The sequence below is a fragment of the Pectobacterium carotovorum genome (assembly GCF_900129615.1).
Classification (GTDB): domain Bacteria; phylum Pseudomonadota; class Gammaproteobacteria; order Enterobacterales; family Enterobacteriaceae; genus Pectobacterium; species Pectobacterium carotovorum.
Genome location: NZ_FQWI01000004.1, coordinates 172,849 through 230,519 on the forward strand (window position 1 = coordinate 172,849; position 57,671 = coordinate 230,519).

The window sequence follows — 57,671 nt, forward strand, 5'->3', positions numbered from 1 at the left end:
TTCAGGCGTCCATTGGTGATGGGGATCGTCAGGCTGTTTCCGAGCAAGCTGCCTTTCAGGTGCGCGGGCATGTCGTCGCTACCTTCATACGTATGGCGGTAGTACGGTTCATCCTCCGGCACTAAGCGATTAAAGAAACTCTCGAAATCCTGCCGCACCGTAGGGTCAGCATTTTCGTTAATCGTTAGCGCCGCCGAGGTGTGCTTGATGAACACCTGCATCAGCCCGACTTTTATCTGGCGCAGTGCGATAACCTGCGCCAGTATTTCGTCGGTCACCAGATGGAAGCCTCTGCTTTTCGGCTTCAGGCGGATTTCATATTGCGTCCACATCGGAGTCCCCTGCTATCAGGCTTCACGCGCCAGAATCGGTCGCAGGAAGCGCGCAGTATGAGACTGTTCGCACTCAGCCACCGTTTCCGGCGTGCCGGAGACCAGAATTTCCCCGCCGCCGCTGCCGCCTTCCGGCCCTAAGTCGACAATCCAGTCTGCCGTTTTAATCACATCCAGATTGTGCTCAATCACCACGATGGTATTACCCTGATCGCGCAACTGATGCAGAACGGTAAGAAGTTGCTGAATATCGGCAAAGTGCAGGCCGGTTGTAGGTTCGTCGAGAATATACAGCGTCTGCCCGGTGCCACGTTTCGACAGCTCGCGAGACAGTTTTACACGCTGCGCTTCCCCGCCGGATAGCGTGGTGGCCGACTGCCCAAGGCGAATGTAGGACAGGCCGACGTCAATCAGCGTTTGCAGTTTCCGCGCCAGCGCCGGAATGGCATCAAAGAACTCTCGCGCCTCTTCGATGGTCATATCCAGCACTTCATGGATGCCTTTGCCTTTGTATTGAATCTCCAACGTTTCGCGGTTATAGCGCTTGCCTTTGCACTGGTCACACGGCACATAGACATCCGGCAGGAAGTGCATTTCCACCTTAATCACACCGTCGCCCTGACAGGCTTCACAGCGCCCGCCGCGCACGTTAAAGCTGAAACGGCCAGGATTGTAGCCACGGGTACGGGCTTCCGGTACGCCAGCAAACAGTTCACGAATCGGCGTGAAAATACCGGTATAAGTTGCGGGGTTGGAACGCGGCGTACGACCGATCGGGCTTTGATCGATATCGATCACCTTATCGAAATGTTCCAGCCCCTGAATCTCGCGGTGCGCGGCAGGCTCTGCCAGTGTTGCACCGTTCAGTTGGCGCTGCGCCAGTGGGAACAAGGTATCGTTGATAAGGGTCGATTTACCCGATCCCGATACCCCAGTGATGCAGGTAAACAGCCCAACCGGCAGCGTCAGCGTGACGTCTTTCAGGTTATTTCCCTTCGCGCCAATTAGCTTGAGCACTTTGGTCGGATCCGCAGGCACGCGCTGCTTCGGTATTTCAATCTTGCGTTTACCGCTGAGGAACTGCCCCGTCAGCGAATCCGGCACCGCCATGATCTCTTCCATCGTGCCTTCTGCGACAATCTGCCCGCCGTGCACGCCCGCGCCGGGGCCGATATCAATCACATGGTCGGCGGCGCGAATCGCGTCTTCATCATGCTCAACCACAATGACGGTATTGCCCAAATTACGCAGGTGAATCAGGGTTTCCAGCAGACGCTCGTTATCACGCTGATGCAGGCCGATAGACGGCTCATCCAGCACGTACATCACGCCAACCAGTCCGGCACCGATCTGGCTCGCCAGACGAATGCGCTGCGCCTCACCGCCGGACAGGGTTTCCGCCGAACGGGAGAGCGACAAATAGTTCAGCCCGACATTCACCAGAAATTTGAGTCTATCGCCAATCTCTTTTAGTACTTTCTCGGCGATTTGAGCGCGCTGTCCGCTGAGCTTCATATTCTGGAAGAACGTCATCGCATGGCCGATGCTCATATCGGAAATCTGCGGTAGCGTCGTCTGCTCGACAAACACGTTACGCGCTTCTTCACGCAGGCGCGTTCCGCCACAGCTGGCGCAGGAACGGTTACTGATGAATTTCGCCAGCTCTTCACGCACCGCCGTGGATTCCGTCTCTTTATAACGGCGCTCCATGTTGTGCAGCACGCCTTCGAACGGATGGCGACGTATCGAGGTATCGCCGCGATCGTTGATATATTTGAATTCGACGTTCTCTTTACCGGAACCGTACAGGATCACTTTCTGAACCGCGGCGCTCAGGCTTTCAAACGGGGCATCGACGTCAAATTTGTAGTGCTCCGCCAGTGAGCGCAGCATCTGAAAATAGTAGAAGTTGCGACGGTCCCAGCCGCGAATCGCGCCGCCTGCCAGCGACAGCTCGGCATTTTGTACCACGCGGGACGGATCGAAGAACTGCTGCACGCCCAGACCATCACAGCTTGGGCACGCGCCCGCCGGGTTATTGAACGAGAACATACGCGGTTCCAGCTCATGCATGCTGTAGCCACACACCGGACAGGCAAAGTTCGCCGAGAACAGCAGTTCAGGCTGCGTCGGGTCGTCCATATCCGCGACCACCACGCTACCACCAGACAGATCCAGCGCGGTTTCGAATGACTCCGCCAGCCGCTGTGCCAAATCGTCGCGCACTTTAAACCGATCAACGACGACTTCAATGGTGTGCTTTTTCTGTAATTCCAGCTTCGGCGGATCGGACAGATCGCACACTTCACCGTCGATACGTGCGCGGATATAGCCCTGTGAAGCCAGGTTTTCCAGCGTCTTGCTGTGTTCGCCTTTGCGATCTTTCACAATCGGCGCCAGCAGCATCAGGCGTTTGCCTTCCGGCTGTGCCAGCACGTTGTCCACCATCTGGCTGACCGTTTGCGCATCCAGCGGCACATCGTGCTCCGGGCAGCGCGGCTCACCCACGCGAGCAAACAGCAAACGCAGGTAGTCATGAATTTCGGTAATCGTCCCGACCGTAGAACGCGGGTTGTGCGAGGTGGATTTCTGTTCGATAGAGATGGCGGGCGACAGCCCTTCGATATGATCGACGTCCGGTTTTTCCATCAGCGACAGGAACTGACGGGCGTAGGCGGAGAGTGATTCCACATATCGCCGCTGCCCTTCGGCATACAGCGTGTCAAACGCCAGCGATGACTTACCCGAACCAGACAGACCGGTGATTACGATCAGCTTGTCACGAGGGATTATCAGGTTGATATTCTTGAGATTATGGGTACGAGCACCACGAACTTCGATCTTATCCATTCACACACTTCCCGGAATAAAAACGGTTTGTCATCGCCTCTCGAACGGAGAGAACCGGTACGAAACGAGCAATTATGGCACAAAAAAAACTGAATGGATATCCAGTATTAAACCCGTTTACCTTGCAAACGCTGCAAATATTACTTTCATTTCGGAAGCCATTTCGCAGGTATGACAGAGAGTTTTCCACATGGTAAGATTGATCGTTTAGACTTAGAAAATAAATCTACCGATTCATCAGGAGACGAGCATGGCCAGCAGAGGCGTTAATAAAGTGATTCTTGTCGGGAATCTGGGTCAAGACCCAGAAGTCCGCTATATGCCGAATGGTGGTGCAGTTGCCAACATCACGCTGGCTACGTCGGAAAGCTGGCGTGACAAGCAAACCGGTGAGCAGAAAGAGAAGACCGAGTGGCACCGTGTGGTGCTGTTCGGCAAACTGGCAGAAGTCGCGGGCGAATACCTGCGCAAAGGCTCTCAGGTTTACATCGAAGGCGCACTGCAAACCCGTAAATGGGCCGATCAGGCTGGCGTAGAACGTTACACCACAGAAGTGGTTGTTAACGTCGGCGGCACCATGCAAATGCTGGGTGGACGCCAGGGCGGCGGCGCACCAGCAGGCGGTGGCAATGCAGGTGGCGGTCAGCAACAAGGCGGTTGGGGTCAACCTCAGCAGCCGCAGGGCGGCAACCAGTTCAGCGGCGGCGCGCAGTCTCAACAGCGTCCGGCACAGAACAGCGCTCCAGCGCAAAGCAACGAACCACCAATGGATTTCGACGACGACATTCCGTTCTGATTTGAACGCAGACGTTATTATTTAGAAATCATCTATAAAACCCCGAAATTTCGGGGTTTTTGTTTTTGGGATGTTGAGCTCGGGTAAATAAGCAGAAAACACGAAGACAGGCCGCAATCAGGCTTGTGGAAAGCCAACTCCACACTAACCAAGACGTTATTTATTCGGCTTGGGTATCGGTCGCCAATCCACCTTTATCGGGTACGCTTTGAAGTTGTAGTCGATGCCATAAGAGTGCTGTCCGCCAGCAAGGCTGCATTTACCGAAAAAAGAGTATTCTCCGTTGTATCGCTCTGGAGCCGTCGCAATCACAATTTTTCCGCAGCAGTCTGGATATATACAACCCGTCGTGTGGGTGAATACCACATAGCCATCTTCGGTTCTGCTAAATAACCTGTCGGCATAAAGCTGCTTGCATTCATTTTCATTCGGCGCACCGGATACCAAAATGCGGAGATTGTCATAATATCCCGCTAACACCACGGCAAGTATTACACCGAACGCGGCAACATAAACCCAAAATGGTAGGTTGAGCGCAGGATGAATCTGCATCAAGTCCGCAATAAGGCTCAATCCCGGCAATAAGCAAATGCTCACAAAGCTAACGATGAACTTACCCTGTTCTGAACGCGATATTTCCTTATAAATGTGTACCGTATTTTCACCCGCCAGATTCGTGTATTGCCCGTGGTTATTGACGTTAATAACGCCGGATTCATTGTTTATAACCGTTTGGTTCTTTCCAATGTTTCTCTGTTCAATATCCATCACTCCCTCCTTAGATACAAAAACCAGCCTGATAAGAGATTTGAGCACAACATGAATGAACCTGCCACGTTAACGTTAGCCGACCTTACCTACAGCCTGTACGGTCTCAGAATGTGGGAATTCAAGCGAATTGGTCTGCTCTATTATCAATAAGTGGAGGGGCATATCCGTCTATTTGATTGCTATTTTATTACGGTAAATATCAGACTGATTTCCATCCCCTACCCGCAACAACATGAGAGTAAAAACGATGAGTTTAGACCAAGAAATTATTGTTAATTCCGTTGAGCCAGAAGATTACGAACAATGGCTACCCTATTGGAAAAGCTATCAGGCGTTCTATAAAGTCGAGCTTAGCGATGACGTCACTGAAACCACCTGGAATCGCTTTTTTAACGCCGAGATCCCTGTGTATTGCGCAGTAGCAAGGGAAGGATTACACATTGTGGGCTTCGTGCACTTTGTTTTTCACGATTCCACATGGGGAGTAAACTCTTATTGTTACTTAGAAGATCTTTTCGTTGCTCCCACCGCTCGCGGTAAACACGTTGGGAAAAAACTCATTGAATACGTGAGAGAACAGGCACAGGAAAAAAGCTGCGATCGTCTCTACTGGCACACGCAGGAAACCAATAAAACAGCCCAGCGGCTTTATGATTGGGTGGCGGAAAAACCGGGCATTATAGAATACAGAATGCCGCTTTAACTGTAGTACTTATGCAGAAACTATAGTGCTTATGCGGGGTGAAACTTCCCTGTAAATAACGCCCGCCTACCCCACCCGCCGCACCGATTCCCTAACCACCACCTGCCCAGCCAGTTCAGTACGCTGGGCAATACCGAGCGCCTGTGCGGGCGTCATTTGTTGTGCCAGCAGCTGTAGCGCAGCACGGGCAATCGTCTCAAATGGCAAATGCACCGTGGTGAGTGAAACCGGCAGCATGTCGAACGGCAGAATGTCGTCCATGCCCATGACGGAAATGTCCTCCGGCACGCGTAGCCCGTGCTGATACAGCGCGTCGATCACGCCGATAGCCTGATTGTCCGCCGCACAGAAAATCGCGGTAACGCCCAATCTGTCGGGGTTAGCCGTCAGCCAGCGCAGCAGCGCATCGCGTGCCGTGCGCGGGTGGAAATCAGGCAGCGATAGAATCAGATCCTCATCCACCGCTATGCCCGCCTGCGCGAGCGCATCCCGATAGCCGCGTTCGCGCTGTTTGATCGTCATACGCGACGTCCAGGTCAGGTGCAGAATCCGCGTGTGCCCTTGCTCAATCAGATAACGCACCGCCGCAGCAGCGGCATAGTGGTTCGCGGGCGTGACGCTGCTCAGGCGCATGGAGGGATCTTCCCCGTTGATCAGCACCGCCGGAATGCCGCTTTCCGCCACGGCGTTCAGCAGCGTTGGGTGATCGTCATTCACGATAAGAATGCCGCTCTCTTTTCCGCCCTGAAGTTCACGCAACAGTTGCTGTTCGTTAATGGTGTCGTGCTCCCCCAGAAACGGACGTAGCTGGATGTTACGTTGCAAACACAGCGTTTTCAGGGCGTTAATCAGCGTCAGCGACACCAGATTGTACTCACTTTCCAGCATCAGGTTGCGCGGCGTCGCCAGCAGGATGTGGCGCAGCGGTTCCGTCTGCGCGACGGTCGCTTTGCCCACTTTATGCAGCGGATAGCCTTGCTCGGTGGCAATCGCCATGATGTGCTGCCTGACTTTGGCGCTGATCGGTGCCGTCCCGTTCAGCGCGCGGGAAACCGTGCTGATGGAAACCCCAGCGCGGTCGGCAATATCCTTGAGTGTCGCCATTATTTCATCCCCGTGTTGGCAATCCCCGTCGTGATGTATTTTTGCAGGAAGACGAACACCGCCGTCACCGGCAGAAGCGAGAGCATCGTCATCGCCAGTATATAGTGCCATTGCACCGAGAACTGCCCCTGAAACGCATTCAGGCCGATTTGCAGCGTAAAATTATCCTGACTGGAGAGGACGATCAGCGGCCAGAGGAAGTCGTTCCAACGCCAGATCACCGAGAAGATCGCCAGCACCGCCAGCGCGGGTGCGGTCAGCGGTAGAATGATCTTCCAGTAAATACGGAACTCGCTGGCGGCATCGATACGCGCCGCCTCGATTAGCTCATCAGGAATTGTCAGCATGTATTGCCGCAGCAGGAATACGCCGGTCGGCGTTGCCACCGTGGGAATAATCACGCCCCACAGGTTATCGCCCATGTTCAGGCCAATCACCACCAGAAACGTCGGCACCATCACCACCGACAGCGGAATCATCATCGTAGAGAGAAACAGCGTCAGCACCGTACCGCGCCCGCGAAACTCGTATTTCGATAGCGCAAAGGCCGCCATCGAACTGAGCAACAGAGTAAGCAACGTCGCCATCACCGTCACGAACACGGTGTTCTTCAGGTAGGTAGCAAAGTGGAACTTCGTTATCGGCGTCGTGTAGTTCTCCGTCTCCAGATGCAACGCTTTCATCGGCACCAGATCTTTGGTCGACACACGCACCACTTCACTCGGCGCATCCGGGTTCACCAGCTGTGCAATCAGGCCGATGCGTCTAACCAACGCCATCGTTTTCGCTTCGCCGTCTTCCTGCTTAACCTGCCACAGCTCTAGCGGCTTCGGGTACTCCGGCAGCGTGACGGTATCCGCCGCCTGCGGCAGAAAGCTGGGCGGAAAGCGGTTGATCTCCGCAGGCGTTTTGAACGACGACATCGCCGCCCACATCACCGGAATCATCACCAGCAGCGTGCCCACCACCAGCCAGACCCAGCTCATGATATCCGTAATATGGATGCGCCCCGGATGACGGGTACGGGTGAGAAATGCGATTATTTTCATCATGGCTCCCGTTATTTTTTCCCTTCCAGCCGACGCGTCAGCAGGAACTGCAATGCCGTCAGAATCATCAACACCACGCCCATCAGCACCGATGCTGCCGAGGCCAGCCCGTAAAGCGAGGCATTCGACGAGAAAGCGGTCTGGTAAATGTACTGCACGATAAAGCTGTTGGCCGTGCCGGGGCCGCCGCCGTTGGTCAGCACCCAGGCTTCATCGAAGATCTGCACGCTATTGATGGTCAGCAGAATCACCACCACCAGAATGTTCGGTGCCAACAGCGGCAGCGTCAGGCGATAAAAACCACGCCACCGCGAGGTGCCGTCCACCGCCGCTGCCTCGTAAATATCACGCGGGATCGCCTGCAATCCGGCCAGCAGGATCAGGGTATAAAATCCGACGTGAAACCAGACGGAGACAAACACCACCCAGAAGCGCGAAAACGTCGGATCGAGCAGGAAAGTAATCGGCTGCCCGCCCAGCGACGACAGCACCAGATTCAGCAGGCCGTTGCGGTTCAGGAACCACTGCCAGATCAGGCCAACGACCACCGGCGACAGCAGTACCGGATAGAAGAACATGGCGCGGAAAAAGCCACGGGCGATAATCTTGCGGTTGAGGATCAGCGCCGTCACCAGCGCCACCAGCAGCGTGCAGAGCACGTTGAAAAAGGTGAACGACACGGTGTTGTAGACGCCAGTCCAGAACAGATCCTGTTCACAGGTCGATGGCTCGGCGTAGTTGCCGCAGCTCAGCAGCGTGGAAAAGTTATCCACGCCGACGTAGGGGCGTTCCCACAGCAGAATATTGGTGCCGCCGGTAAAGGCGTAGCACACCGCCAGCAGAATCGGAATAAAGACAAAAACGGCGAACAGCAGCATATTCGGCGCGATAAAAAACCACGGCATCACTTTGCGGCCACCGAGTTTTTGTAGCAGATTCACCGCTTTTTCCACTGGCGTCACCAGCTTATCGATCAGCGATCCTGCGGGCAGTAAGGCAATCTTTTTCATGTCGTCCTCTCCCGTCGCGATAATTAATGCTCGGTACAGCGCGGCAATGTGTCATCCGTTTTGCCATCGAACAGATGGCAGTACGTTGGCGGGAAGCGGACGAATACCGATTCACCCGTGGCGAACTCACGGTGCTGCGCCAGATGGACGATCATCTCATCGTCAATGCCACCCATCCGCCCGTAGATAAAGGTTTCATGCCCCATCATCTCGCAGCGATCGACACACAGTGCAATCCCCTCGCCTTCCTCCACCAGCTCACAGTGTGAAGGGCGAATGCCGAGCGTGACGTTCTGCCCGACGGTGCCGATAAACGGCAACACCAGACGATTGCCGGACGGACACTGCACTTCGACGCCATCCGCACAGGTGGCGACGATCTGCGCTGGGAACATATTCATGCGCGGTGAACCGATGAAGCCCGCGACAAATTTGTTTTTTGGCCGATTGAACAGCTCTAGCGGCGTGCCAACCTGCTCGATGCGACCGGCATTCAGCACCACAATACGCTGTGCCATCGTCATCGCTTCCACCTGATCGTGAGTCACGTAAATCATGGTGGTACGCAGCTTCTGGTGCAGGCGAGACAGCTCGCCGCGTGTCTGCACCCGCAGCTTGGCATCCAGATTGGAGAGCGGTTCATCAAATAGGAACAGGTCAGGTTCACGCACGATCGCGCGACCAATCGCCACGCGCTGCTGCTGCCCACCCGACAGCGCACGCGGTCGGCGATCCAGATAAGGTTCCAGCCCCAGCATACGGGCGGCTTCATCAATACGACGGATGATTTCGTCTTTAGGAAAGTGCAGGTTCTCCAGCCCGAACGCGAGGTTCTTGCGCACCGAGAGGTGCGGATAGAGCGCGTAAGACTGGAACACCATCGCAATCTTGCGCTCTGCTGGCGTGAGATCGTTCACCTTGCGGTTGTCGATCAACAGCTCACCGCTGCTGATCTCTTCCAGCCCGGCAATCATGCGCAGCAGCGTGGATTTTCCACAACCCGACGGGCCGACAAAGACCATGAACTCGCCGTCATGAATCGTTAAGTCCACGCCTTTGATGATGCTCACCGCACCATAACTTTTGTGGACGTTTTTTAGTTCCAGACTCGCCATTGTCAGCCCTCGCAAACAGAATCTAACTGTGCCAATAACATCAGCATGACCAGCGCCTGCCCGTAAGGCACAGCGACATTGGGAATATCGCGATAGAACTGTAAGTCGTGTCCCATCGCCGTGCCGTCCGAGACACCTTGCACCACGCCCTGCGCGTCAATCTGCGCCACCACGGCGGCATAGCCTTTTTCCAGCACGTCCTGCGGGAAATCGTGCAGCATGCCCAATCGACGCGCCGTCAGAATGCCAGCAATGAATCCCGCGCTGGCGGACGTCTCCAGCGGAGAATCTGGGTCATCCAGCAACGTGTGCCACAGGCCGGAGTCATGCTGGCAGCGCGCCAGCGTTGTCGTTTGCTGTTCCAGAATCGCTTCCAGCGTACGCAGTACCGGCGCAGACAGCTGATCCTCCGCCAGCACCCGCATTTCCGGCAGCACCAGCGTGATCCAGGCGTTGCCGCGTCCCCAGAACGCATTGGCATAGTGATGGCGACCGACGAACGTCCAGCCGTGATACCACAGCCCGCTGCGCACATCGGCCAGATAGCGCGCGTGCGTGACGAGCTGGTATTCCGCCTCGTCGATCAGATCGCGGCGGGAGAGTAATTTCCCCGCAACCACCAGAAACAGGCCCGCCATAAACAGCGTGTCGTCCCACAGCTGTCCGGTATTCGGCCGCTCTTTTACCGTGTGCTGGAAGCCGCCATCCTCGGTTTTTGGCAGCGAGTGCAGCAGCCAGTCGGCCCAATCGCTCACGGTTTCGCGCCACTGGGCGGGTGCATCCGGCTTGTCCTGACACAGCAAAGCCAGCACCAGCATCGGTGCCGTCGAGTTAATCTGGCGCGGCGGCAGCCCGACATCCAGCTTTTGCTGATACCAGTTCGCCAGCGTCGTCAGCATGGTGTCGTCCTGCGTCAGACGCGCCAGCTTCCAGAAGCCGTACAGCCCGACGCCAACTTCCCAGTCCCACTCCTCAAATTGAATCGTCAGTCCGGCATCCGGCGCATCGTCCTGCGTCACGCTGTCGATAGCCTTCAGGCGGCAAAACGCCCGCGCCACCTGCGCCAGCAGCACTTCGGTTTGTTGTCGGTTAAGTGAACCTGTCTGCATGTCATGGGTTTCCTGTGTTGAACTGCGGGACGACCGGGACATCGTCGGGGAAAAGGAAAGGCTGCTGCGCAACGCTGAATCCTGCCGCGTGGCTAAAGGCCAGTTCGCCGTAATCGGGATCGTCGATACGCACACCGTCGCTATCTTTCACCAGCGAACGCCCTCGGAAGCGGCCAGCGAATGCGGCGAATCCCTCTGCACCATCGCCGCTGTCCACGGCAACGAACCAGATGTTCTGCTCGCCATACGCCCGCAGTTCGCCTTCCGCCTGCTGGCCTGCGGTCGCAAACGGCCGTAATCCGGCGGGATTATGAAACGCGGCATAGCCGTTGCCGCCGCGTACGAAGCACCAGACATCTTCAACGATGACCTCATCCAGCGCGGTTTGTGGCAGATAGAGGTGCGTCCACGGGCGGATATCCTGTCGCAGATCGAACACCATCAGCGCGCGATTACGATGTTGCATCAGGTGCGGCAAACGTCCGTTGCCCGCCCAGTAAGAAGGACGGTGTACGCCGTCAGGGCGATCTTCGCCGGGGTGGTTGACCCACAGGCGGGCGGCATAGTGCGTTCCCAGGCGCACATCCAGCAGATGCTGCTGGTGCCCATGCTCGCCGGGGTGATGATCGAAAACAGAAGAAAAGGCAACATCGCGCTGCTTCCAGGCGATGATGCGTGCGCTGCGGTTCAGCCCTTGCACCCAGCGTGCTTCTGCACCGTGCGGCAGTGACCAGTGCGCGATCCGATCCGTCGTTTCCGGCGGCTGATAGTCGCTCAGGCACAGCAGCGGCAGCGCGGCGCAGTGCGGAATCAACCAGCCTTCGCCCCACATCAGCGCACACAGGCCGGACAGCTCGGTCAACATGCCAGAACGCAGCTCTTTATCGTAGGCGCGCCCCATGGTGCCAACCGCGACGCCGTTCTGATGCACCCACGCCGTCATCAGCATGATGCGGTCAATCACCACGCGGGATTTCTCGCGCAGATCGGCGTCCTGCGCCAGCTCGTACAGCGCGACTAGCCCAATGAGATCGATGGGGTAATAGGCCGCCGAATTCCACTCCACCAGCCCGTGCTCCAGAATGGAATCAAACCAGCGCGTCAGGCGTTCGTGAGCCATCGTCTTCTGCTCCAGCCCGCGACGGCCGCTGCACGGGAAGGTGTCATCCGGGAAGTTTTGTCCGGCCAGATATTGTGCGACGTGGAAGCACAGGCAGTGGTTTTCGCTCCAGAACCACATGGTGTCGTTGCCCGGCTCATCAATCCAGTAGCGGAAACCGAGAATCGCGCTGCGCACGCGCCGCCAGTCCTGCGGCGGCAACTGCTGTCCCTGATAGCGCTGCCACAGCCAAATCAGCGGCACCAGTTGGAAATCGGCACAGTCTTCGCGACGGCTGATTTTCTGCAATGCGCTATTGAGAATCGGCGCAGCGGCATCGTTGCCTTCACCGGTTTCGACAATCGCCAGCAGCCGACCGAGGCGCTCAAAACCGTGCAGCGCGGTATGACGCAGTACCGCTTCACGCCGCGCCGCTAATGTTGGCAGCGCAGGCATCGTTTGCGATGGCAAGCGCCCAAAGCTGAGGGTGCGCGTCAGCGTAATGCCGTAGCAGGTCGCAGCGCAGACCAGATCGTAATAACCGACTAAGACGTTGGGTAAATCCACCTGCCAGCCCAGATTACCCGCAGGCAGCGTCTGTTTCTGCTGCCATGCGGGGACGGATTCGTTGACGTTGCCAATCAGCCGATGCACCATCGTCACGGATTCCGGCAGCGGCTGCGTGCTGTTCAGCACCAGCACGGGCGGTTGGATCAGGTTATTCTCCAGCGTCAGCCCGTTCACCCAGCTATCCAGCGCGGTCAGCTGTTCGCTGAGCGCCGCGTCTTCATCAAGCTGCCAGAAGAGCGCGTCTTCCCCCTGATAGCACAGGCTGAACAGGTAATCGGTATCGCGCTCGCACAGCTCTTCGGTGTGTACCACCAGCGTGTTCAGCCCCGCTCTCAACTGCAGCGAGATCGCACAGGTTTGCTCGGTGTTGCGGGTAAACGGCGTAAAGCGGGTAATCGGCTCACCGTTCAGCCACAGCGTAACACCGCCGCAGGTGCTGAGCGTAAACGGTGCCATCTGCGCGCGGTCACTGTGGATCGCGCAGCGAGCAAAGCGCTGAACGTGAACCGGACACGGCCAGAAATCGCTGAAATTCACGCTGCGACTTTCATCGCCGCCGCTCCACATCAGCGGAAAATGAAGATCTTCGGGTAACGCCACTTCGCGCTTTGCCTCTTCCTGCAAAAAACGCACGCGACAGGGCAGCACACCAACATCGACAAAACCGTTAATAAAGCGGTAATTCACCTTATCCGGCAGCGTATCCGGCTCGGCGAAATAACGTTTTTCCGTCAACTCGGTGATGAGAAACCGATTAATGACGCCGTTCTTCTTTAATTTCCAACCGATATTCATACGAAATCCTGTTTACGGCGTTGAAAAATAAAATAACGAAAATGTATGGCGGCACTTATTTGCACTTTCGCTGTGCACACCCTGCCAATATTTAGGGCAACGGGTCATTCCCTGCACTGTGATATCGCAATTAGAATGCAAATTTGCATTAAATTGCCATTTGCATTCATTTATTGACATTTCGCATTAATAAATAAGATTATCGCGTTTATATATGTGATTAATATCACAAAAATGCTTTATTTAAATCAACATTTAAAATATCTTTAACCTGCTTCACATAAATCAATCAGGGTTCTGTCCATGATTGCATGATGAAAATGACAGATGAATGCAAATTTGCATTAATTAAAAGACAGGATAAATCGCAGGAATAAAATAAGCCCGTCGCCAACGCCTGGGTATTTACGCCATTAATCAAACCTATGATGTGGAGATGTTTATGATGCGTCCCAACACCGCGTTATTTTTTTCCGCCCTTACACTGGGGTTATTCGGCAACAGCGCGTTAGCTGCCAAAACGCAAATAACATTTTTATATAGTGACGACGATCCCGAATTAGTGCATTTCATGGAGCAGAAAGTTAAATCCTTCTCTCAAAGTAATGAGCGCATCGATGTGAATTTTGTCAGCACCGGCTATAACGCGCTGCAAACGCAGTTGCCGATGCAGCTGGCGGCAGGCTTAGGCCCGGATATTGCCAAAACCACGCAAATGGGGCTGCTCGGCTATACGCTGGATTTACGTCCCTACCTGAAAGATCCCGCCGCCTTTGAGAAACGCTACAGCGCTGGCATCGAAAAAATCATGCGTGTGAAAGGCGTGCATAAAGCGGATGCGCTGCCGGGCTTTGTCGCTTCCTGGACCGCCGACCTGCCGTTCGTTAACGTGACGCTGTTTGAGCAGGCGGGCGTTCCGCTACCGCAGCCGGGCTACACGATTGATGATTTGATGAAAGCCTCGAAGCTGGTCGCAGAAAAAACCGGCGTGCATATTCCCTTCACCATCGACCGCAGCGGTTTCCGCTTCTCCGGCCCCGCCTATTCCTATGGCGCACGTTACGATAAAGACGGGCTGATCAACTTCCCGGATGCGGCGGCACAGCAGTGGATTAAAGATCTGAAACGCTGGTCGGACGAAGGTGTGTTCCCGCGTGAAATGTGGGGCGCGGCGGGCGGCGGTCAGTACAAGAGCATGGCGGACGATTTCGTGAACGGCAACATCGTGACCTACTTCTCCGGCAACTGGCTGTTGAACCAGTTCAGTAAGCAGATTGGCGACGGTTTTGACTGGAAAGTGCTGCCCGCACCTTGCAAAGAGAAGTGTATTTCGATGGGTGGCGCAACCTTCATCATGCCGTTCACCACCACCAAACACCCGCAGGAAGTCGCCGAATTCATGGAATGGCTGGGCAGCGAACCGCTACAGCGTGAGATTGCCGAGCGCTTCAATATCATCGTCGGCGCGGATATTGCCGATCTGCACTACCAGACCAAAGATAAGCACGTGATCGACGGCCTGAACACCGCGCGCGAAGAGATCAAAAAGATCCCGTCTTACGTCTTTGATTGGGAACGCATGGAAAGTCTGGGCGCGAACGAACTGTACCCCATCATCCTGACGCGCTTTACCCAATACCTGAACGATCAGGTGTCGTTTGATGAGTATCTGCGCCTGACTTCAAACGATGTGAAGCGCCTCAACGAAACGATCGCGACCAATCAACAACAGCGGAAAAACGCACCGTGAAAGGGCAACTGAGGGAGATCGGCATTGATGGCGATCGCCCCTTTGATCGGGCGCAGGAGAGCACGTTGTGCGAACAGCGCTGGCCGGGACAAAGCCGCTACCTGCTGGTCACTGGCGGCTTTACCCGGCTGCTGCACTGGCATGACGGCCTTCTGACCTGTCGCGGCGGCGATAGCTTTCCCATCGGCAACCCAGCCAGCCTGTCGCGGCTGGGGCTGTGGGCGGTACAGGAGATGCTTCAGGCCGTTGAGGGCATCACCCCACTGACGCCACTCAGTGAAGCGCTGTTCCTGCACTTCGATAAGCATGTCGATCGGGTTATCGACTGGTCAAAGCAGGCGCAGGCCGCAGACTACAGCACGCTAGGACACGTTGTGCTGGCGCACCCGCAGGATACGCTGGCGGTGCAACTGCTGACACGCTGCGCGGATGAGCTGGCTCTGCTGCTCAGCAGCCTGCCGGACTCACAGACTGAAACCGTCAGTCTCAGCGGCGATCTGGCGGTTGCCTGCCTTCCCTATCTGGATTCTGGAGCACGCGCATCATGACAACATGGCTCTATGCTGGGGTGGATGGCGGCGGCACAGGCTGTCGGGCACGAATTTATCAGGCGGATGGAACGCCGCTCGGACAGGGACACGGCGGTCGCGCCAATCTGCTGCTCGGCGTGGAGAACGTTCGCCAGTCGGTGGACGACGCTATCGCGCAGGCGTTGAAGCACAGCGGACTGTCACCGGATGACGTATCACGGCTGAAAGTCGGGCTGGCACTCGCCAGCGCAGAACACCGCGCCGCCTATGATGCCTTTCTTGCACTGCCGCATCCTTACGCCGCTCAGGTACTCAATACCGATGCGCTGGGCGCCTGTCTGGCAGTCAACCAAGGGAAAGATGCGGGCGTAGTGATTGCCGGCACGGGTTCTTGCGGGCTGGCGTGGCAAAACAGGACGATTACCGCCTACGGCGGCCATGAATTCCCGATTTCCGATCAGGGCAGCGGCGCACGGCTTGGGCTAGCGGCGCTGCAACATACCTACGATGTGCTGCAAGGCTGGTGCGCGCCGTCTGCGCTCAGTCAACGCATCGACGATTTCTTTTCTGCCAGCGCAGCGCCCGCGCAGGCCGCGAACACACTCGACGCACTACAGACGTTTAGTCAGCAGGCGAAACCGGGCGACTATGCGCAGTTCGCCCGCCACGTATTTGACTGCGCTCAGCAGGACGATACTGTTTCTTACGCGCTACTCACGCAGACAGCCAGCGAAATCGGCCTGCTGTTGGCCGCCGTGGCACGCCATACGCCTCCCCGCCTGTCGCTCATGGGCAGCATCGGCTTACATATTCGTCCGTGGCTACCGGACGAGTGGCAATCCCAACTCGCGGCCCCGATGGGCGATGCACTCGACGGCGCACGGTTGATAGCCTGTCATGATTATGCGTTATACAGCCATCCGTTATAAAAAATAAATAATGCCGGAGACATCAATGACATCACTCACTCGCAGAACCTTCGTCAAGCTCGGTGCAGGCAGCGCCATTACGCTGGCTGGCGGCTTTTTCCACGCTAACGGCGAATCGGCAGCACCCGCCAGACCGCTGCGTATTGCCATTATTTCGGATGTCCACGTCCACAATATCTACGGCAACTATGATTTTGACGGCCTGCCTGATGCGCAGACGGGAAAGAAGCTGACCATTCGTACACTGAAAGATTCGGTGAATTCGACCCGCATCTTCAACGAACCCTACTTTGCGCTGCTGGCCGCGCTGGACGAACTGGCAAAACAGCAGGTGAAATACGTCGTGCTGTCCGGCGATTATTCTGATGATGGCCAACAGCCTACCGTTGAAGGTATTGCCGCCATCCTGATGCAGTATGAGCAGCGTCACGGTATGCGCTTCTTCGCCACACCGGGCAACCACGACGTTAATCGTCCGCAGGGGGATGATTCCTCGGAGAGAATGCTCAATGCCGACGGCAGCAGCACCATGCTGAGCAGTAAATCCGACGTCAAACTCGGTGATGCAAAATCGTTGATCGTCACGGCCAAGATGCAGGCGCTCGGCTATGAGCGTGGCCTGCCGCTGATGAAGCCGTTTGGTTTCTTTAAACGCGACGATTTTCTGCACTGGGAAACTCCGTTTGGTGACAGTGATGAACTCAGTCAGCGTCAGTATCTCGCCCGTTCGCCGGACGGCAGCAAACAGTGGAACATCGTAGACGCCTCCTATCTGGTGGAGCCGGAAGCTGGACTGTGGCTGCTTTCCATTGATGCCAACGTGTATCAGGTTAAAAACGGCCCAGAAAAGCGTGAGGAGATCAAAGGCTACTCCACCAGCAGCGACACGGGCTGGAACGCCTTGTTGACGGAAAAGCCGTTCATGCTGCCGTGGGTGAAATCGGTAGTGCAACGGGCGAAAACGCAGAACAAGAAGCTGCTGGTGTTCTCGCACTATCCGCTGGTCGATTTTCTCGACGGCACGATAGAAGATGAAAAACAGCTCTTTGGCAGCAACAGCTTCATTAAACGCACGCCGCGGCCAGAGGTCGCCGAACAGGCGCTGGCAGCAGGTATTCGCCTGCATTTCAGCGGCCACCTGCACGTTAACGACACCGGCGTGTATCGCGGTTCACAGGGGACGCTGGTCAATGTTGCCGTGCCATCGCTCGCTGCCTATCCGCCAGCCATGAAGCTGGCGACGCTGCACAACGACAGGGTAGATATCGATACGCTAGTCCTGCGCAACGTGCCGCAGTTCAACCATCTGTTCCCGTTTTATCAGAAAGAGTTGGATCGCACCGGTGAACCGCTGGGTGACATCCTGAAAAGCCGCGATTATTACGATTTCCTGCACCATCATCTGGCGCTGCTGGTACGCCAGCGTTTTCTGGTGAAAGACTGGCCGGAAGATTTGTCACCCCTCATCAACACACTGAACTGCGCCGATCTGCTGTGGATCGCACAGCAGCAGGAACCGATCAGCGCCAAAACGCTGCCCGACGCCGCCGAGCGCAAACCGACTGTGGTTGCAGGCACTGAAGGGTTACAGGATATTTCGCTGCTCACGCTGGTGACCGACTGGTATTGCCTGCGCAACGGCAGCGATCTCGCCTGGCAGGATATTCCAACTGCGCGGGTGAAGCAGTACCGCGCACTGCTGGCGGCCTACACACCAACGACCACGCTACCGCCGGACAGCCTGCAATACCGCTTCGGCCTGATGCTGAAGATCCTCGCTGGTTATATTAATGACGAGCCTGCGACTCGCTTTGTGGTTGATATGCAGGGGAATTTCGTCACGGTGTGATGTGTTCCCTTTCGCGGGACTGTCTCTTAGACACATTATTATGCAGAAGCAGAGATAGTTTCGTGCGCTTCGAGCACTGTTCTCTTCATGCTACGTCGTAGCACGCGCCCGACATAGGGGGCTACGCCAGCCCCCTATGAACCCCGGCTTTTGGCGGAAATTATGCCGCTAAAGCGGTGCCTTCGGTGCCCATGACCGCTTTTCGAGCCGCCAGTGACGCGTTCCCGACGCGGCACTGGCTTTCGCGGCATCCATGCCGCTCACACGGCGTTCATGTTCACCTCAGCATAATTTTTTACGCCGTGAAGAGAAAAACCATCGCGATATGATTTAACTGGGTTTTGTCAGCAGTGTGGCGCACGAAATATCGCACTCCCGCCCCAGCAACCGCTTACAACCAAACCCAATCAGCTTACATAATTTTTTACCTATTCCCTCTGTCGTTATTGTTAAAAAGTGATATGTTATAATATAACAATTTAGCTTTTTGCCGATGATAATGACAAGTTTTTACTCTCTCTCCGCGTTCAAGCGCGTGTTACTGGTTTCCCTGCTGTTGGTGTTGTTGTGGCTATTGGTTGGGTGGGCGGTGATGTTGCCATGATTGCTCTACAGGAACTGGCCTTTGGCTATCGTCATCAGCCACCGCTCGCGACACTCAGCGGATGCTTTCATCAGGGATCGCTGACGGCGATTATCGGCGCGAACGGCAGCGGAAAATCTACGCTGCTGAAAACGCTGGTGGGTCTGCTGCCGCCGCTTTCCGGTTCGTTCAGCCTCGGTAACGATAGCAACAATAATGCTATTGGCTATCTACCCCAGCTCTCCGAATTTGATCGGCAGTTTCCTATCAGCGTGCGCGATCTGGTGCTTATGGGATCGCTCCCTCACCGCGGGTTGCTGCGGGGGATCAACACCAACTGGCATCGCAAAGCGATCGACGCGCTCGACGCCGTCTCCATGACGGACTTCGCCGATCGGCATATTGGCGTCCTGTCCGGCGGGCAACTACAGCGCGTGCTCTTCGCGCGACTGCTGCTGACACAGGCTCCCATTATTCTGCTGGATGAGCCTTTTACTGGCGTCGATAGCCAGACCACGCAGGCGCTCTTGCAGATTATCGAACAGCTTCACGCCGAAGGCAGAACCATTCTGGCCGTATTGCACGATCTAGAACTGGTCGGGCAGCATTTTCCCAACATCTTGCATCTCACCCCAGACGGCCACCGCTGGGGAGATGCCCACCCCATATTACATAGCCTGCGCAAGGCCGACAGCGATACGCCAACGCTCAGGATCGTCACGTCATGATGCTATTTCACCTGATTACTTCTCCTTTTGCCGAATTCGGTTTTATGCGTCGTGCGCTGGTCGGCTGTCTGGTCATCACGCTGAGCGCCGCGCCGCTGGGCTGTTTCCTGCTGTTGCGGCGTATGAGCCTGATTGGTGATGCGCTGTCACACGCGGTCTTACCCGGCGTTGCCATCGGCTACCTCATCTCCGGGATGTCGCTGCTGGCGATGGGGATCGGCGGTTTTATCGCCGGTCTGTCTGTCGCCATGCTTTCCGGCTTTGTCACTCGCCACACGGAATTAAAAGAGGACGCCAGCTTTGCCGGATTTTACCTCGGCTCGCTAGCGCTCGGCGTCACGCTGGTGTCACTGCGCGGTTCCAGCGTCGATCTGTTGCATGTGCTGTTCGGATCGATTCTCGCAGTGGATCGCGCCGCGCTGATCGACATTGCGCTGATCGGATCGACTTCCTTGCTGGTGCTGGCGGTGATCTATCGGGCGTTGGTGATTGAATCGTTTGACGTGACCTTCCTGCGCATCAGTTCAGGACGCTATCGGGCGTTAATCCACGGTCTTTTTCTGTCGCTGGTGGTGTTGAATCTGGTCGCCGGGTTCCAGCTGTTAGGCACGCTGATGACGGTCGGCATGATGATGCTGCCTGCCGCCAGCGCACGCTTCTGGACGCAGCGCCTGCCCGTCATGCTCGGCATTGCGGTGCTGCAAGGGATGCTCGCCAGCCTGATCGGGCTGCTGTGGTCCTATTATGCCGAGCTGCCCGCCGGGCCCGCCATCATTCTGACGATTACGCTGTTTTTTTGTTTCTCGGTCTGCGTTGGTCACAACGGTGGGCTGTTACGCCTGCGTCGGTGACCGATGAATCTCGTTATCTGCAACTGTCTGTGAGGGAAAAATGAAACGTTCACTGTTAGCTATTGCGTTATCCGGCCTGCTGCTTAGCCCACTGGCGATGGCAAAGAACCTTGATGTTGTCGCCAGCTTTTCCGTACTTGGCGATATGGTCAGCCACATCGGCGGCGATCGCGTTACCGTGACCGATCTGGTGAAGCCCAATGGCGATCCGCATGAGTTTGAACCATCTCCGAAAGACAGCAAAACGCTGGCTAACGCCGATCTGGTTTTCGTTAACGGGCTGGGGCTGGAAGGGTGGATCGATCGACTGGTCACCGCCTCCGGCTACCGTGGTGAGGTCATCACAGCATCAAACGGAATTGAAACACGCTCGATGGTGGAAGACGGAAAAACCGAAACCGATCCGCATGCCTGGAACAGCATGAGCAACGGCGTGGTCTACGCGCATAACATCGTCAATGCGTTGGTTAAAGCCGATCCAACGAATGCCGATTACTATCGTCAGCAGGGTGACACCTACATCAAACAGCTACAGGGACTGGATAGTTACGCGAAGAAGACGTTCGCCGCCATCCCGCCAGAAAAACGTAAAGTGCTGACCAGCCATGATGCGTTCGGCTATTTCGGCCAGGCCTACGGCGTGACGTTCCTGTCGCCAGTGGGCTACTCTACCGAGTCGGAAGCCAGCAGCAAAAAAGTGGCCTCGCTGATTAAGCAAATCAAACAAGAGAAGGTGAAAAGCTACTTCATCGAAAACCAGACCGATGGACGTCTGGTGAAGCAAATCGCGACGGCCAGCGGCGCGCAGCCCGGTGGTGAACTGTACCCGGAAGCGCTGACCGATGCATCCGGCCCCGCGTCAACCTACACGGCCGCGTTTAAGCACAACGTCGATACCCTCGCCGCCAGTATGAAGTAAACCCCATTCCTGCCAGTGTTACATCACTGGCAGGAACCCTCTCTCTGCCCGCCGTCTGGAAAAAATTCACTACACTTAAGAAACACCATCTTTTATGGGAGTGCTTATGACATCGCAATCTTTCAACAGCAACGGGTTAAGCCAGAAACTTCGCGGGCTATGGTTTCTGGAATCCTTCATTGATGTACTGGATGACGGCAACGTGGTTTACATGATGGGAGAAGGAGCGACGGGCTATATCCACTATACCGACGATAACTGGATGACGGTGCAAATCATGGGCAGCGACAGACAGCCCTACGATACGGGCATCATGACCGGCGGCTCGGATCAACAGCTGATACAGGCTGCTGCCACCTACTTCGCCTATGCAGGCCGTTATGAAACCAATGACGCAGCGCAGACCGTTACGCACTATCTGGATTATTGCCTCATTCCAAACTGGATTGGCTCCAGCCAACTGCGCTATGCGCAGTTCAGTGAAAACGACACGCGTCTCTCTTTGACAACGGATCCGATGACGTTCAACGGCGTGGTTCATAAACCCGAACTCAACTGGCGGCGGCAGTCGGCCTGACACAACGCGTCAGGCACAAACCCCGCTTACACCAGCGTCAGATTGAACGTTTTGCCTTTCAGCTCCGTTTGCGCCTCGGGTGCTAACGCGCTATCGGTGATGATATCGGTGAGTTCCGACAGGGGCGTGACGCAGAACAACGAATACGCACCGTATTTACTGCTGTCGGCCAGCAATATCCGGCGGCTGGCATTCGCACCGAGATCTTGTTTTATGCCCGCTTTCTCTTCCGTCGGCGTGGTAACGCCTTTGTCCAGACTCCACGAGTTGCAGCTGATAAACGCGATATCGGGGTAAATGCTGCGTAACAGACGGCGGCCATGTTCGCCGATGCAGGACTGACTGCTGTCATCAATACGTCCACCGATAATCGTCACTTCGATCTGCTTGAACTCAGACAAAAACAGCGCAATTTGCAAATCGGCGGTAATCACACGCAGCGGCAAATGCGTCAGGTTTCGCGCCAGCTCCAGCATGGTCGTTCCCGCATCCAGCACCACCGCGCTGCCCGGTTTAACCAGCGTCGCGGCATAGCGGGCTATCGCCTGCTTCTCCTGAAGGCTACGATGTAATTTCTCATTCGTGGTCGGCTGGGAAGGAATAAAACGATTGAGCGTCACGCCGCCATGACTGCGGCTAATCACGCCCTGCTCATCCAGTTTGATCAAATCACGACGAATCGTCGCTGGGGAAGCGTCGATCACGGACACCAATTCATCTACCGTCACCAGATTATGGCTTTTCAGGTAATCCATAATCTGATCAAGACGGCTCTGCCCTTTTACTTTATCCCCGCTCATGCGGAAAGCATCAGTTAATGTAGGATCCACGGCGATATCCATCTTGCTGTTGTCGAGTTATTTTACATTGTTGGTTCTTGATTGCAGGATACCAGAAACCTTCCCGAACGCGGGAAGGAAGATATCCTGCAATGTGCACTGTAGCTTAAAAAACCGTGCTATCAACCGTGATGGGTTACTGCCAATCAGGCCAGTTGCATGGCGAGCTGGATAGAGATCGCCATACTTTCTGACTTCGCTTTCCCTGTCCAGGCAATATCAAACGCCGTACCGTGGTCAGCAGAGGTGCGGATGAACGGCAATCCGGCAGTGATATTTACCCCATCATAGAAGCCCAGCAGCTTAAGCGGAATGTGGCCCTGATCGTGATACATCGCCACTACCATGTCGTACTGGCCTTCATACGCCTGCAAATAGACGGTATCCGGCGGGCATGGGCCATAGACATCAATGCCTTTAGCTTTCATGGCTTCAACCGATGGCGACACGATGGTGATCTCTTCATCACCAAACAGGCCATTCTCGCCCGCATGCGGGTTAACCCCGGCAACGGCGATACGCGGGTGAGTAAAACCAACGCGCTTGAGGAAGACATCCGCCATCTCGATCACCGTTTCCACGCGATCGCGGTTCAGCGTATCCAGGAATTTACGCAGCGCGATGTGCGTTGAAACATGGATCACCTTCAACTTATCGGTATACAGCACCATCGCATAGTCGCGGCTGTTGGTCAGCTTCGCCAGCAGTTCGGTATGGCCCGGATAGAGGTGGCCTGCCGAGTGCAGCGCTTCTTTATTCAGCGGCGCGGTGGCAATCGCATGGACTTCACCCGCCATCGCCAGCGCGGTCGCTTTCTTGATGCAGCGGTAAGCTAAATCGCCCGCCTGCGCCTGAACAACGCCAGGCTTCAGCGCCTGAGGATCTTCCAGCGGCTCATCAATCATGTTGATGACGCCCGGTGCGAAGACCGCGTCAGCCGGTTTATCAATAATTTTCAGCTCTACGGCTGGCACGATATTCAGCGCCAGAATACGTCGCATCGTCTGTACGCAGCCCACCACCACGGCGGATGCGCCGGAAAGCTCGCCTTCGGCCAGCGATTTGATAATAATTTCCGGTCCAATCCCTGCCGGATCACCCATCGTTACCGCAATAATTTTACTCACTGACCTTCTCCTCAATAAAACGTAAAACGTCGAGCAAAGTAGTTTCGTTGCCAAAACCCCCCGCTTTAGTCATCACAGGGGTCGTGCCGACAACGCTGTTCAGCAGGTATCCCCAGGGCACACAGGATGCGATTTGCCCCTTAATCTGAAAGCCAGTCGCGTCCAGTGCGGTTGCCACGGCAATCGCAATGTCACCACCGGATAAATACAGCCCACCCGGCAGACGCCGGTTAGCTCTGTCCGCCGTCAGGCTGTCTAGCGCCTGAACAATATTGCGCGTAAGTTCCCCCAGATAGTGGCTGATCGTTTCGCCAAGCTGCTGTCGGCTAAGCCCAAGCTGCTGGCACCGCGCGTCAATCTCGAAGCGCTGATTTTCGTTATGACAGGTACGAATAATGCAGTGATTACCGTTCATCAGCGCCTTCACCGCGTCCTGACACTGAGATGCCATGACGGTGGACGAGTCGGGTGAAAAGAGTGCGTTGATATCAATCTCAACCAGCGTGACATCACTGCGCAGTCTGACGGCCGCAATCTGTTTTTGAGCAATATCGCTCATCGACCCGACGACAGCCAGCAGCGGCCTTTCGGTCTTACGCGTAAAATTCTGCGTATTCGCCAGCGCTTCGCTCAGGCCTGCCGAACCGACCAGCAAGGGGCGAAATGGCAACGTTCTGGCGGCGTGAACGATATGTGTCAGATCGTCCTGCTCGTCGGTATCAAGAATAATCAGACGTACGCCATCGTCCGCCAGTTGCTGCAAACGGTCGGCTAAATTGTCCTGACGGACGTCATCAAGGTGTATTTCCGCCACGGCTAAAGCGGTTTGCTCTGCCAGACGCGCAGCGATAGAAGCAGAAGCCACCGGTGTTTTCGGGTCGCTGGCAAATTCCGTTTCGGTAAGCAGGCGACCATTCACCCAGACTTCACCTTTGCGGGTCACGCGCCCCAGCGTCGGGGACGCGGCAACAATCAGCGCGACGGGCACGCCTGCCGCAGACAGCGCAGCAGCCACTTCCGCCCCCAGATTTCCACGCAGCGTCGAGTCAATTTTCTTAATAATCCAGCCTTGTCCGCCGGCTGCCTGCCAGGCTGTAACCGCTTCTGCGGTACGTTGAGACGCCACGTCATCACGCGCCGCACGGCTATCGGTGTTGATCACCACCGCATCGCCCAGTAAATCCGCATGCAGTTTATTAACGTCAAATACGACGCTAACCCGCGCGCCATGCTGCGCCAGACCGACGCCCGCATCATTGGCACCCGTAAAGTCATCAGCGACTACTAATACCTGTTCTGCTGATTGCTGCACGTTTGACATACCTCATCCCCGGTTCATGATTACCTGATAATGATTATATTGAATCACATTTGATTATATGTGAGCAATATCAAATTATTTAAAAGGAATTTCACCTATAAATTATCACCACGATGTGGCAAATGGCGTTTCTGCGTGATGAGAACCACGCTATTTGACTGAAAGTAATCACCATCGCAACCATTATCATCATAGCGATAACGCTCTGGCGAAAGAGAAAAGGCAAGGTAATAAGCATGAACATCAATAGCACTATCCTCAGCGGTTACCGGGTACTTCAGGACATTAGTCACCTGTTGGCAGGGAAACAGCACGTTTTATTTGTCACCGACAAAAACATCGTCGGGCTGCCTGACGTTCAGGCGCTGATCGCACAAGTTAAGCAAGCCGTTCCGCAGGTTCTGTTGGTTGATAATGTTCCTGCCGAGCCAAGCCAGCACGACGTCGCCCAGATACTGAGCCAGCTCAATCAAATCCAAACCGATCTGGTCATCGGCGTAGGCGGTGGCAGCGTACTGGACGTTGCCAAACTGCTTTCCGTGCTGTGCGCGGGCGATGACGCCGTCACGCTGGATAGCCTGTTGGCAGGAGAGAAACCGACTCGCCGCACGACATCACTGTTGATCCCGACCACAGCAGGAACCGGCTCAGAAGCCACGCCGAATGCCATTCTGGCGATCCCGGAAAAAGAGACCAAAGTCGGCATTATTACGCCGGTGATGCTGCCGGATTACGTTGCGCTGGTGCCGGAGCTGACCATCAGCATGCCGTCGCATATCGCCGCTTCAACGGGTATCGATGCACTCTGCCACCTGATCGAGTGCTTCACTTCGACGATCGCCAACCCAGTGAGCGACAACTACGCGCTGATTGGCCTGAAAAAGCTGTTTGCCAACCTCGAAACCTCCGTGCGCGAGCCGAGCAATATGGAAGCCAAACTGAACATGCTGTGGGCGTCCTATTACGGTGGTGCTGCTATTGCCCACTCCGGTACGCATCTGGTTCACGCCATGTCTTACCCGCTGGGCGGCAAGTACCACATCCCGCACGGCGTGGCGAACGCCATCCTGCTCGCCCCTTGCATGCATTTCGTGCAGGACGCCGCACAGGACAAATTCGCACAGGCGTATGACCTGCTGCCGGATGCCGATCTGACGCTCAGTACGGCGGAAAAAGCGCAGGCGCTGGTGACCTACTTCAGCGAATTGGTTAAACGACTCAATCTGCCTAACACCTTACAGCAACTCGGTGTGGAAAAAGACCACCTGCCGTACCTGGTTGATGCCGCGTTACAGGTTCAGCGCCTGATGAAAAACGTGCCGACACAGGTCAGCGCCGACGATGTCCGTGAGGTTTATCTGACCCTGTTTTAAAGCGCGCGAGTTTAGGTAGAACGCTTTTAAATTTTCATCTTTTTGATTACGTGTCACGAGGAAGAACAATGAGTAAAAATATTACCGGCGTCCTGACCGCCATCGTCACGCCGTTTGATAACCAGGGCGAATTTAACCCCGCTGCCATGCGTCTTCAGGTTCAGCGCCAGATGCGCTATGGCAACGGTATTTTCTGTAACGGCACCAACGGTGAGTTTTTCGTTCTGCACACCGATGAGAAAGTCGCCGTCACGGAAACCTGCGTTGATGAAGTTGCCGGAAAAGTGCCGGTTGTCGGCCACATCGGTGAAATCTCCACGCGGGAAACCATCAAGCTCGGCAAGCGCATCGCCGCGCTGGGTGTCGATGCCGTTTCGGTCATCACCCCGTATTTCATCCCACTCAAACAGGAAGAACTGATCGCCCACTACACCGCCGTCGCCGATGCGCTGACTGTGCCGGTGTTTCTCTACAACATTCCTGCACGCACGGGGAATACGCTGGCACCGGAAACCGTCCGCACGCTGGCGGATCACCCGAACATCATCGGCATCAAAGACAGCGCAGGCAGCTATGAAAGCCTGAGCGGCTATGTGCAAGCGGTGAAAGGTGTACAGGGTTTTAACGTATTGAATGGCCCAGACTCGCTCATTCACCAGGGCTTTGTTGACGGCTGCTCCGCCTGTATTTCCGGGCTGGCTAACGTGGCTCCGGAACCGATCAGCCAGATTTGGCACCGCTTCAACGCGGGTGACATCGAAGGCTCTCGTCAGGCACAAGAACAGGTTGCCGAATTGCGTAAGACACTGTACGCCATCGCGTTCTCACCGGCTGTGGTGAAAAAAGCGCTGGCAATCATGGGCGAAGATGTCGGCGTCAGCCGCTATCCGATCCAGTTTTCCGCACAGGATGAAGACAACATCCGCAACATACTTAGTCAATTCTCGCAGTAACAGAGAAATATCAATTTCCACTTATAGGCCGAGAAGATATGAACCATTTTAACTTAACTGACACCCTCATAATCGTTGGGATGATTGTGTTTTATATCGCATTCACCTCATGGTTAACCTACAAGCTCCGCAGTAAATCGAACACCGAATTCATGGAAGGCTCACGCGCGCTGCCGGCGTTTATCGTCGGTATCCTGCTGATGACCGAGTTCATCGGTGCCAAATCCACCATCGGTACGGCGCAGTCCGCCTTTGAGAACGGCTTTGCCGCATCCTGGTCAGTCATTGGTGCCGCCATCGGTTTCCCGCTGTTTGGTATGATTCTGGTGAAGAAGATTTATAACACCGGGAAAATCACCATCTCCGGCGCGATTGCCGAGAAATACGGCACCAGCACCAAGAACATCATTTCGATCATCATGATCTATGCACTGTTGCTGGTTAACGTGGGCAACTACGTCAGCGGCGCAGCAGCGATTGCCACCGTGTTGAAAGTCTCCCTGCCTGTCGCTGCGTTGATCACCGCTGTCGTCAGTACCTTCTACTACTATTTCGGTGGCTTGAAAGGAACGGCCTACATCACGCTGATCCACAGCGCCGTGAAATACGCTGGCGTGATGATCATTCTGTTCGTGGCATTGAAAATGACCGGCGGCTTCAAGCCAATGATCGAACAAATGCCGGATTACTACTGGACGTGGGACGGTAAACTCGGTGCCAGCACCATCTTCGCCTGGCTGATCGGGACCATCGGTTCTATCTTCTGTACGCAGTTCGTGATTCAGGCCATTTCATCAACGAAAGATGCCACCAGCGCCAAACGTGCCACTTGGGTTGCCTTCTTCTTCTGTATGCCGATTGCGCTTGCTATCGCGGTCATCGGTGTCGCGGCGAAATTTGCTCACCCTGAAATCAACAGTCTGTACGCCATGCCTGTCTTCCTGCAAGACATGAACCCGTGGCTCGCCGGTCTGGTCACCACGTCACTGGTCGCGTCTATCTTCATCAGCGTGAGTATGGTGGCACTGGCTATCGTTTCCCTGCTGATTAAGGACTTCTACGTTCCTTACTGGAAACCGACGCCAGAAAAAGAGATGAAAATGACCCGAATCCTGTCGCTTGTCGTAGGTTTCGCGCCGCTCGTCTTCGTTCTGTTCGTTCCTGAAATCCTGAAGCTGTCGTTCTTTACCCGTGCTATTCGTCTGTCGATTTCTGTGGTAGCGGTGATTGCGTTCTATCTGCCGTTTTTCAACAGCGCACGCGGCGCAAACGCCAGCCTGATCTCAGCCTGCGTGGTCACCTCCATTTGGTATATTCTCGGCAACCCATACGGCATCGATAACATGTACGTCGCGTTGGTTACCCCAGCTATCGTCATGTTGATCGATCGCATGATTCCGAACAAAGCGAACAAAATCAAAATCTCTCCAACTGAAAATAAATCAGGAGCCTGAGTCATGAGTAGCGAAACCATTACTGTGGAACGTAGCGGAAAAGTTCATCACGCAGAAGGCGATGCCGCGCGTCTGGATGCCTACATTCCATCGGAATGCCCGCAGAATCATGCGGCCAACCTGCTCCATCTGCCGAACGGCGATGTACTGTGCGTCTGGTTTGGCGGCACACAAGAAGGGATTGCGGATATCTCTATCTACATGTCCCGTCTGGTGAAAGGCAGCGATAGCTGGAGTAAAGCCGTTAGGTTGTCTGAAGATGCTACGCGCTCCGAGCAGAATCCGGTTCTGTTCCTCGCGCCGGACAACGTGCTGTGGCTGCTGTACACCGCGCAGAAATCCGGTAATCAGGACACCGCGATTGTGCGCTACCGTCAGTCTACGGATTTCGGTGCCACCTGGGGCGAGATCGGCACGCTGCTCGATCAGCCGGGTACCTTCATCCGCCAGCCCATCACCGTGCTGGAAAATGGTGACTGGCTGCTGCCGGTGTTCTACTGCCGCGTTCAGCCGGGTGAGAAATGGGTCGGCAACGATGATGACAGCGCCGTGAAAATTTCCAGCGATCAGGGGAAAACCTGGCAGGAATACCCGGTGCCAAACAGCACGGGCTGCGTGCATATGAACATCACCCCGCTGAAGGACAGCACGCTGCTAGCGCTGTACCGCAGCCGCTGGGCGGACTTCATCTACCAAAGTCGTTCAACGGACGGCGGTAAAACCTGGTCAGATCCCGTGGCAACCGATTTGCCGAACAACAACTCGTCCATTCAGGTGACGACGCTGGAGAATGGCCATCTGGCGCTGGTGTTCAACCACATGAGCGCCGCCGATGCCACCGAGCGCCGTCTGTCGCTGTACGATGAAATCGAGGATGAAGAAGACAAAGCCAGCGATGCCAAAATGCCGGAAGTACAAGCCGGTGGTCGTAGCGCCTTCTGGGGTGCCCCGCGCGCGCCGATGACGCTCGCCATTTCGGAAGACGGCGGTAAGAGCTGGCCGTGGCAGCGCAATATCGAAGTGGGCGACGGTTATTGCATGACCAATAACTCCACGGAGAAGCTGAACCGCGAGTTCTCTTACCCCAGCGTCAAGCAAGCGCAGGACGGTAAGCTGCACGTCGCGTTCACCTACTTCCGGCAGGCGATCAAGCACGTCGTGGTGAGCGAGGAGTGGGTCAAAGCGAACTAAACCGCGCGGCTTTTTTTCTCTTTATCAGCGGGGCCTCTCCCCCGCTATACCCTAAATAATTCGAGTTTCAGGAAGGCGGCAAGCGAGGGAATCCCGATGAGCTTACACAAGTAAGTGATTCGGGTGACCGAATGAAGCCAACGCACATGCAACTTGAAGTATGACGGGTATATACCCGGGACACGATTATGATTGCAGGAAACCTAAACGCCCTCAAACTCGCCACGTTACCCGATACGCTGTGGACCATTCTGTCCGCACCGGGCATGTCGTTAGCTGAGCTGAATGCGCTGCCCGAAGGCCGTTATCAGCCGGAAGGCGCCGAATGGTTCTACAACATCGGCACCGTGAACACCGCACCGCGCGCCACGCGACACACCGAATTTCACAGCAACTACCTTGATATTCAACTGATTCTGGAAGGCGAGGAGATTATCGGTTACGGTCTGAATGATGTGCATGGTCAGCCCGCGACTGAACGTAAGCCGGATCTCTATATTTTGGATAATCCTCAGGTGCCGCATCAGATCCACCTGCGGGCAGGCGACTTCGTCACCTTCTATCCAGGTGAAGCTCATCAGGCGCTGTGTGCGATTAACGACAGCCCAGCCCCGGTCAAAAAAGCCGTGTTTAAAATCCCCGTTACGTTGTTGCAATAAGAACGGTTGTATCAGAACGGTTGAATATTAAGGAGACGTATTTCATGTCAGCGACAGCCCCTAAACACGCCCTGATTACCGGTAGCAGCTCAGGGATCGGTGCCGCCATCACACAAAAATTACTGGCGGAAGGCTGGCGGGTAACCGGCCTGTCACGCAAGCCGGGTGACTATTCACATCCAAATTTTACCCACCGCGCGGTGGATATCATGGATACGCCCGCGCTGACGGCCATTCTGGACGAGATAGCACAGGTTGATGCCGTCATCCATGCCGCTGGCATTATGAAGGCGGCCCCGCTCGGCCAGCTTTCGCTCGAAGACGGTGAAACGCTGTGGCGATTGCATATCAACGCGGCACAGGTACTGGCCGATCGTCTGGTCGATAAGCTGCCGCAAGGTGGAAGAATTGTGCTACTGGGCAGCCGCACGTCCAGCGGTTCAGCAGGACGCAGCCAGTACGTCACGACAAAATCCGCGATGATCGGCATGGCAAGAAGCTGGGCAGCAGAACTGGCTCCACGCGGCATTACAGTAAACATCGTCGCGCCGGGCGCAACAGAAACTCCGATGCTGACCATGCCGGGTCGCCAAAGCTCTCCGCCGAAGCTGCCGCCAATTGGACGCTTCATCCAGCCACAGGAAGTGGCCGATCTGGTGGGTTACCTGCTTTCCCCGTCTGCTGCGGCCATTACCGGCCAGCAGTTGGTGATGTGCGGCGGTGCCTCGCTGTAATTCATCACGATGTCCTTGCCAAACCGACCGCGCAGGCCGGTTTAGTTAGCTGCTGGCGCGGGGTTCAAAGATAAATTTCACCTTTTCCAGCACGGGCGGGTGATCGTCGTTTTCCATCATGGCGAGCACCAGACGCCCAACCTCCGCACCCAGCTTTTCATAGTCAAGCCGCATCGCGGTTAGCGCTGGGAACGTGTGCTCACATTGTTCGGAACCATCGAGACAGGCAATCGCCAGATCGTAAGGGACTTTCATCAGTCGGCGCTGGCATTCAAAGAGCGCGCCCAGTGCAATTTCCTCATGGCTACAGATAATCGCATCCAGCTCCGGCTGGTTTTGCAGCAGTTCCGTCATAGCGTAACGGCCAAATTGCAGGCTGGGTGCTTCTGGGATCGTAATTTTCAAATCCGCATTGTGATAGTGCGCCAGCATGGCTTTATTCCAGCCGTTCAACTGCTGTTTTTGCAAACGGTTATCCGTATGAGCGCCAATATAAGCCACGTGACGATACCCCTTTTCCAGCAGCGACATCGTCAGTTGTTCCGCCGCTTCGGCAAGGGCGATATCAATATTGATATTTGCACTCAGCGCATCAGCGCCGGAAACGTTCACCGTAATGACGTTACTGGCCTGGATGATGTCCTGAGTTCGCTGTGAGAGTTGGGCACTGAACAGCACCAGCGCCGCAGGCCGTTGCTGCAAGAGTTTTTCGACCATTCCCGCTTCGGTGTGCTGGCGATATTCATGGCAGCCCATGATTAACGGAATGTTGTGTTTGCCCACCGCCTGTTGCAGCGCCTGCACAAAACGCACGCTGGCGCGATCTTGCTGAAAAGGATAAAGCACCGCGATAGCGGGCTGATAGGCTGATGCCAGTGCGCCTGCGGCCTGATTCGGTACATAGCCCAGCGTTTTTATCGCGTCATTGATTTTCTTCTGCGTGGCATCAGAAACCAGTCCGGGCTCCCGCAACGCGCGGGACACCGTCATGGCGCCAACACCGGCATGGTTCGCGATGTCCTGTAGCGTCACGCGATGGGTGCTCTCGGTAAGCTGGCTGGCTTCTTGATTGGGTTCATAGCCTAATGCTCTGGCGGCCAGTTCCACTTTGCTGCGTAACTTTTCAGAGACCAGATCGGGTTTGCGCATCACACGCGATACCGTCATCGTCCCTACGCCCGCGTAGTCGGCGACATCCTGTAGCGTAACCTTACCGGTACTGCGACGCTTACGCATGCTCACTTCCTCTCCATTCGTCATTTTTCTCATCGCACGGTCGCGATAACAGCCTGTTACGTCATTGCCTTCAGGCTAGCGTGAAGGGGTAAGCAACGTGCGAACACCCTGATTTCTACTGCGCCATTCACGCCGTGTCATCGCCGTTCATAGTGTGCCTGTGACAACACGGGGGAACAAATAATGGCCCCGCTTGTGCTAAGCAGGTCACAGTTAATGATAGTCATATCAGTTAGCGCTATCTTTTTAGATGCTAATCACATTATTTTCGACGCTGGCACACTATCCTGCGTTCAGAATGATACAGAGGTGACTCTAATGCTTAACACTTTACTAACACCAGACGTTGTTCAGATTTTACCTGCCTGTGATGACTGGCGTCACGCTATCGCCTTGTCCTGTAAGCCTTTACTGGATAACGGTTCGATTGAACCCACCTATGTTGAGGCGATCTACCGCTCTCATGAGGCCATCGGTCCTTACTATGTCGTCGGCCCTGGGATTGCCATGCCGCATGCGCGCCCGGAAGACGGCGTGAACCAACTTGCCGTCAGCCTGACGCTGATTCGCGACGGCGTGGTTTTCCATTCCGAAGACAACGATCCCGTGCATTTACTGATTGTTTTGGCCGCTACGGACAGCAATAGCCATATCGATATTATTTCACAGCTTGCTCAGTTGTTCGACACGCCTGATGACGTCGCCGCATTACTCCGCGCGACGAACGTAGAACAGGTGCTTTCCGTTATTTCTCGTTATTAATTGCCACCAGAGGACACAGATTATGAAAATTACAGTCGTATGCGGTAACGGTCTTGGTACCAGCCTGATGATGGAAATGAGCATTAAAAACATCGTTAAAGAACTCGGCGTGGTTGCTGACGTGGATCACGTAGATTTGGGCTCAGCGAAAGGCACGGATAGCGACATTTTTGTCGGTACAAAGGATATTGCCGATCAGCTCGTCGCGCAGGCAGTGGGGGGGAAAATTGTGTCCCTGAGCAACATGATCGATAAAGTGGCGATGAAAGAGCGCCTGTCGGTCGCCCTGACAGAACTTGGCGCATTATAAGCGGGGGATCAAAAATGGAATTCTTCCGTTTTTTAATGAGTGATGTGCTGTCTGAACCCTCCATCCTGGTCGGTTTGATTGCGCTTATCGGCCTGATTGCACAGAAAAAACCGGCCACAGAATGCATCAAGGGAACCGTGAAAACCGTAATGGGTTTCCTGATCCTCGGGGCAGGCGCGAGCCTGATCGTGTCCTCACTGGGAGATTTCGCCCAGATTTTCCACCATGCGTTTGGTATCGCCGGTGTGGTGCCTAACAATGAAGCCATTGTCGCCGTCGCACAGAAGAACTTCGGCACCGAGATGGCAATGATCATGTTCTTCGCGATGGTCATTAATATCGCAATCGCACGCTTTACGCCGTGGAAATACATTTTCCTGACTGGCCACCACACGCTGTTTATGTCGATGATGGTTGCCGTGATTCTAGCGACCGCGGGTATGAAAGGCGTGCTGCTGATTACCGTTGGGTCGCTGGTGGTTGGGGTATCGATGGTGCTGTTCCCTGCCATTATTCACCCGTATATGAAGAAAGTCACAGGCTCGGATGACGTCGCCTTTGGTCACTTCTCTGCAATATCGCAGCTGTTGTCGGCCTTTATCGGCAGCAAGTTTGGTAATAAAGAGAAATCAACGGAGGACATGGAAGTACCGAAGAGCCTGCTGTTCCTGCGTGATACGCCGGTTGCCATCGCCTTTACCATGTTCTTCATCTTCATTTTCACCTGCCTGTTTGCTGGCCCGGAAGCGGTGAAAACGATGAATGCCGGTGGGAAAAACTGGTTCATGTTTTCGCTGATCCAATCCATTACCTTTGCCGCTGGCGTGTATATCGTGCTGCAAGGCGTGCGGATGGTCATTGCAGAAATCGTGCCTGCGTTTAAAGGCATTTCCGACAAACTCGTCCCGAATGCTAAACCCGCATTAGATTGCCCCGTTGTCTTCCCGTATGCCCCGAATGCCGTTCTGGTCGGCTTCCTGAGCAGCTTTGCGGCTGGGGTGATCGGTATGGTCCTGCTCTACCTGCTGGGCATGACGGTGATCATTCCTGGCGTGGTGCCGCACTTCTTCGTCGGCGCAGCGGCCGGCGTGTTCGGTAACGCCACCGGCGGGCGTCGCGGCGCGATTTTAGGTTCTTTCGCCAACGGACTGCTGATTACCTTCCTGCCTGTTTTCCTGCTGCCGGTGTTGGGCAGTATTGGACTGGCAAACACCACGTTCAGCGACTCCGATTTCGGCGCGGTGGGGATTCTGCTGGGCATTATCGTGCGCTAAGCCCGCATAGTGCATGTCATCCAACAGACCGATTTTAGTTAACGGGGGAAATGATGGAATTCTATTTAGATACGGCGGATGTAGCCGCAGTAGAACGACTCGCAGGCGTGTTGCCGATTAAAGGCGTGACCACCAATCCGAGTATTGTCGCACGCGGAAAATCCGATATTTACAGCGTGCTACGGGACATGCAAGCCGTTATCGGCACGGAAGGACAGCTGTTTGCTCAGGTGATGTCACGCGATCCTGACGTGATGGTGGAAGAGGCGTTGAAGCTCAGGGATGTGATTCCTTCTCTGGTCGTTAAAGTGCCGGTGACACATGCGGGTTTGAGTGCCATCAGGCAGTTGACGGCGCTGGATATTCCCACCCTCGGCACCGCCGTATACGGTGCGGGACAAGGGTTTTATGCCGCGCTGGCTGGCGCTCGTTATATCGCGCCTTACGTCAACCGCATTGATGCGCAAGGTGGCGATGGGATTGCGCTCGTGAAAGAACTGCAAACTCTGATTAACCTGCACAGCCCGCAGACTCAGGTACTGGCAGCCAGCTTTCGCACACCGCGTCAGGTGCTGGACTGCCTGCTGGCGGGGTGTCGGGCGATTACCGTCGACCCTGCGGTTGCTGAACTGTTCCTGCAAGATCCTGCGGTTGAAGATGCGCTTAATCGGTTCGATTATGACTGGCAGGCACGCTTTGGTCATGCCGATCTTGGCTGATTGATGGAAAACACCACTCGCTCGCCGGGTGGTGTTACCAAAATAACGCGGTGACCAAAAAACGATCGTGTTACCAACACGATCAATGCAGGACGAAATCGCGATACTTTTCCACCAGCGTCAGAAAATCATCCAGACCGCATAAAGACAGGCTCTCTTCGTCGTAATAACTCATGCCTTCCTCCAGCTCATCCGTAGTGAAAGACAGCTGATTTGCCTGCACCATCACTTCTTCTTCATCCAGCGACAGCGTGTATTCATGGCCCACGCGCCGCCACTGCCGCTCGCTGCCTGCGACGGAACGCGCGGCGTCTTCAACGTCAGTCAATATCGTCAGTTGGCCTTTCACTTCTTCATTGAACCAGTGCCCGATCGCTTCATGTCCCATCGACATACGAACGATGACCTGGCCCGTCACATCCCGCAAAAATTCATAGTCCATGATGCCATCCTCACTGTTATGTTTCTTTTGTTCAGTCTAGTCGCCTCTACACTCTACCGTCGTGATGCACCTTCACCTTTCATGTTGCAGATGCACACAATCCCGTATGCCAATTCCAGCAGAGATGGCGCATAAAAAAAGGAGGCACAAGGCCTCCTTCAATGTTGGGATGCGAACTATAGCGAGTTAGACCGTCGTCTGGAAGATCACGCCATCGGCTTTCTCGGTATATTGACCTAACTGGTCAAAATTCAGATAGCGATAGGTGTCCTGCGCGGTTTTATCCACCTGAGACATGTAGGTCTGGTACTCTTCTGAGGTCGGCAAGCGACCCAGCAGCGAAGCCACCGCAGCCAGTTCGGCAGACGCCAGATACACGTTGGCACCGGTTCCCAAACGGTTCGGGAAGTTACGAGTCGAAGTAGAAACGACTGTCGCACCGTCCGCTACGCGCGCCTGGTTACCCATGCACAGCGAGCAGCCTGGGATCTCGATACGCGCCCCGCTCTTACCAAACACGCTGTAGTAACCTTCTTCCGTCAGCTGTGCCGCATCCATCTTGGTCGGCGGCGCAACCCACAGGCGGGTCGGCAGCTGGCCTTTGTGGCTATCCAGCAGTTTACCTGCCGCACGGAAGTGACCGATGTTGGTCATACAGGAACCGATGAAGACTTCATCAATCTTCTCGCCCTGCACGTCAGACAACCAGCGTGCATCGTCTGGATCGTTCGGCGCACACAGGATCGGCTCTTTGATATCAGCCAGATCGATGTCGATCACCGCCGCGTACTCGGCATCGGCATCGGCTTCCAGCAGTTGCGGATCGGCCAGCCATTTTTCCATGCCCTGAATACGGCGCTCCAGCGTACGACGATCGCCGTAGCCTTCGGAGATCATCCACTTCAACAGCACAATGTTGGAGTTCAGGTACTCGATGATCGGCGCTTTATCCAGCTTGATCGTACAACCAGCCGCAGAACGTTCCGCCGAGGCGTCGGTCAGTTCAAACGCCTGCTCAACTTTCAGATCCGGCAGACCTTCGATCTCCAAAATACGACCAGAGAAGATGTTCTTCTTACCTTTCTTCTCAACGGTCAGCAGGCCTTGCTTGATGGCGTACAGCGGAATGGCGTGAACCAGATCGCGCAGGGTAATGCCCGGCTGCATTTTGCCTTTGAAGCGCACCAGAACGGATTCCGGCATATCCAGCGGCATCACGCCCGTCGCGGCAGCAAACGCCACCAGACCGGAGCCCGCAGGGAAAGAGATACCGATTGGGAAACGGGTGTGGGAGTCGCCGCCCGTACCAACGGTATCTGGCAGCAGCATACGGTTCAGCCAGGAGTGGATAACGCCATCGCCCGGACGCAGCGATACGCCGCCACGGTTCATGATGAAGTCTGGCAGCGTGTGGTGCGTGGTCACGTCAACCGGCTTAGGATAAGCCGCAGTGTGACAGAACGACTGCATCACCAAATCAGCGGAGAAGCCCAGACAGGCCAGATCTTTCAGCTCATCACGGGTCATCGGCCCAGTGGTGTCCTGTGAACCTACAGATGTCATCTTCGGTTCGCAGTATTCGTCAGGGCGAATGCCCGCGACGCCACAGGCACGTCCCACCATTTTCTGCGCCAGCGAGAAGCCTTTTTTGCTGGCTTCAACCGCTTTGGAAATACGGAACACATCGCTGTGCGGCAAGCCCAGTGACTCGCGCGCCTTGGAGGTCAGTCCACGGCCGATAATCAGCGGAATACGGCCACCAGCGCGCACTTCATCCAGCAATACGTCGGTCTTCAGCGCGAACGTCGCCAGCACGTCATTGGTGTCATGACGGCGCACTTCACCTTCATATGGGTAGATATCAATCACATCGCCCATATTCAGATCGTTCACATCGACTTCGATCGGCAGCGCACCAGCATCTTCCATCGTGTTGAAGAAGATCGGGGCGATCTTGCCGCCCAGCACGACACCACCACCGCGTTTGTTCGGGACATAAGGAATATCTTCGCCCATGAACCACAGCACGGAGTTGGTTGCCGATTTACGCGACGAACCGGTACCGACAACGTCACCGACGTAAGCCAGCGGGAAGCCTTTCTTGTTCAGTTCTTCGATCTGTTTGATCGGGCCCACGGCACCAGGTTGATCGGGATCGATACCTTCACGGGCATTTTTCAGCATCGCCAGCGCGTGCAGCGGGATGTCAGGGCGTGACCAGGCATCAGGTGCCGGAGACAGGTCATCCGTGTTGGTTTCACCGGTGACTTTAAAGACGGTAACAGTAATTTTTTCCGCCAGTTTCGGGCGGGACAGGAACCACTCGGCATCAGCCCAGGATTGAATCACTTTCTTGGCGTGCGCATTGCCTGCTTTCGCCTTTTCTTCTACATCGTAGAAGTTATCAAACATCAGCAGCGTATGGGACAGCGCTTCGGCGGCAATCGGTGCCAGCTTGTCGTTGTCTAACGCATCAATCAGCGGATGAATGTTGTAACCCCCTTGCATGGTGCCCAGCAGCTCAACGGCTTTTTCCTGAGTGACCAATGGGGAAGTGGCTTCGCCTTTGGCGACGGCAGCCAGAAAACCAGCCTTCACGTAGGCGGCTTCATCAACGCCGGGGGGGACACGGTTAATCAGCAGGTCAAGCAATACTTCTTCTTCGCCCGCCGGGGGATTCTTGAGTGACTCAACCAGCGCGGCCATCTGCGTGGCATCTAACGGTTTAGGAACAATCCCCTGCGCAGCCCGGTCGGCTACGTGCTTACGATATTCTTCTAGCACGACGTTCTCCTCGCTCTCATTGTCTTCATTATGCCCGGCGCTCTTGTTCCCGCTTGTGGTGTCCATGCCTGGGTGCCAGCGTGTGGATGTAAGGTAGTAGAGTGTCCGGTCCAGCCTCGTCAGCATATCAGGATTTGAATTGATTGTTAATTCGTTCACATAATAGCAACATTAATTTTTATTCAACTATGCTATGTGCCCAATTTCGCTCTCACTGAAAAATGCCGACATCAGCAGAATAGCATGTCCCTGACGGCACACACTAACTATGCTGAGTTAACCACATAATAGGTAGGTTTTTAACAACATAGCGTGATTAATCATCGTTTGATGGCGTAGCGATAATCAGAATGTTCGCAATAGAGTCGGGAAAAGTGTTAACAGATGATAGATGCCTTTACGGCAACGATGCCGGATGACCTCTTTGATAACAGGAAAAAATGCCATGAAGATAAAACGGTATCTGCCAATGGTTTTCGTCTCTGCTTTCGCGTTCACCGTATCCGTCTATGCCGCCCCTATCGAGCTGGAGGGTATCGGTTTAACGCGCGATATTCCTTGTCATGGCAATGATGTCAATATTTCAGGCAACGGCAACAACATCGTACTAACGGGCAAATGTGCCAATATTTCCGTCGCGGGCTCTGAGCACAACATCACATTCGATTCCGCTACATCGCTGGCCGTGACTGGCTCAGAGATTGCCGTCACGGGTCAATCGACGGGCGATCTGACCGTCGCCGCGTATAAAAACACCATCCGCACGCACATCGTTGCCGAGGATAAGCCAGCAAAGGTGAACGTGACGGGTACGGAACATCATCTCGATCTCGATTTTAAAGGCCCCGCCGTTGTCTCCTTCAATGGCATCAGCAACCGCCTCTCATGGGGAGGAACAGAGCCGAAACTCTCTTCCAGCGGTGCTAATAACGTCATCAAACAAAAACCATAACTTGTAGCATTCCCTCATCCGACAAACGGACGTGGGCAATGAAGAACACACGCCTCAATCGACAGCTCGCCGATTGAGGCGTTATTTTTAGTACAAAGACTATTTTAGTACAAAAACTATCGAATCACTTCCCGCTAGAGCGGGCCACATCAGGCCTTAAACGTCAGCCACGGACGTAGCCGTGCCACGGGTTGAATCAGCCCTGACTGCGCTTGAATATCAATCACAGGCGCAACCGGTTTATAGGCTGCTGGCGCTTCTTCCCGCAGGCGTTCGTCTTTCAGCGTGATGCATTGCCAGGGCAACGTATCTGCCTGTTTCGCCGTATCGACCTTGTTACGCATACTTTGCCGACGTTCGGCACGCCCTGCGCCGTGTGAACACGACCACAGCCAATCGGGATTTCCCTTCCCTGTCACGAGATAAGAGTAATCGCCCATTGAACCGGGAATCAGCGCAAATTCCCCGGCTTTTGAGGGCGTCGCACCTTTACGATGCAGGTTCATTTCATGCTCCGGCAGAATGATGTTATGCGACAGATCGACCACCAGTTTGCTGGCGTCATGCGTAAATACCTGCTTCCAGGAGGAACGGATCAGTTCAGTCAGCACGATCCGGTTGATCCATGCATAGCGGGCGGCGACGCCCATGGCTTCCATATAATCCGTCGCCTGTTCATCAACCAGACCAAACAGGCCGGACGCCGGATATTTTTCTCCCGCAGGCCAACAGGCTCGCGCTTTATCGATCCCACGCTGGCCGACATAAAAGCCCACGTCCCGTGAACCGGTGTGAATCATTACCACGACTTCGCCTTCCTGCACGCCAGCCTGATACGCCGCGTGCCTGTCCAACACGGCATCAACAATTTGCAGTTCAACGAAATGGTTACCCGACCCTACCGTGCCCAGACTGGAAGGTCGAAGTATCTCACGGGGTGCGAAAAACGGCTCAGGCGCATGTCGACTATCGGCACGAACCGCATCGGTTCCGGCGATGGAACCGAGTTCCGCCGCCAGTCGTTGGAAGTCCACGCCCTGCCAAAGCCCCTGCTGAGGCAGTGCCGCCAGCCACGCTTGCAGACCATCATCAAAGAGCGCGGAAAACGAATCTGGCGTAACGGGAACATCACGCCGATCCAGCAGTAACGTGTCTTTGAGCGCCTGAATCAGCGCGGGTTTGTGCTCATCAGCATCCGTATGATGCACGCCCGTCGTCAGCAAGCGCATACCGCAGTTGATATCCGTCCCAATCGCCGCCGGGATAACAAAGTTCTCCGTTGTAGCAACAATGCTGCCAACGGGCGCAAGCGTACCGGGATGGAAATCCGGCGTCGCGCGGGCGGCACAGACGCGCGCATCGCTGCCCGGTAGGTGTACCGAGGCGAAATCCAGCAGTTGCTGAACCGCCTTTTCTTCCAGCGGCAACGTTTCCGGCAACAGAACCTGCGCTTCTGCATTCTGCCTGCGGAGATGATAAATAGAATGTTGGTAATCGGTGTCTATCCCCAAACGGGATAAACGTTTTTGTAAGCGAGTAAATGTAGACATGGTGCTACCTAGAAAAACAAAAAATCACTCCTCCCGTTTCGGAGAGAAGGTTGTTTTTCCTGCAGCAGCAGATTCAGGAAAGGATGTCGGGCTATTCTAGGGAGGAACGCCTCTCTTGTAAACTGCAGGCCGCATCGCGCTGGCTCCGTTGTGCGCTGTTTTATCGATGTCAGTCATTCTCCTCGCTCAAGGCCGGGGTATGATAAACTCAATACATTAGGTATCACTAAATTAGTCAGTCACGCAGGATGGTAGGAACATGGCGTTGAGCAATTCGGATCGGGAATTTATGCAGGACGGTGCAGCAAAAGCAGCGGCTATGCTGCGCGCGATTGGCAACGAGAACAGGCTACTGGTGCTTTGCTTACTTATCGAGAAGGATGAAATGTCGGTTGGCGCGCTGCTTGAACACATCCCGCTCAGCCAGTCCGCTCTCTCGCAGCATCTGGCAAAAATGCGTGAAGAAGGGTTGATTAGCTATCGGCGCGAGTCACAAACGCTGTACTACCGCATCGAAAATAAGGACGTGGAGAAAATCGTCGCCACCTTAAAAGGCATTTTCTGTCCCTGATAGCAGCGACACGAAACGGCATAGACGGAATTCCGCAATAAAAACGCCACAGGATTTCCCGTGGCGTTCGCGATTAAGTATGACGGGTAGAGAACTTAGAACGACGTATTCACGCTGACAAAGAAAGTCCGTCCCGGTTCGTTATAGGTTGCCGCACCCGCACCCGCGATGGTAACCACATTATTGTTCACCACATCCTGCGCATTACCCGCGCGGAACAGGCGTTTATCAAACAGGTTATCGACACCGCCGGTCACGCTCAGGTTCTTGTTAAACTTATAGGTACTGCTTAACCCGAACAACGCATAAGGGCTTAACTCATTGGTTGCGCTACCCGTTACACGCTCACCTTTGTAGCTATATTTCTTCGGCTTCTGGCGACCATACCAGGTCACATCGGCCAGGAAGGAGAGGCTCTCCGTCGCCTGCCAGTCCACCGATGAATTCAGGGTAAACTCCGGCGTAATCGACAGATAATCGCCCGTGGTTTTATTTTTCGATTCCAGCATCCAGGTCAGGTTGTTACGCCAGTTGATGCTTTCCGTGACAGGAACGGTCAGGTTACCTTCTAGTCCCTGAATAACGGCTTTCGGTACATTGCCCCACTGGAAGATATTGGCGTTGGCATATTGGGCATTAGTTCCGCCCACTGCTTTACCGATGACATTGTTTCCTGCTTCGATCTTGTTACGGTAATCGTTATGGAAGTAGGTGATACCCGCGATCAACCCATCACGGTGAAACTCCAGACCAATCTCTTTATTCAGGCTGGTTTCCGCCTTAAGGTCTTCATTGCCGATCAGGTAGCAAGAGGTACCGCCAGAGCAGCCCTGTCCACGGCTATAGAGAATATAGTTCTCATTGGTCTGGTACAGGTTCGGCGCTTTGTAAGCGCGGGCGATACCTAACTTCAGCGTGTAATCGTCACCCAGTTCCTGCGACAGGTTAAGCGACGGGCTCCAGTTGGTGCCTGCCGTGCTGTGATGATCGACACGCAGCGCTGGTGTCAACATGGTACTGTCCGTCAGTTGGACGTTATCTTCCACGAAGGCAGAAGCCAGACGAGCCGCAGATTTCTCACTACGGCCGCTGCTGCTCAGTGAACCCACACTGCCCGCTTCGGTTGTCGTCTGCAAGTTCGAGACCGGATCCTTCATCTTCTGCTCGTTCCACTCAACCCCGAATGTGAGTACCTGATCGACCCAGACATTCAGCGGAATATTCACTTCGTTATGTGCAGTGAAGTTATCCAGCTTTATCGTGCCATATTGGTTCGGACTCGTCGTATCAAAAATCCCTTCTAAACCGCCAGACAGTCCCTCAAGGATACGGGTATTGTGCGTGCGTTCGTATTGCAGATACGACGTAGAGCTGACACCGCTGTCCCAGTAGCCGCGATGCGTGACCGCAAAGTTCTGGCGATACATGCGGTTGGTTTCCTTGCCGTAATTACTCACGACCAGCGGGTTGGTGTTGGTATTTTGTGAATCGCCCGCATAGATATTGCCCTGACGGCTGGAACCCGCTTCAAACTCCAGCGACTGCTGCTCGGTCATATCCCAACGCAACAGGCCATTGATGTCTTTATTACGCACCCCTTCGCGCCCAGAAGGCAGCGAGGTAGCCTGATTGCCCGCCCGCGCAGACTGATGCCCTTCATTAATATCACGTGCATCAGCTTGGGTTTTATTCAGGTTGCCGTACAGACGGAAACTCAGGCTGTCGGTCAGGCCGCCCATCAGGCTGAAATCGGTACGCTTGGTTGCGCCTTCTGAGCTATGCTCCGGCGCGTTCAGGAAGGTGTTCCAGGTGCCGTGCCATTCTTGCGTCGGCTGCTTGGTGATGATGTTAACCACACCGCCCGCCGCGCCGTTACCATAGCGCGCCGCCGCTGGGCCGCGCAGCACTTCAATACGCTCGACCATATCGGCAGGCACCCAGTTGGTGTCACCACGGGTATCGCGCTCGCCGCGCCAGCCGTAACGCACCGCCGTACGGCTCGACACGGGCTTGCCATCCACCAGAATCAGCGTGTTTTCCGGTCCCATACCGCGGATATCGATCTGGCGATTGTTACCGCGCTGGCCGCTGGTTGAGTTACCGGACAGATTGACGCCCGGCATGGTGCGAATCAGATCGGACAGATCGTTAGCAGGCGGACGCTTGCTGATATCTTCAGCTGTAATCACCGACACGCCCGGAGCCTGACGGGTTTGCTCAGCGGCCGTCACCACCATCGTATCGCCCGATGCTTTACTTTCGGCCTGATTCTGCACCTGAGGGGCAGGTTCTGTTGAAGGCGAGGTCTGCGCAGCGCTCAGAAACGACGTCATCCCGCAGCTAACGCCAATGAGCGTCGCCAGATAGCGACGCGATTGTGGTAGTTTCATCAAAATTATCCTGCCCTGTAAGAAATGAATAAGTAGCCTGAAAAAGGATCAACATCGCAGCCGGTACAGCGACACCTAACGACAATCAGCAAAACGCTGAATAACGGCGGAGATAAAACGCGCAAACGTGGCGGTTATCGGGGAGAAGCGTCATGCCAACGGCATCACGTCGTGTTGTTATGAAATGCTGTGTGTAATCAATCAGCCCTTTTCTCCGCATTGCCGTAAATGGAAAATGCCTTTATCGTGCAATGTGACGTCCTCAACGAAAAATGCTATTGAGAAGTATTTGCATTACCATTTTGGCGCGGTCATTGTTACATTTGTCATTCAGGACGGGGTTTGCTCTAGCAGCAAAATGTTTTGCCAAAGCATCAAAATGGAAGGCGCAGGTCGAAGGGTTCAATCAGGTAGGTAATCACGTGCGCAGCTTCACTCAGTCATCAAAGCCGATCTATAAAGATCACATCGTTCAGCAATCGAGTCTGGTCGCGAACAATTACCGTTTTATCGGCCCTCGGCTGATCGATAACACGCCGGTGCTATTTGGCTCGTTCACTGTCGTACAGCTCAATCCGCATCTGATCCTGCACACCGCGGATGTGATTAATCGCCACAATATGAAAACCCAAAACCTGCTGGATGGCGCAATCAAGCTGGCCATCGTGGTGAGTGGCAATGCGCATATCTCATTTGGTCATCAGGAACTGCATCTGGGAGAGAACCAGCCCGCCTCGCTGATTGCGCTGACGGAGCCGACGATGTTTACCCGCATCGGCAAGCGTGATGAATATGAGCGAACCATTACGCTGACGTTCGACAAGGAATGGCTGTACGGCAATATGATGGACACCGTTGGCGACTGGCAAGCCATCCACGATTTCACGCAGACTCACCTGGCGACACACCTGTGGACACCGTCCCGACAGGCGCTGGCGATTGCCTTACAAACGCTGGACGCTGAACCTTGCCAAACACCGCTCCAGCGCCTTTATCTGGAAATGCAGTGTATGAGCCTGATTATCGAGGCCTTTACTTCATTGACCGCCAGCGTGGCGCAGGAGAAAAGCAGCGGTGTTACCCTGCGCAGCTACCACCGCATTCAACAAATCAGAGATATGCTGGAAAGCGGCAGCGCCGACCACCTGTCGATGAGTGAAATCGCTAAAAGCGTCAACATGAGTGAAAGCACGCTACAGCGCCATTTTCGTCAGACGTTCAATATGAGCGTGTTTGAATACCTACGTAACTGCCGCTTACAGCGCGCCATGCTGGCCTTGCAGAAAGACGGCATCGGTATTGCGCAGGCGGCCAGCATCGCCGGTTACAACAGCCCCGCCAACTTTGCCACCGCTCTGCGCCGTGCATTCGGTATTACGCCGGGGCAGTTAAAAGACCGCTTCTGATTCTGAATCACTAATAACCAAATGGAATTTATTATTCCGTTTGGTTATTAATTGCTATTCAGCGATGCACAGTAAATTAGTGTTTTTCTGCCAGCGACACATGACGACCCATGACCAATCAGACTGATATCACCGCAAGGCTTGCCCACCACATCATCCATAGCGAACCCAATCGAGAAGCGATTGATGCCGCCCGTGACGGGGTGACAGACTTCGTCTCCACTGCGCTCCCCATCGTACAGGGTGCGATTGCCGATAGCGGGCTCGCGCCGCTAAAGCAGGTATTCAGCGGCACGGACAGCCTGACGCGTAGTCTGATCCTGGGTTATGCTGGTCACGTATTGGATTTTGACGATTATCATCCGGCGTTTCGCGGCCACCCCAGCACCGTCATTCTGCCCGCTCTGTTTGCCCTTGCCGCAGAAAATCCCGCCGTGACGGAAGAGGCGTTTTTGACGGCCTATGTGATCGGCGTGGAAGCCGCAGGCAGAATCGGGTTGGCATGTGGCCCACGTCATTACAGTCTCGGTTACCACAACACGGCTACGCTCGGCGCTATCGCCGCCGCCGCTGCTGCCGCACGTCTGGCTGGTGCTTCGGTAGAACAAACGCAAACCATTCTTGGTCTGGCTGCCACACAGGCCGCAGGACTGCGGGCGCAGTTTGGTTCAGCGGTCAAACCGCTACATGCCGGGCTTTCCGCCAGAGCAGGACTAACCGCCGTTAAGCTGGGCTTAGCGGGCTTTGAGGGCAATACACAGCAGGTGATTGACGCCTTTCTTGCGGCGCATGGTGATCAAAAACAACAGCCGGAGTTGCTGGTTGAAAACTGGGGCGCACCGTGGCGCATGCTGTCTCCCGGTCTGGAATTCAAACGCTACCCGACCTGTGGCGGCACCCACAGCGCCGCCGAAGCCGCGTTTGCGCTGCGGGAACAGTGGCATAAGCAGAAGGGTGCGGATACCGATCTGGCCGACGCTATCGAACAGATCACGGTGACCTTTCCGCCGGGCGGCGATGTCGCCCCCTTTATCCGCAATGCCACAAACGGCGTAGAAGCCCGGTTCAGCCTGGAATATGTGATTGCGGCGGCGCTGATTGAAGGGGAACTGAAGCTGGCGCATTTTTCGGAAGCACCAGTTGAAACCACAATCTCCGCACTGGCGAATCGCGTCATACGCCGTGCCGATGAAACCGCGCCACCCGACGAGCTTGACCCGGAGGCGCGTTTTCATGAGGTTACGCTGCACTTACGTAGCGGCGGCACGCTAATCCAGCGCACCACACGTCAGGAAACCTCGGCACGCCCCACCGATCTGCGTGCTAAATTGCAGCAAACCATCGGCTCGCTGACGCATCTCGACAGCAACCAGATCGCCGATCGCTGCGCATTACGGCAAGAAGGCGATCTACGCTATTTGCTGGGGCTGTTGTTTTAACAAGATACTGTTTTAACAAGATGCTGGTTTTAACGGGATGCAAGGTGTTGTCGATAACCATCATTATCGACAGCCCTATTACTGGCAATACCATGACCGACAACCAGCACGCTGTCAGATCGAATTAGTCTGCCTGATGGGAAAGCCACTTCCCTTTTTCATCAAAGACCGTCACGCCCGGCTCACTGGAATAGCTACCTTCCCCCAGTGGTTTATAGTGGGTTGCCAGTATATGGGGGGCACGATATTTAAAATCGAAATAGCCCTCATCAGGATTCTTGATAATCAGCTTGCCCGTACTGTCGATGAGACCTTCTTCTACCTTGAAGTAGCGATTATCAAGGTTGTTTTTAAAAGATGTCGCTTCGCCATACGTAAACAGGTTCTTTTTCTCTTGTGCAGAAATAGCGGGGAAACGCGTCACATCAAGCTGACGTAATACATGCAGAAACATCAGGCGCTCCAGCGGCGTCCCTGCATCTTTCGGGACTAAAAATTGTAATGTGAGCCCGCTTCCCACATTCACATCGTATTCATATCCGACAAACGCGCTGTCGCCATAAATAAAGATGTTATCCACTTGTTTACCTTCGGGGACGATCTCTTTGGTTTCAGCCATGAGTTCAGGAATCGACTGAGGAGCGACCTTAAAATAAACATCGTACTTAAACACTTCCGACGGGAATTTTATTGTAATGCGCGTTTTTGACATGCTCCGTTTAATAAAGCGCTCAGGCTTTTCCATGCGCTGTTCGAGTGCTTTCCAGATAGCCTGATGCATTTCTGCGATCTTAAATTCATCAGCGATCTTTACGCCATACTTCGCTTCCAATTCCGGCTGAGATAATGCCAGATCGTACATCGACAATGCCTGCTCGCCACGGTAACGTTCATCCATCGTACGCAGTACAGCAAACGCGTTGGCTAACGCGACAGTGTCCTCAGCATTCGCTAACCCGATAAAGTAGCGTTGATTAGCCTCATCATATTGAAAATAGACGGCTTCTAATTTTCCCTGTTTATTATCATATGCTGCGCCGTTTTCCGACTGGAATAACACACCCTTTTGTCCTTCCAGCCACAATGCCAGATTAAAATCCTCTTTTGCTGCGCTAACGGTAAGCAGGTCAACATCGGTATTATTCTGCTTATCCCGATAGGTGTAGATCTGCGTGTCTTTATTTTCCCGATCGATAAGCAGACGCCCCATCTTGCGAATATACATCCCGTGCTCCCGTAAGCTCAGCTTGTCGTACATGCTAAACGGCAGCTTAATCGTGAAATACTCTTCGGGATAAAAAGGGATGCCGGGGAAATCATCCATCGGCGCGCGATTAAATACCGCTTTCTCTTCAAGAAGCCACGCCTGATAGGCTTTTTTATGTTCTTCAAAACGTTGCTGGATTTTGAGTAAACCGGGTGACTGGTCTTCCGTCTTTTTCAAGACCATGGTGATTTCACAATAATAAAACGCACAGGCAGCACTTTTATCCGATACAAACTGAACCGTGTTTTTCCCGGTGATTTTTAGCGTGTGCCACATACCGTTTACCTGTATACGGTTATCTTTCATCTCTTCGGTATATTCACTCTCCGCACTGTAATAGCTCACCTGCGTCGGCGTCAGATTAAAATAGAGGTCGTTTTTAATACCCTTGAGGTTTTGCTTTATATGTTCCTGAAGGTTATCTCTGTTTTCATTGGCTTCAGGATGTTTACTGTTATCAAACACCACGCGAATATCCTCAATCAGATATTTCCCCTCGCGAAGCGTTTCTTCTCCATTACAGCCCGACAGCCATAACGCCATGATTAAAACGCCCAGATATTTCCTCATCACTTCATCCCTGTAAAATTAAAAAGCCCCTGAATGCCGCGGCACGCAGAGGCTAGCAATGCATCAGTAACCTAATGTTATCAAAAAACTTATGATACTCGTCATACTTCAAGTTGCATGTGCGTTGGCTGCGGTCACTCACCCGAATCACTTACCTGAGTAAGCTCATCGGGATTCCTTCCCTTGCCGCCTTCATGAAACTCGAATTATTTAGAGTCTATAATTCAGGTACTGCGACTAGGGTTTTAGCCACTGGTCCAGAAAGCTAAAGACTTCTTCCTGCTGCTCCTGATAGAAAACGTGTCCCAGCTCAGGCCAGATCTTGGTTTGCAGCTTGCTGTCCGCCCGCTGGGATTGCCACACCTTGTGCATTTTGGCGTAGGCGTCTTCAACGGATTGCGTCGGGAACAGTTTGTCTTTGCCACCGTTAAATAACAGCATCGGTTTTGGTGCGGCAACGCTCGCCACATCTGGGAAATCAAAGCGTGTCGGTTGCCCCGGATGCAACATATAGAATGCCGACTGCCCTCTCAGCACATTGTTGCCCGGCGTCATCAGGCCATCGTACGTGCCAATCCAGGACACCGCTGCCGTTGCCGCGACCTTGTCGGACAGCGCGGCGAGCTGCCAGGCACGATAGGCTCCCATCGAGAAACCGACGACGCCAATACGTTGCTTATCAACCTGTTCAAGCGAGGCCAGAAAATCCGTTGCCCGCATGTCTTCGTAGGCCATCAGCCCCGCGAGCGAGCGCCCCAGATTAAAGAAGTTACTCGCCAGTGCCTGCTGTTGCTCATATTTAATCGGCCCGCGCGATCCCCAACCTAACGCATCCACCGCCAGCACCACATAACCCCGTTTCGCCAGTTCATCCCCGACAAAGCGCCCGGTGAAAAACTTATCGGCCCACGCCTGTGCGGAATCAAGCTGCTCGTTATTCCCCCACGGCTTGATCATCTTCTCTTTGCCGATATCAAACTTCGCGCCATGATCGTGCAGCAGGATGACCGCAGGATGCGGCCCCGCGCTTTTTGGGGTCAGGAGCAGCGCGTCTACGCGGCTTTCATCGGTCAGGTTAAAGGCAACTTTCTCCGCCGTGTAGCTACCGCGATCCTGTTTTTCAATCACCTGCGGGGCAAAGTCTTTGGTGGAGTCCGGCGTTAGGAGCAGCGAACGCAGCGTTTCTCTCGACTGGGCTTGCCACTGGCTAAAATCCGTAAAATTCCCAGATAGCCAGGAATCCGAGTAGGTCATCTGCTGCTTAAGCTGCGGATAGAATGAAGGAAGCCCTTCATCCGTCACCGCCTGATCCGTCGCGGGTTGAATCGTAGGGTTCATATCGTTCGCCATCAGTGAAGGGCTAGCCAGCAAAGCCGTCAACAGCCAGACAGAGGTGCGTAAGGTATTAAGATTCATCATAACCTCAAAAACAAAACGTCGTTTCTTTTTTGAGGTTTGATTGTAATTGACGCGGCTAAAAATAAACGGACGGAAGGCGCATTCTGCGAAGCGACTGGCAAAAAAGGTTCGTCGCGGCAGCGTAGGCTAAGAGGGGAATACCACACACGCCAGCGATCAGAGTATTCAATTTATTGCATAGTTAACGATTTAAGATCGCTTAATGTCTCAGAGCAGAACGACATCAGGCGGCTGATTCGTCTCGTTTGCGTTCAGCCACCAGCACAACTCCTTTTCGCGATTCATTCGGCGCAAGGCTCCAGATATCGCTTTCGGGAATGCTGCGACCATCGTATCGAATCCGTTCTCCGTCATACGGCCAGAAAGTACGTTGTTCTGAGTCGAACACAAATACCTCAATGCCAACCTCTTTACGTGCCATACGCGCCCACAACGCTTTCCCTCCAGGGAACTGAACATTATCGCTAACCAGCACAATACCGTCGTTAATGAGCGCCTTATACATGGCGCTGGCGACATTAGCATTTCGTTCACGTTTGGTGACAATCACGCCTTCAACCTGAGCGAGATGATCATTCATCGGTTGCAAATTCTCGTAGTAACCGATGACGGCCAAAATAGTTTCAGCCTCATCGTCGCTGTTACGGGATTTCAGGTCGATCTTTGCAACAACAACATGCCGTAAATCACCGTTAACGTCATCAGGCTCTCCATATATGGCAACGGCGTGATGCCGCTCATTATGGATATAAATATCCACGGCGCGACCATTCACACTCGTTTCGCCAATTTTCCGATATTCCCGCACCATAGTGGCGGGGCTATATGACATTGGAAGAATCGCCATATCAAAACTCCCGCTATCGTTGAGGACTGGTGACATTATAAGCATAGCCTGTTGCACGTCGTTGGGGTCTATAATACCAAACATCATGCGTGTTTATTAGCCAATTTTCGCAACCGCATTATCCTCGCTAACCTTGAGTCGGGCAGAACGAGGAATCGTTTAGTGCGCACTAGTCCGCGATACTCCCCCAAAATAACCCGATACGTTGAACGAAAGTCGGCACGATCGCCATCGTGCCGATAAAACGTTATTTCGGTACGGTGTACACACTTTCCCATTTCACCGGAAACGTCATTCCTTCACCAAGATAGAAGCTGGTATGCGGCGGCTGGTTATAGCCCGCATTCTGAGCCGCAACCTGTGTCCGATAAGCAGGATCGTGCATCAAGGTTGGCATACGGTATGCGGTTTCCGACGTGGTGCTGAAAATCTGTAGTTCGCTGCTATCAGATTTGGGAATGATGAACTCCTCACGCCAGTCGCCAAACAGATCGGCACTCAGGACGGGTGTCGCTTTCGTCCCGTTTATCCACGTCCCTGAATTGTAGGTATAAGCACTGAACAGCCGAGTCGAGCCCGGTTTGGCCGGCCCCCACTTATCAATCACCGCACGATCCCATGTTTCACGCAGCAGGTCGCCATCCCACCAGATACCAAAATTGATGTGTGATGGTTTTTTATCGGAGATCTGCTCGCCTTTCGCGTTGAACAATCCGCCCTGTGAAGACCAGCATTCCACCCCTAAGTGGGCAGGATCGATATCCATACAGACGCCACGCCCGTTATCGCCACCTGAACCGTTACTGTATCCCCAGAGGATCTTACCCGTGGCGGCATCGTGCATTTCCATCGCGTTCTTGCCATATTGGCTCGCGGACTCATGCACCATAAAGACCTGTTTACCGGAGCGAGAAGGATCGAGAACGCCAAAATGCAACGCATCGCCATGCCCCAGACCAGTGGAATTTAATAGCTTGCCGTTGCTGCCGATCGTTGCTGCGCCAAAGATAATGTCGTCTTTGCCATCACCATCCGCATCGCCAGTACGAAGGTGATGCGCGCCTTGCCCATACGCCGTGTTCAGCACATCACCAGCGGTTCCGCTGTCGTACGTCCAGCGCTTCGTCAGCTTGCCATTACGCCAGTCCCACGCGACCACCACTGCTCGCTTGTAATAGCCGCGTGAAAACACCGCGCTAGGTCGTTCACCATCAAGATAGGCGACACCCGCCAGAAAACGGTCAACGCGATTACCATAGCAGTCACCCCAGCCGCACACATCACCACGTTCGGGAAGATAATCCACTGTCGCCATCGCTTTCCCGGTTTGGCCATTAAATACTGTCAGGTATTCAGGCCCAGTGAGAATATAACCGTTGTTGCTACGGTAATCTGCCTGACTATTACCGATAACCTTTCCTGTACCATCCACCGTACCATCGGCGGTTTTCATCATCACTTCCGCTTTGCCATCACCATCCAGGTCATACACGATGAAATCGTTGTAATGCGCTCCAGATCGGATGTTTTTCCCTAAATCAATGCGCCACAGCCGCGTTCCATCCTGTTTATAGGCATCGATATACACATTGCCGGTATAACCGGAATGCGCATTATCTTTCGAGTTACTCGGTGCCCACTTGATCACATACTCATATTCGCGATCGCCGTCCAGATCGCCAACCGATCCATCATTCACGCCGTAGGAATAGGTGTCGCCTTTTGGCGTCACCCCATCGGCAGGTTTCTTTAAAGGAATAGACTGATAACGTTGACCGTTCAGTACCGATTTAGCGACATCTTCTTTCCCCTCAATTCCCTTAATGACCGGGCGTATCGCATACGTGGAGTCCGCTTTACCGTCGGGATCGATAAAGTTAGTCGTTGTACTTATAGGGGAAGCATTGATGAGTTGACCATCTCGATAGAGATTAAAAGCAATGTTTTCGGGATCCGTAGCGAAAAGCCGCCAGCTTAAAAAAACATGTTTCGATGATTTGAATGCAAACAGCCCACGATCCAGCAATTCAATCTGCTTACTTTTTCCTGCCGCATAAGCCGATGTCATCAGCCCATCCTGCCCACCGCCCATCAGTGTAGCAAGCAATGTAACAGCAATGACGCCTGCTCGCGGCGTTGATAAATAGCGTTTCATTTTCTCTCCTTGATAACGTGAAGAATGCCCTTATTCCAGTTGTACAAATTACATACAGGCATGTCGACGCCAGACTAGTACAGCAGCGTAATTATCAATCACGAAAACAAGGCAAGAAATCATGGCGTCTATGTATGATAAATAAACAGTTTATTGCGCTAGGAAAAAGTACAGACAAAAAACCGACACTTTAACGCTTTACCGTCGCGCCACAGGGAAACCGTGTTGTCTGGCAGACCACACCACAACGAACGCAATCAATAACAGCACCAACAGCACCGGAGAGAAGGCGGCAACGCCGAGGCGTTCCAACAGAACACCACCGATGATGCCTCCCCCTGCAATAGCCATGTTCCAGGCGGTAACCAACATAGACTGCGCTACATCGGTCCCCCCTTCAGCCGTTCTGACAAGAGCCGTCTGGAATAGCGTCGCCGCACCGCCGAAGGCTAACCCCCAGACGGCCACTGCTGCATAGACCACAGCCAGTACACCGCCTGCCACGCCAAGTGCCAGTACGGACAGGCAGAACAATGCCGAGCAGGCAAGCGTCAGGGCTCGCAAGTAGCGATCAATCAGCACGCCGACGATCCAGATGCCTAGCAGTGATGTGACGCCGAAGACCAGTAGTACCAGACCAGTCTGTGCAACCATGCCCACCGCCGCGAGAAACGACGCAATGTAGGTGTAGAGAATGTTATGCGCCAGCACAAAGGCCAGCACTGCGCATAGCACGGGGCGCACGCCAGCCATCGTGAACACACGCCCCAGAGATAGCCTCTTGCCAGCAGATTGCCCAGCGAAATCCGGCACCTGAATACGTACCCACAACATCAGTATTAAGGCCAAACCACTCATCATACCGAAACACATTCGCCAGCCGATCGCGTTGCCAAGAAAGGTTCCCGCGGGCACGCCGAGCGACAAGGCTAATGGCGTGCCGACCATCGCTATCGCAATAGCCCGCCCTTTCTGGTGTTCAGGCACTATACGCGCCGCATAACCCGCCAGCAGCGCCCACAGCAGCCCGGCTGAAACCCCTGCCAGAAAACGCGCCGCCATCGTCAACATATAGCTGCCGGAAAGCGCCGTAATCATATTGGCGACAGCGAAACCTGCAATGGCTGACAGCAGCAGCAGGCGACGACGCACACCTTGCGTAGCGGCGGTCAGCGGGATCGCGGCCACCAGAGAACCCATGGCGTAGATAGTGACGGTTTGTCCGACCCAGGCTTCGGACACCGCCAAGCCCTGCGCCATTTGCGGCAGCAAGCCCGCTGGCAGCGCTTCGGTCAGAATAGTGATGAAAGCTGCCGTGGCTAATGCCAGCAATGAGGCAATGGGCAGTCTGTCACGGTGTATATCGGTCAGTGAGGCAGTCATCGTGCAGCCTCCAACTCGCCATACACGGCATCGCGCAGTTCAGTGACAAAACGCCCCGACATCCCTTCGTACATCGTGTTGGTGAAGGCCACTACGCTCAAACCTTGTGTGCGATCGACAAACCATGAATGACCATAAGCGCCGCCCCAGCGCCAGGTGCCTGGCGATTCCGGCGACTCGGCTAACTGCGGATCGCGCAAGACTGAGAAACCGAGGCCAAAACCGCAGCCCGGTGCATTGGACAGCTCCAGCCCTTGTGTCTGATCGCCCCCCATCTCCTCGATCAGCGCGTCAGGCAGCAGGACGCCGCCCCCTTTACGCAGGGCTTCCAGCAGGCGCAACAGATCCCAGGCTGTACCCGCCATGCCAGCGCCACCGGATGGAAAGGCCTGAGGGTCAAAGATACGAGCAGGGCTGTACGCGATGCCGATGGCACCGTCGAAGGGAGAAACCGTTTCACCTTCGGTCAGGCGATGCGGCTGCGGGGTGTCGTTCACGTAAGCAGTAGTCAGGCGCGATGGGTCACGTACAACGAAGCCGGTATCGTGCATTTCCAGCGGGTCGGTCACCAGTTGGCGAACCGCCTCGTCCAATGACGTACCGTGAATGCGTTCGATCAAGGCTCCCAAAACATCGGTTGCCAGCGAATAACCCCAAGCCTCTCCCGGCACGTATTGCAGGGGAACGCTGGCGATACGACGCAGGTTCTCAGTCAGGCTGATGCCGGAGGCATCCATACCGTCTGAGACACCTGCCTGTGCATAGGGGCCGTCCGCATGAGATTCAAAGAAGCGGTAGCCCAAACCCGCAGTGTGGCTGAGCAACTGCCGCGCGGTAACGTTAGCAGGTCTGCCGTCGGCCAACCGAAGCTGGAACGTCGGCATCCAGCGAGTGATATCTTCATCCAGATTTAGCCGACCTTGCGCCACCAGTACCAGTGCAGTAACTGATACGATGGGCTTGCTGACAGAAGCCAGCCGGAAGATGGCATCCAGCGCCATAGGACGGGCGCTCTCCCGGTCGGACCATCCTGCGGCCTGCTGATGAAGCAATTCTCCGTTGCGCGCGACCAGCACGACAGCACCGACCAAACGCCCATCGTCCAACGCCTGTTGAACGGTGGCCTGAATACGGGCAGAGAGAGGGGCTGTTGAAGCACGGGTATCCAGAGGAAATACGGGAGTTATCACGGGGTGTTCCTTTTATCAATGAGCGTTCCCGCTACGATAAAAAATCAACAATTAAAGAAAAAGTGGGCTACAGTTCCTCAATATACGGAACAAGATGTCCGCAATTAAGGAAGTAATATGGATAGCCTGAATGGCTTCGTGGTGTTTGTGCAGGTGGCCGAAACACGCAGTTTCGTTGCTGCGGGCCGACTACTGGGCGTGTCAGCGTCTGCGGTAGGCAAAAGCGTCGCACGGCTTGAAGAAAAACTGGGCGTGAGGCTATTCCACCGCAGTACACGCAGCATCACATTGACCGCCGAAGGCTCACTATTTCTGGCGCGTAGCCGACGAATTCTGGCTGAGATTGAGGCAGCAGAACTGGAGCTATCGCAGACCAGCGCCGTGCCGCGCGGACGCCTGCGGGTAAGTCTGCCGTTGGTCAGTTCACTGGTGTTGCCCGTACTCGGCGAATTCATGCGTGAATACCCTGAGATCGAACTGGATTTGGATTTCACCGACCGAATGGTGGACGTCATTGAGGAAGGTTTCGATGCCGTGGTACGGACAGGAGACCCCGTTGACTCACGCCTCACCGCACGGAGGCTGGGTGCCTTCCGCTCTCTGCTAGTCGCTGCGCCAGACTACCTTACCCGGCGTGGTACACCTCAGATACCTGTCGATCTGATGCAGCACACTTGCCTGCACTATCGCTTTCCCAGCAGCGGCAAGCTGGAGCCGTGGGCGCTACGACTTCCCCCCGGCGAACCAGAGTTGCCATTACCCACCTCGATGGTCTGCAACAACATCGAAACGCGCCTCTGTTTTGCACTGCAAGGGCTGGGGATCGCCTACCTGCCAGACTTCTCCATCCGTGAACCGCTGGCCAGCGGCCATCTACAGCCGATCCTGACCGACTATGTGGAACGCAGCGGTGTCTTCTATGTGTTGTGGCCTGCCAGCAAACACCCGTCACCAAAAGTACGGGCACTCGTGGATTTCCTCTGCGCGCGAGTATTTCCCGCCTCTGATGCGTAAAAAAAATCCGGCACCTGTAAAGGTGCCGGATTGAATTCACGCTATTCGAACCTGAGCGAACTTACTTCTTCTTCGCTTTCGGGTTCGGCAGGTCGGTGATGCTGCCTTCAAAGATTTCAGCGGCCAGACCAACGGATTCATGCAGCGTTGGGTGCGCATGGATGGTCAGAGCGATATCTTCTGCATCACAGCCCATCTCGATCGCCAGACCGATTTCACCTAACAGTTCACCACCGTTAGTCCCGACAATCGCACCACCGATAACACGGTGAGTTTCTTTGTCGAAAATCAGCTTGGTCATACCGTCAGCACAGTCAGACG

General features: G+C 54.6%; 49 protein-coding genes (2 of these 49 only partly in view). 25 read left to right on the top strand and 24 right to left on the bottom strand.

What is annotated here, in order from left to right:
- Both BUB06_RS10450 and uvrA read right to left on the bottom strand, forming a co-directional pair.
- On the bottom strand, window positions 1-332 hold the 5' portion of the coding sequence (locus tag BUB06_RS10450; protein ID WP_039470147.1) for a secondary thiamine-phosphate synthase enzyme YjbQ. Its footprint begins 88 nt before the window's first position; the window shows 332 of its 420 coding nt (coding positions 1-332); it begins with the start codon at window positions 330-332; its stop codon lies off the left edge, out of view.
- Between the two features lie 15 nt (window positions 333-347).
- A complete protein-coding gene (gene uvrA / locus BUB06_RS10455; protein ID WP_039470146.1) occupies window positions 348-3,182 on the bottom strand; it encodes an excinuclease ABC subunit UvrA in 2,835 nt (944 codons plus the stop codon).
- A 250-nt stretch (window positions 3,183-3,432) separates the two neighbouring features.
- On the opposite strand from uvrA, the gene ssb1 reads away from it, so the two are divergent.
- The gene (gene ssb1, locus BUB06_RS10460; protein ID WP_010295128.1) at window positions 3,433-3,978 is read left to right on the top strand and encodes a single-stranded DNA-binding protein SSB1; all 546 of its coding nucleotides are present in this window, start codon (window positions 3,433-3,435) and stop codon (window positions 3,976-3,978) included.
- A 156-nt stretch (window positions 3,979-4,134) separates the two neighbouring features.
- Here ssb1 and BUB06_RS10465 read toward each other — a convergent pair whose 3' ends face one another.
- A complete protein-coding gene (locus tag BUB06_RS10465; RefSeq protein ID WP_039470145.1) occupies window positions 4,135-4,746 on the bottom strand; it encodes a hypothetical protein in 612 nt (203 codons plus the stop codon).
- A 250-nt stretch (window positions 4,747-4,996) separates the two neighbouring features.
- On the opposite strand from BUB06_RS10465, the gene BUB06_RS10470 reads away from it, so the two are divergent.
- Window positions 4,997-5,452 (top strand): GNAT family N-acetyltransferase, encoded by a 456-nt coding sequence (locus BUB06_RS10470; RefSeq protein WP_039470143.1) that lies wholly within the window; start codon window positions 4,997-4,999, stop codon window positions 5,450-5,452.
- Between the two features lie 66 nt (window positions 5,453-5,518).
- On the opposite strand, the gene BUB06_RS10475 is transcribed toward BUB06_RS10470, so the two are convergent.
- The 6 genes from BUB06_RS10475 to BUB06_RS10500 are packed head-to-tail and all read right to left on the bottom strand — an operon-like array spanning window position 5,519 to window position 13,303.
- The gene (locus BUB06_RS10475; RefSeq protein ID WP_039470141.1) at window positions 5,519-6,556 is read right to left on the bottom strand and encodes a LacI family DNA-binding transcriptional regulator; all 1,038 of its coding nucleotides are present in this window, start codon (window positions 6,554-6,556) and stop codon (window positions 5,519-5,521) included.
- On the bottom strand, window positions 6,556-7,608 hold the full coding sequence (locus tag BUB06_RS10480; protein WP_010295141.1) for a carbohydrate ABC transporter permease: 1,053 nt from the start codon (window positions 7,606-7,608) through the stop codon (window positions 6,556-6,558). The genes BUB06_RS10475 and BUB06_RS10480 overlap by 1 nt, the downstream gene beginning before the upstream one ends.
- Window positions 7,609-7,616: 8 nt before the next feature.
- Complete coding sequence (locus BUB06_RS10485; protein ID WP_039470140.1) at window positions 7,617-8,615, bottom strand: carbohydrate ABC transporter permease; 999 nt, start codon at window positions 8,613-8,615, stop codon at window positions 7,617-7,619.
- 23 nt (window positions 8,616-8,638) lie between these two features.
- Window positions 8,639-9,730: an ABC transporter ATP-binding protein gene (locus tag BUB06_RS10490; RefSeq protein ID WP_039470139.1), complete on the bottom strand. Its 1,092-nt coding sequence runs from the start codon at window positions 9,728-9,730 to the stop codon at window positions 8,639-8,641.
- 2 nt (window positions 9,731-9,732) lie between these two features.
- On the bottom strand, window positions 9,733-10,839 hold the full coding sequence (gene bglB / locus BUB06_RS10495) for a beta-galactosidase BglB (protein ID WP_039470136.1): 1,107 nt from the start codon (window positions 10,837-10,839) through the stop codon (window positions 9,733-9,735).
- A gap of 1 nt (window position 10,840) precedes the next feature.
- Entirely contained in the window at window positions 10,841-13,303 is a 2,463-nt protein-coding gene (locus tag BUB06_RS10500) for a hypothetical protein (RefSeq protein ID WP_039470134.1), read from the bottom strand.
- 442 nt (window positions 13,304-13,745) lie between these two features.
- On the opposite strand from BUB06_RS10500, the gene BUB06_RS10505 reads away from it, so the two are divergent.
- The 8 genes from BUB06_RS10505 to BUB06_RS10540 all read left to right on the top strand — a co-directional run bounded on the left by BUB06_RS10505 (window position 13,746) and on the right by BUB06_RS10540 (window position 22,019).
- A complete protein-coding gene (locus BUB06_RS10505; RefSeq protein ID WP_039470132.1) occupies window positions 13,746-15,053 on the top strand; it encodes an ABC transporter substrate-binding protein in 1,308 nt (435 codons plus the stop codon).
- Complete coding sequence (locus BUB06_RS10510) at window positions 15,050-15,601, top strand: glucosamine kinase (protein WP_039470130.1); 552 nt, start codon at window positions 15,050-15,052, stop codon at window positions 15,599-15,601. The genes BUB06_RS10505 and BUB06_RS10510 overlap by 4 nt, the downstream gene beginning before the upstream one ends.
- Window positions 15,598-16,512: a glucosamine kinase nucleotide-binding domain-containing protein gene (locus tag BUB06_RS10515; protein ID WP_039470129.1), complete on the top strand. Its 915-nt coding sequence runs from the start codon at window positions 15,598-15,600 to the stop codon at window positions 16,510-16,512. Before BUB06_RS10510 ends, BUB06_RS10515 begins: the two co-directional genes overlap by 4 nt.
- A 25-nt stretch (window positions 16,513-16,537) precedes the next feature.
- Entirely contained in the window at window positions 16,538-18,361 is a 1,824-nt protein-coding gene (locus BUB06_RS10520) for a metallophosphoesterase (RefSeq protein ID WP_039470126.1), read from the top strand.
- 600 nt (window positions 18,362-18,961) lie between these two features.
- Window positions 18,962-19,672, top strand: coding sequence for a metal ABC transporter ATP-binding protein (locus BUB06_RS10525; protein WP_039470974.1), 711 nt, complete (start codon window positions 18,962-18,964; stop codon window positions 19,670-19,672).
- Entirely contained in the window at window positions 19,669-20,523 is an 855-nt protein-coding gene (locus tag BUB06_RS10530) for a metal ABC transporter permease (protein ID WP_010300359.1), read from the top strand. The genes BUB06_RS10525 and BUB06_RS10530 overlap by 4 nt, the downstream gene beginning before the upstream one ends.
- Window positions 20,524-20,563: 40 nt before the next feature.
- Window positions 20,564-21,442 (top strand): metal ABC transporter substrate-binding protein, encoded by an 879-nt coding sequence (locus BUB06_RS10535; protein ID WP_010300362.1) that lies wholly within the window; start codon window positions 20,564-20,566, stop codon window positions 21,440-21,442.
- Window positions 21,443-21,548: 106 nt separating this feature from the next.
- Entirely contained in the window at window positions 21,549-22,019 is a 471-nt protein-coding gene (locus BUB06_RS10540) for a lipocalin-like domain-containing protein (protein ID WP_010300365.1), read from the top strand.
- A 26-nt stretch (window positions 22,020-22,045) separates the two neighbouring features.
- Here the strand turns inward: BUB06_RS10540 and BUB06_RS10545 are convergent, their stop codons facing one another.
- The 3 genes from BUB06_RS10545 to dtnK all read right to left on the bottom strand — a co-directional run bounded on the left by BUB06_RS10545 (window position 22,046) and on the right by dtnK (window position 25,306).
- Window positions 22,046-22,861: a DeoR/GlpR family DNA-binding transcription regulator gene (locus BUB06_RS10545; RefSeq protein WP_010300367.1), complete on the bottom strand. Its 816-nt coding sequence runs from the start codon at window positions 22,859-22,861 to the stop codon at window positions 22,046-22,048.
- A gap of 143 nt (window positions 22,862-23,004) precedes the next feature.
- Window positions 23,005-23,985 carry a D-threonate 4-phosphate dehydrogenase gene (locus BUB06_RS10550; RefSeq protein WP_039470125.1) on the bottom strand — a complete coding sequence of 327 codons (981 nt, stop codon included), beginning with the start codon at window positions 23,983-23,985 and terminating at the stop codon, window positions 23,005-23,007.
- On the bottom strand, window positions 23,978-25,306 hold the full coding sequence (dtnK, locus tag BUB06_RS10555; RefSeq protein ID WP_039470124.1) for a D-threonate kinase: 1,329 nt from the start codon (window positions 25,304-25,306) through the stop codon (window positions 23,978-23,980). Before dtnK ends, BUB06_RS10550 begins: the two co-directional genes overlap by 8 nt.
- 236 nt (window positions 25,307-25,542) lie before the next feature.
- Between dtnK and BUB06_RS10560 the strand changes: the two genes are divergently transcribed.
- The 6 genes from BUB06_RS10560 to BUB06_RS10585 all read left to right on the top strand — a co-directional run bounded on the left by BUB06_RS10560 (window position 25,543) and on the right by BUB06_RS10585 (window position 31,670).
- Window positions 25,543-26,679 (top strand): iron-containing alcohol dehydrogenase, encoded by a 1,137-nt coding sequence (locus tag BUB06_RS10560; protein ID WP_039470122.1) that lies wholly within the window; start codon window positions 25,543-25,545, stop codon window positions 26,677-26,679.
- 68 nt (window positions 26,680-26,747) lie between these two features.
- Entirely contained in the window at window positions 26,748-27,632 is an 885-nt protein-coding gene (locus BUB06_RS10565; protein WP_039470120.1) for a dihydrodipicolinate synthase family protein, read from the top strand.
- Between the two features lie 38 nt (window positions 27,633-27,670).
- Complete coding sequence (locus BUB06_RS10570) at window positions 27,671-29,086, top strand: sodium:solute symporter family protein (protein ID WP_039470119.1); 1,416 nt, start codon at window positions 27,671-27,673, stop codon at window positions 29,084-29,086.
- 3 nt (window positions 29,087-29,089) lie between these two features.
- Window positions 29,090-30,277 (top strand): sialidase family protein, encoded by a 1,188-nt coding sequence (locus tag BUB06_RS10575; RefSeq protein WP_039470117.1) that lies wholly within the window; start codon window positions 29,090-29,092, stop codon window positions 30,275-30,277.
- Between the two features lie 188 nt (window positions 30,278-30,465).
- Window positions 30,466-30,936 carry a NanQ anomerase/TabA/YiaL family protein gene (locus BUB06_RS10580; protein WP_039470115.1) on the top strand — a complete coding sequence of 157 codons (471 nt, stop codon included), beginning with the start codon at window positions 30,466-30,468 and terminating at the stop codon, window positions 30,934-30,936.
- Between the two features lie 44 nt (window positions 30,937-30,980).
- Complete coding sequence (locus tag BUB06_RS10585) at window positions 30,981-31,670, top strand: SDR family NAD(P)-dependent oxidoreductase (RefSeq protein WP_039470113.1); 690 nt, start codon at window positions 30,981-30,983, stop codon at window positions 31,668-31,670.
- Window positions 31,671-31,715: 45 nt separating this feature from the next.
- Here the strand turns inward: BUB06_RS10585 and BUB06_RS10590 are convergent, their stop codons facing one another.
- Window positions 31,716-32,906, bottom strand: a complete 1,191-nt coding sequence (locus tag BUB06_RS10590) for a LacI family DNA-binding transcriptional regulator (protein ID WP_039470111.1) — start codon at window positions 32,904-32,906, stop codon at window positions 31,716-31,718.
- A 318-nt stretch (window positions 32,907-33,224) separates the two neighbouring features.
- Here BUB06_RS10590 and BUB06_RS10595 point away from each other — a divergent pair, with 318 nt between their 5' ends.
- Genes BUB06_RS10595 through fsa form a run of 4 tightly spaced genes read left to right on the top strand, consistent with a single transcriptional unit; the run spans window position 33,225 to window position 35,971 of the window.
- Window positions 33,225-33,668 (top strand): PTS sugar transporter subunit IIA, encoded by a 444-nt coding sequence (locus tag BUB06_RS10595; protein ID WP_039470110.1) that lies wholly within the window; start codon window positions 33,225-33,227, stop codon window positions 33,666-33,668.
- Between the two features lie 22 nt (window positions 33,669-33,690).
- Window positions 33,691-33,978 carry a PTS sugar transporter subunit IIB gene (locus BUB06_RS10600; protein WP_039470109.1) on the top strand — a complete coding sequence of 96 codons (288 nt, stop codon included), beginning with the start codon at window positions 33,691-33,693 and terminating at the stop codon, window positions 33,976-33,978.
- 14 nt (window positions 33,979-33,992) lie between these two features.
- Complete coding sequence (locus BUB06_RS10605; protein WP_010300423.1) at window positions 33,993-35,252, top strand: PTS ascorbate transporter subunit IIC; 1,260 nt, start codon at window positions 33,993-33,995, stop codon at window positions 35,250-35,252.
- A 53-nt stretch (window positions 35,253-35,305) separates the two neighbouring features.
- Complete coding sequence (fsa, locus tag BUB06_RS10610) at window positions 35,306-35,971, top strand: fructose-6-phosphate aldolase (RefSeq protein ID WP_039470105.1); 666 nt, start codon at window positions 35,306-35,308, stop codon at window positions 35,969-35,971.
- A gap of 82 nt (window positions 35,972-36,053) precedes the next feature.
- Here fsa and yacL read toward each other — a convergent pair whose 3' ends face one another.
- Window positions 36,054-36,413 carry a protein YacL gene (gene yacL, locus BUB06_RS10615; protein ID WP_039470104.1) on the bottom strand — a complete coding sequence of 120 codons (360 nt, stop codon included), beginning with the start codon at window positions 36,411-36,413 and terminating at the stop codon, window positions 36,054-36,056.
- A 186-nt stretch (window positions 36,414-36,599) separates the two neighbouring features.
- Window positions 36,600-39,197, bottom strand: coding sequence for a bifunctional aconitate hydratase 2/2-methylisocitrate dehydratase (gene acnB, locus BUB06_RS10620; RefSeq protein ID WP_010300437.1), 2,598 nt, complete (start codon window positions 39,195-39,197; stop codon window positions 36,600-36,602).
- Window positions 39,198-39,642: 445 nt separating this feature from the next.
- Here acnB and BUB06_RS10625 point away from each other — a divergent pair, with 445 nt between their 5' ends.
- Window positions 39,643-40,149: a DUF3060 domain-containing protein gene (locus BUB06_RS10625; protein ID WP_039470102.1), complete on the top strand. Its 507-nt coding sequence runs from the start codon at window positions 39,643-39,645 to the stop codon at window positions 40,147-40,149.
- A gap of 149 nt (window positions 40,150-40,298) precedes the next feature.
- On the opposite strand, the gene BUB06_RS10630 is transcribed toward BUB06_RS10625, so the two are convergent.
- Window positions 40,299-41,699 carry an RtcB family protein gene (locus BUB06_RS10630; protein ID WP_039470100.1) on the bottom strand — a complete coding sequence of 467 codons (1,401 nt, stop codon included), beginning with the start codon at window positions 41,697-41,699 and terminating at the stop codon, window positions 40,299-40,301.
- Between the two features lie 259 nt (window positions 41,700-41,958).
- Here BUB06_RS10630 and BUB06_RS10635 point away from each other — a divergent pair, with 259 nt between their 5' ends.
- Window positions 41,959-42,270: an ArsR/SmtB family transcription factor gene (locus BUB06_RS10635; RefSeq protein ID WP_039470098.1), complete on the top strand. Its 312-nt coding sequence runs from the start codon at window positions 41,959-41,961 to the stop codon at window positions 42,268-42,270.
- A gap of 95 nt (window positions 42,271-42,365) precedes the next feature.
- On the opposite strand, the gene BUB06_RS10640 is transcribed toward BUB06_RS10635, so the two are convergent.
- The gene (locus BUB06_RS10640; protein WP_039470096.1) at window positions 42,366-44,660 is read right to left on the bottom strand and encodes a TonB-dependent siderophore receptor; all 2,295 of its coding nucleotides are present in this window, start codon (window positions 44,658-44,660) and stop codon (window positions 42,366-42,368) included.
- Between the two features lie 422 nt (window positions 44,661-45,082).
- On the opposite strand from BUB06_RS10640, the gene BUB06_RS10645 reads away from it, so the two are divergent.
- Together BUB06_RS10645 and BUB06_RS10650 are read left to right on the top strand one after the other, a co-directional pair.
- Complete coding sequence (locus BUB06_RS10645; RefSeq protein WP_039470094.1) at window positions 45,083-46,066, top strand: helix-turn-helix transcriptional regulator; 984 nt, start codon at window positions 45,083-45,085, stop codon at window positions 46,064-46,066.
- 110 nt (window positions 46,067-46,176) lie between these two features.
- Window positions 46,177-47,505: an MmgE/PrpD family protein gene (locus BUB06_RS10650; RefSeq protein WP_039470093.1), complete on the top strand. Its 1,329-nt coding sequence runs from the start codon at window positions 46,177-46,179 to the stop codon at window positions 47,503-47,505.
- Window positions 47,506-47,629: 124 nt separating this feature from the next.
- Here BUB06_RS10650 and BUB06_RS10655 read toward each other — a convergent pair whose 3' ends face one another.
- The 6 genes from BUB06_RS10655 to BUB06_RS10680 all read right to left on the bottom strand — a co-directional run bounded on the left by BUB06_RS10655 (window position 47,630) and on the right by BUB06_RS10680 (window position 56,336).
- Window positions 47,630-49,342 carry a hypothetical protein gene (locus tag BUB06_RS10655; RefSeq protein WP_039470091.1) on the bottom strand — a complete coding sequence of 571 codons (1,713 nt, stop codon included), beginning with the start codon at window positions 49,340-49,342 and terminating at the stop codon, window positions 47,630-47,632.
- A gap of 237 nt (window positions 49,343-49,579) precedes the next feature.
- Window positions 49,580-50,758 (bottom strand): dienelactone hydrolase family protein, encoded by a 1,179-nt coding sequence (locus tag BUB06_RS10660; RefSeq protein WP_039470973.1) that lies wholly within the window; start codon window positions 50,756-50,758, stop codon window positions 49,580-49,582.
- A 226-nt stretch (window positions 50,759-50,984) separates the two neighbouring features.
- Window positions 50,985-51,695 (bottom strand): hypothetical protein, encoded by a 711-nt coding sequence (locus BUB06_RS10665; RefSeq protein ID WP_223806280.1) that lies wholly within the window; start codon window positions 51,693-51,695, stop codon window positions 50,985-50,987.
- 160 nt (window positions 51,696-51,855) lie between these two features.
- The gene (locus tag BUB06_RS10670; protein ID WP_039470086.1) at window positions 51,856-53,763 is read right to left on the bottom strand and encodes a rhamnogalacturonan lyase; all 1,908 of its coding nucleotides are present in this window, start codon (window positions 53,761-53,763) and stop codon (window positions 51,856-51,858) included.
- Window positions 53,764-53,961: 198 nt separating this feature from the next.
- Window positions 53,962-55,146 (bottom strand): MFS transporter, encoded by a 1,185-nt coding sequence (locus BUB06_RS10675; RefSeq protein WP_039470085.1) that lies wholly within the window; start codon window positions 55,144-55,146, stop codon window positions 53,962-53,964.
- The gene (locus tag BUB06_RS10680) at window positions 55,143-56,336 is read right to left on the bottom strand and encodes a serine hydrolase domain-containing protein (RefSeq protein WP_048329381.1); all 1,194 of its coding nucleotides are present in this window, start codon (window positions 56,334-56,336) and stop codon (window positions 55,143-55,145) included. The genes BUB06_RS10675 and BUB06_RS10680 overlap by 4 nt, the downstream gene beginning before the upstream one ends.
- Window positions 56,337-56,453: 117 nt before the next feature.
- Between BUB06_RS10680 and BUB06_RS10685 the strand changes: the two genes are divergently transcribed.
- Window positions 56,454-57,350: a LysR family transcriptional regulator gene (locus BUB06_RS10685; protein ID WP_039470084.1), complete on the top strand. Its 897-nt coding sequence runs from the start codon at window positions 56,454-56,456 to the stop codon at window positions 57,348-57,350.
- A gap of 61 nt (window positions 57,351-57,411) precedes the next feature.
- Here BUB06_RS10685 and lpdA read toward each other — a convergent pair whose 3' ends face one another.
- Window positions 57,412-57,671, bottom strand: the end of a protein-coding gene (gene lpdA / locus BUB06_RS10690; RefSeq protein WP_010306320.1) for a dihydrolipoyl dehydrogenase. The gene runs 1,165 nt beyond the window's last position; the window shows 260 of its 1,425 coding nt (coding positions 1,166-1,425); its start codon lies off the right edge, out of view; its stop codon occupies window positions 57,412-57,414.

Coding starts and splice junctions, on each gene's coding strand:
- BUB06_RS10605 (WP_010300423.1), top strand. CDS start 33,993: ATGGAATTCTTCCGTTTTTTAATGAGTGATGTGCTGTCTGAACCCTCC.
- BUB06_RS10660 (WP_039470973.1), bottom strand. CDS start 50,758: ATGAATCTTAATACCTTACGCACCTCTGTCTGGCTGTTGACGGCTTTG.
- BUB06_RS10650 (WP_039470093.1), top strand. CDS start 46,177: ATGACCAATCAGACTGATATCACCGCAAGGCTTGCCCACCACATCATC.
- BUB06_RS10540 (WP_010300365.1), top strand. CDS start 21,549: ATGACATCGCAATCTTTCAACAGCAACGGGTTAAGCCAGAAACTTCGC.
- BUB06_RS10625 (WP_039470102.1), top strand. CDS start 39,643: ATGAAGATAAAACGGTATCTGCCAATGGTTTTCGTCTCTGCTTTCGCG.
- BUB06_RS10470 (WP_039470143.1), top strand. CDS start 4,997: ATGAGTTTAGACCAAGAAATTATTGTTAATTCCGTTGAGCCAGAAGAT.
- fsa (WP_039470105.1), top strand. CDS start 35,306: ATGGAATTCTATTTAGATACGGCGGATGTAGCCGCAGTAGAACGACTC.
- BUB06_RS10530 (WP_010300359.1), top strand. CDS start 19,669: ATGATGCTATTTCACCTGATTACTTCTCCTTTTGCCGAATTCGGTTTT.
- BUB06_RS10465 (WP_039470145.1), bottom strand. CDS start 4,746: ATGGATATTGAACAGAGAAACATTGGAAAGAACCAAACGGTTATAAAC.
- BUB06_RS10535 (WP_010300362.1), top strand. CDS start 20,564: ATGAAACGTTCACTGTTAGCTATTGCGTTATCCGGCCTGCTGCTTAGC.
- yacL (WP_039470104.1), bottom strand. CDS start 36,413: ATGGACTATGAATTTTTGCGGGATGTGACGGGCCAGGTCATCGTTCGT.
- BUB06_RS10590 (WP_039470111.1), bottom strand. CDS start 32,906: ATGCGTAAGCGTCGCAGTACCGGTAAGGTTACGCTACAGGATGTCGCC.
- BUB06_RS10600 (WP_039470109.1), top strand. CDS start 33,691: ATGAAAATTACAGTCGTATGCGGTAACGGTCTTGGTACCAGCCTGATG.
- BUB06_RS10675 (WP_039470085.1), bottom strand. CDS start 55,146: ATGACTGCCTCACTGACCGATATACACCGTGACAGACTGCCCATTGCC.
- BUB06_RS10685 (WP_039470084.1), top strand. CDS start 56,454: ATGGATAGCCTGAATGGCTTCGTGGTGTTTGTGCAGGTGGCCGAAACA.
- BUB06_RS10580 (WP_039470115.1), top strand. CDS start 30,466: ATGATTGCAGGAAACCTAAACGCCCTCAAACTCGCCACGTTACCCGAT.
- BUB06_RS10490 (WP_039470139.1), bottom strand. CDS start 9,730: ATGGCGAGTCTGGAACTAAAAAACGTCCACAAAAGTTATGGTGCGGTG.
- BUB06_RS10630 (WP_039470100.1), bottom strand. CDS start 41,699: ATGTCTACATTTACTCGCTTACAAAAACGTTTATCCCGTTTGGGGATA.
- BUB06_RS10515 (WP_039470129.1), top strand. CDS start 15,598: ATGACAACATGGCTCTATGCTGGGGTGGATGGCGGCGGCACAGGCTGT.
- BUB06_RS10595 (WP_039470110.1), top strand. CDS start 33,225: ATGCTTAACACTTTACTAACACCAGACGTTGTTCAGATTTTACCTGCC.
- BUB06_RS10475 (WP_039470141.1), bottom strand. CDS start 6,556: ATGGCGACACTCAAGGATATTGCCGACCGCGCTGGGGTTTCCATCAGC.
- BUB06_RS10520 (WP_039470126.1), top strand. CDS start 16,538: ATGACATCACTCACTCGCAGAACCTTCGTCAAGCTCGGTGCAGGCAGC.
- BUB06_RS10505 (WP_039470132.1), top strand. CDS start 13,746: ATGATGCGTCCCAACACCGCGTTATTTTTTTCCGCCCTTACACTGGGG.
- BUB06_RS10585 (WP_039470113.1), top strand. CDS start 30,981: ATGTCAGCGACAGCCCCTAAACACGCCCTGATTACCGGTAGCAGCTCA.
- BUB06_RS10525 (WP_039470974.1), top strand. CDS start 18,962: ATGATTGCTCTACAGGAACTGGCCTTTGGCTATCGTCATCAGCCACCG.
- BUB06_RS10635 (WP_039470098.1), top strand. CDS start 41,959: ATGGCGTTGAGCAATTCGGATCGGGAATTTATGCAGGACGGTGCAGCA.
- BUB06_RS10545 (WP_010300367.1), bottom strand. CDS start 22,861: ATGGATATCGCCGTGGATCCTACATTAACTGATGCTTTCCGCATGAGC.
- BUB06_RS10500 (WP_039470134.1), bottom strand. CDS start 13,303: ATGAATATCGGTTGGAAATTAAAGAAGAACGGCGTCATTAATCGGTTT.
- BUB06_RS10575 (WP_039470117.1), top strand. CDS start 29,090: ATGAGTAGCGAAACCATTACTGTGGAACGTAGCGGAAAAGTTCATCAC.
- BUB06_RS10655 (WP_039470091.1), bottom strand. CDS start 49,342: ATGAGGAAATATCTGGGCGTTTTAATCATGGCGTTATGGCTGTCGGGC.
- BUB06_RS10560 (WP_039470122.1), top strand. CDS start 25,543: ATGAACATCAATAGCACTATCCTCAGCGGTTACCGGGTACTTCAGGAC.
- BUB06_RS10640 (WP_039470096.1), bottom strand. CDS start 44,660: ATGAAACTACCACAATCGCGTCGCTATCTGGCGACGCTCATTGGCGTT.
- BUB06_RS10670 (WP_039470086.1), bottom strand. CDS start 53,763: ATGAAACGCTATTTATCAACGCCGCGAGCAGGCGTCATTGCTGTTACA.
- ssb1 (WP_010295128.1), top strand. CDS start 3,433: ATGGCCAGCAGAGGCGTTAATAAAGTGATTCTTGTCGGGAATCTGGGT.
- BUB06_RS10485 (WP_039470140.1), bottom strand. CDS start 8,615: ATGAAAAAGATTGCCTTACTGCCCGCAGGATCGCTGATCGATAAGCTG.
- BUB06_RS10480 (WP_010295141.1), bottom strand. CDS start 7,608: ATGATGAAAATAATCGCATTTCTCACCCGTACCCGTCATCCGGGGCGC.
- bglB (WP_039470136.1), bottom strand. CDS start 10,839: ATGCAGACAGGTTCACTTAACCGACAACAAACCGAAGTGCTGCTGGCG.
- uvrA (WP_039470146.1), bottom strand. CDS start 3,182: ATGGATAAGATCGAAGTTCGTGGTGCTCGTACCCATAATCTCAAGAAT.
- BUB06_RS10565 (WP_039470120.1), top strand. CDS start 26,748: ATGAGTAAAAATATTACCGGCGTCCTGACCGCCATCGTCACGCCGTTT.
- dtnK (WP_039470124.1), bottom strand. CDS start 25,306: ATGTCAAACGTGCAGCAATCAGCAGAACAGGTATTAGTAGTCGCTGAT.
- BUB06_RS10570 (WP_039470119.1), top strand. CDS start 27,671: ATGAACCATTTTAACTTAACTGACACCCTCATAATCGTTGGGATGATT.
- BUB06_RS10665 (WP_223806280.1), bottom strand. CDS start 51,695: ATGATGTTTGGTATTATAGACCCCAACGACGTGCAACAGGCTATGCTT.